At 70.5% G+C, this 55,609-nt stretch carries 51 protein-coding genes and 3 tRNA genes (2 of these 54 only partly in view); 26 read left to right on the top strand and 28 right to left on the bottom strand.

Annotation, left to right across the window (positions count from 1 at the left end):
- On the top strand, window positions 1-569 hold the end of the coding sequence (locus tag BKE41_RS08845; protein ID WP_012318485.1) for an acyl-CoA synthetase. It extends 1,069 nt beyond the left edge of the window; only the last 569 of its 1,638 coding nucleotides appear in the window; its start codon lies off the left edge, out of view; its stop codon occupies window positions 567-569.
- 54 nt (window positions 570-623) lie between these two features.
- On the opposite strand, the gene BKE41_RS08840 is transcribed toward BKE41_RS08845, so the two are convergent.
- Window positions 624-809 (bottom strand): hypothetical protein, encoded by a 186-nt coding sequence (locus BKE41_RS08840; protein ID WP_070999170.1) that lies wholly within the window; start codon window positions 807-809, stop codon window positions 624-626.
- 555 nt (window positions 810-1,364) lie between these two features.
- Here BKE41_RS08840 and BKE41_RS08835 point away from each other — a divergent pair.
- Both BKE41_RS08835 and BKE41_RS08830 read left to right on the top strand, forming a co-directional pair.
- Complete coding sequence (locus tag BKE41_RS08835) at window positions 1,365-2,447, top strand: alpha/beta hydrolase (RefSeq protein WP_199825836.1); 1,083 nt, start codon at window positions 1,365-1,367, stop codon at window positions 2,445-2,447.
- Between the two features lie 229 nt (window positions 2,448-2,676).
- Window positions 2,677-4,920 (top strand): TonB-dependent siderophore receptor, encoded by a 2,244-nt coding sequence (locus BKE41_RS08830; protein WP_058607386.1) that lies wholly within the window; start codon window positions 2,677-2,679, stop codon window positions 4,918-4,920.
- A gap of 58 nt (window positions 4,921-4,978) precedes the next feature.
- On the opposite strand, the gene BKE41_RS08825 is transcribed toward BKE41_RS08830, so the two are convergent.
- The 8 genes from BKE41_RS08825 to BKE41_RS08790 form a co-directional block, all read right to left on the bottom strand.
- A complete protein-coding gene (locus tag BKE41_RS08825) occupies window positions 4,979-6,598 on the bottom strand; it encodes an ABC transporter permease (protein WP_245295931.1) in 1,620 nt (539 codons plus the stop codon).
- A complete protein-coding gene (locus BKE41_RS08820) occupies window positions 6,598-7,266 on the bottom strand; it encodes an ATP-binding cassette domain-containing protein (RefSeq protein WP_070999168.1) in 669 nt (222 codons plus the stop codon). The genes BKE41_RS08825 and BKE41_RS08820 overlap by 1 nt, the downstream gene beginning before the upstream one ends.
- 5 nt (window positions 7,267-7,271) lie before the next feature.
- Window positions 7,272-8,150, bottom strand: a complete 879-nt coding sequence (locus BKE41_RS08815) for a putative selenate ABC transporter substrate-binding protein (protein ID WP_244633361.1) — start codon at window positions 8,148-8,150, stop codon at window positions 7,272-7,274.
- A gap of 207 nt (window positions 8,151-8,357) precedes the next feature.
- Complete coding sequence (locus BKE41_RS08810) at window positions 8,358-9,683, bottom strand: adenylate/guanylate cyclase domain-containing protein (protein WP_012318478.1); 1,326 nt, start codon at window positions 9,681-9,683, stop codon at window positions 8,358-8,360.
- Window positions 9,683-11,095, bottom strand: a complete 1,413-nt coding sequence (gene hflX / locus BKE41_RS08805; protein ID WP_012318477.1) for a GTPase HflX — start codon at window positions 11,093-11,095, stop codon at window positions 9,683-9,685. Before hflX ends, BKE41_RS08810 begins: the two co-directional genes overlap by 1 nt.
- 340 nt (window positions 11,096-11,435) lie before the next feature.
- Window positions 11,436-11,687, bottom strand: a complete 252-nt coding sequence (hfq, locus tag BKE41_RS08800) for an RNA chaperone Hfq (protein ID WP_007563033.1) — start codon at window positions 11,685-11,687, stop codon at window positions 11,436-11,438.
- A gap of 195 nt (window positions 11,688-11,882) precedes the next feature.
- A complete protein-coding gene (locus BKE41_RS08795; protein WP_012318476.1) occupies window positions 11,883-13,247 on the bottom strand; it encodes a sigma-54 dependent transcriptional regulator in 1,365 nt (454 codons plus the stop codon).
- Window positions 13,244-15,688: a PAS domain-containing sensor histidine kinase gene (locus BKE41_RS08790; RefSeq protein WP_043073495.1), complete on the bottom strand. Its 2,445-nt coding sequence runs from the start codon at window positions 15,686-15,688 to the stop codon at window positions 13,244-13,246. The genes BKE41_RS08795 and BKE41_RS08790 overlap by 4 nt, the downstream gene beginning before the upstream one ends.
- A gap of 131 nt (window positions 15,689-15,819) precedes the next feature.
- On the opposite strand from BKE41_RS08790, the gene BKE41_RS08785 reads away from it, so the two are divergent.
- A tRNA-Sec gene (locus BKE41_RS08785) sits at window positions 15,820-15,912 on the top strand.
- 210 nt (window positions 15,913-16,122) lie between these two features.
- Entirely contained in the window at window positions 16,123-16,371 is a 249-nt protein-coding gene (locus BKE41_RS08780; RefSeq protein WP_012318474.1) for a hypothetical protein, read from the top strand.
- A 44-nt stretch (window positions 16,372-16,415) separates the two neighbouring features.
- On the opposite strand, the gene BKE41_RS08775 is transcribed toward BKE41_RS08780, so the two are convergent.
- On the bottom strand, window positions 16,416-16,808 hold the full coding sequence (locus BKE41_RS08775) for a hypothetical protein (RefSeq protein ID WP_024830507.1): 393 nt from the start codon (window positions 16,806-16,808) through the stop codon (window positions 16,416-16,418).
- A gap of 161 nt (window positions 16,809-16,969) precedes the next feature.
- On the opposite strand from BKE41_RS08775, the gene BKE41_RS08770 reads away from it, so the two are divergent.
- Window positions 16,970-17,206, top strand: coding sequence for a DUF4170 domain-containing protein (locus BKE41_RS08770; protein WP_012318472.1), 237 nt, complete (start codon window positions 16,970-16,972; stop codon window positions 17,204-17,206).
- Between the two features lie 198 nt (window positions 17,207-17,404).
- Window positions 17,405-18,349, top strand: a complete 945-nt coding sequence (locus tag BKE41_RS08765; protein ID WP_012318471.1) for a ribose-phosphate pyrophosphokinase — start codon at window positions 17,405-17,407, stop codon at window positions 18,347-18,349.
- 36 nt (window positions 18,350-18,385) lie between these two features.
- Here the strand turns inward: BKE41_RS08765 and glgX are convergent, their stop codons facing one another.
- Together glgX and BKE41_RS08755 are read right to left on the bottom strand one after the other, a co-directional pair.
- On the bottom strand, window positions 18,386-20,506 hold the full coding sequence (glgX, locus tag BKE41_RS08760) for a glycogen debranching protein GlgX (protein ID WP_070999164.1): 2,121 nt from the start codon (window positions 20,504-20,506) through the stop codon (window positions 18,386-18,388).
- Between the two features lie 54 nt (window positions 20,507-20,560).
- A complete protein-coding gene (locus tag BKE41_RS08755) occupies window positions 20,561-21,982 on the bottom strand; it encodes a trehalose-6-phosphate synthase (protein ID WP_024830509.1) in 1,422 nt (473 codons plus the stop codon).
- Window positions 21,983-22,410: 428 nt separating this feature from the next.
- On the opposite strand from BKE41_RS08755, the gene BKE41_RS08750 reads away from it, so the two are divergent.
- The 4 genes from BKE41_RS08750 to BKE41_RS08735 all read left to right on the top strand — a co-directional run bounded on the left by BKE41_RS08750 (window position 22,411) and on the right by BKE41_RS08735 (window position 24,688).
- Complete coding sequence (locus tag BKE41_RS08750) at window positions 22,411-22,968, top strand: hypothetical protein (RefSeq protein WP_070999162.1); 558 nt, start codon at window positions 22,411-22,413, stop codon at window positions 22,966-22,968.
- 4 nt (window positions 22,969-22,972) lie between these two features.
- Window positions 22,973-23,410 (top strand): phage holin family protein, encoded by a 438-nt coding sequence (locus tag BKE41_RS08745; protein WP_012318467.1) that lies wholly within the window; start codon window positions 22,973-22,975, stop codon window positions 23,408-23,410.
- Window positions 23,411-23,415: 5 nt separating this feature from the next.
- Window positions 23,416-23,787, top strand: a complete 372-nt coding sequence (locus BKE41_RS08740) for a DUF3618 domain-containing protein (RefSeq protein WP_106427818.1) — start codon at window positions 23,416-23,418, stop codon at window positions 23,785-23,787.
- A 109-nt stretch (window positions 23,788-23,896) separates the two neighbouring features.
- On the top strand, window positions 23,897-24,688 hold the full coding sequence (locus BKE41_RS08735; RefSeq protein WP_070999160.1) for a hypothetical protein: 792 nt from the start codon (window positions 23,897-23,899) through the stop codon (window positions 24,686-24,688).
- A 179-nt stretch (window positions 24,689-24,867) separates the two neighbouring features.
- Here the strand turns inward: BKE41_RS08735 and BKE41_RS08730 are convergent, their stop codons facing one another.
- The 3 genes from BKE41_RS08730 to BKE41_RS08720 all read right to left on the bottom strand — a co-directional run bounded on the left by BKE41_RS08730 (window position 24,868) and on the right by BKE41_RS08720 (window position 28,421).
- Window positions 24,868-26,397 carry a malonyl-CoA synthase gene (locus BKE41_RS08730; protein WP_024830511.1) on the bottom strand — a complete coding sequence of 510 codons (1,530 nt, stop codon included), beginning with the start codon at window positions 26,395-26,397 and terminating at the stop codon, window positions 24,868-24,870.
- A gap of 117 nt (window positions 26,398-26,514) precedes the next feature.
- Entirely contained in the window at window positions 26,515-27,924 is a 1,410-nt protein-coding gene (locus tag BKE41_RS08725) for a malonyl-CoA decarboxylase (RefSeq protein ID WP_012318463.1), read from the bottom strand.
- A gap of 305 nt (window positions 27,925-28,229) precedes the next feature.
- On the bottom strand, window positions 28,230-28,421 hold the full coding sequence (locus BKE41_RS08720; RefSeq protein ID WP_012318462.1) for a hypothetical protein: 192 nt from the start codon (window positions 28,419-28,421) through the stop codon (window positions 28,230-28,232).
- Window positions 28,422-28,755: 334 nt separating this feature from the next.
- On the opposite strand from BKE41_RS08720, the gene BKE41_RS08715 reads away from it, so the two are divergent.
- Window positions 28,756-29,931, top strand: coding sequence for an MFS transporter (locus tag BKE41_RS08715; RefSeq protein ID WP_012318461.1), 1,176 nt, complete (start codon window positions 28,756-28,758; stop codon window positions 29,929-29,931).
- Here the strand turns inward: BKE41_RS08715 and cobD are convergent.
- Window positions 29,924-30,958 carry a threonine-phosphate decarboxylase CobD gene (gene cobD, locus BKE41_RS08710; protein WP_053621572.1) on the bottom strand — a complete coding sequence of 345 codons (1,035 nt, stop codon included), beginning with the start codon at window positions 30,956-30,958 and terminating at the stop codon, window positions 29,924-29,926. The genes BKE41_RS08715 and cobD overlap by 8 nt on opposite strands.
- Between cobD and cbiB the strand changes: the two genes are divergently transcribed.
- Both cbiB and BKE41_RS08700 read left to right on the top strand, forming a co-directional pair.
- Window positions 30,950-31,945 (top strand): adenosylcobinamide-phosphate synthase CbiB, encoded by a 996-nt coding sequence (gene cbiB / locus BKE41_RS08705; protein WP_070999159.1) that lies wholly within the window; start codon window positions 30,950-30,952, stop codon window positions 31,943-31,945. The genes cobD and cbiB overlap by 9 nt on opposite strands.
- A gap of 119 nt (window positions 31,946-32,064) precedes the next feature.
- A complete protein-coding gene (locus tag BKE41_RS08700) occupies window positions 32,065-32,979 on the top strand; it encodes an NAD(P)-dependent oxidoreductase (protein WP_071000658.1) in 915 nt (304 codons plus the stop codon).
- Window positions 32,980-32,998: 19 nt separating this feature from the next.
- Here BKE41_RS08700 and BKE41_RS31590 read toward each other — a convergent pair whose 3' ends face one another.
- From BKE41_RS31590 to cobU, 5 genes are all read right to left on the bottom strand, one after another.
- Complete coding sequence (locus tag BKE41_RS31590; RefSeq protein ID WP_012318457.1) at window positions 32,999-33,175, bottom strand: hypothetical protein; 177 nt, start codon at window positions 33,173-33,175, stop codon at window positions 32,999-33,001.
- Window positions 33,176-33,276: 101 nt separating this feature from the next.
- Window positions 33,277-34,623, bottom strand: a complete 1,347-nt coding sequence (locus tag BKE41_RS08695) for an MFS transporter (RefSeq protein WP_070999157.1) — start codon at window positions 34,621-34,623, stop codon at window positions 33,277-33,279.
- A gap of 78 nt (window positions 34,624-34,701) precedes the next feature.
- Complete coding sequence (locus BKE41_RS08690) at window positions 34,702-36,144, bottom strand: cobyric acid synthase (protein ID WP_070999155.1); 1,443 nt, start codon at window positions 36,142-36,144, stop codon at window positions 34,702-34,704.
- Window positions 36,145-36,167: 23 nt separating this feature from the next.
- On the bottom strand, window positions 36,168-36,770 hold the full coding sequence (cobO, locus tag BKE41_RS08685; protein WP_029359427.1) for a cob(I)yrinic acid a,c-diamide adenosyltransferase: 603 nt from the start codon (window positions 36,768-36,770) through the stop codon (window positions 36,168-36,170).
- Window positions 36,767-37,324 carry a bifunctional adenosylcobinamide kinase/adenosylcobinamide-phosphate guanylyltransferase gene (gene cobU, locus BKE41_RS08680; RefSeq protein ID WP_029359428.1) on the bottom strand — a complete coding sequence of 186 codons (558 nt, stop codon included), beginning with the start codon at window positions 37,322-37,324 and terminating at the stop codon, window positions 36,767-36,769. Before cobU ends, cobO begins: the two co-directional genes overlap by 4 nt.
- Before the next feature lie 117 nt (window positions 37,325-37,441).
- On the opposite strand from cobU, the gene BKE41_RS08675 reads away from it, so the two are divergent.
- Window positions 37,442-37,517, top strand: a tRNA-Glu gene (locus BKE41_RS08675).
- A 114-nt stretch (window positions 37,518-37,631) separates the two neighbouring features.
- Here the strand turns inward: BKE41_RS08675 and BKE41_RS08670 are convergent.
- Window positions 37,632-38,723 (bottom strand): IS630 family transposase, encoded by a 1,092-nt coding sequence (locus tag BKE41_RS08670; protein WP_070999153.1) that lies wholly within the window; start codon window positions 38,721-38,723, stop codon window positions 37,632-37,634.
- Between the two features lie 339 nt (window positions 38,724-39,062).
- Between BKE41_RS08670 and BKE41_RS08665 the strand changes: the two genes are divergently transcribed.
- From BKE41_RS08665 to BKE41_RS08640, 7 genes are all read left to right on the top strand, one after another.
- Window positions 39,063-39,581 (top strand): hypothetical protein, encoded by a 519-nt coding sequence (locus BKE41_RS08665; RefSeq protein WP_070999151.1) that lies wholly within the window; start codon window positions 39,063-39,065, stop codon window positions 39,579-39,581.
- A gap of 68 nt (window positions 39,582-39,649) precedes the next feature.
- Window positions 39,650-39,725 (top strand) — tRNA-Ile (locus BKE41_RS08660).
- Between the two features lie 419 nt (window positions 39,726-40,144).
- The gene (locus BKE41_RS31145) at window positions 40,145-41,062 is read left to right on the top strand and encodes a hypothetical protein (RefSeq protein WP_159392741.1); all 918 of its coding nucleotides are present in this window, start codon (window positions 40,145-40,147) and stop codon (window positions 41,060-41,062) included.
- 231 nt (window positions 41,063-41,293) lie between these two features.
- Complete coding sequence (locus tag BKE41_RS08650; RefSeq protein ID WP_070999147.1) at window positions 41,294-41,542, top strand: DUF4926 domain-containing protein; 249 nt, start codon at window positions 41,294-41,296, stop codon at window positions 41,540-41,542.
- 1 nt (window position 41,543) lies between these two features.
- Window positions 41,544-41,876, top strand: coding sequence for a hypothetical protein (locus BKE41_RS31140; protein ID WP_127991225.1), 333 nt, complete (start codon window positions 41,544-41,546; stop codon window positions 41,874-41,876).
- An 8-nt stretch (window positions 41,877-41,884) separates the two neighbouring features.
- The gene (locus BKE41_RS08645; RefSeq protein ID WP_070999145.1) at window positions 41,885-42,292 is read left to right on the top strand and encodes a hypothetical protein; all 408 of its coding nucleotides are present in this window, start codon (window positions 41,885-41,887) and stop codon (window positions 42,290-42,292) included.
- 43 nt (window positions 42,293-42,335) lie between these two features.
- Window positions 42,336-43,034, top strand: a complete 699-nt coding sequence (locus tag BKE41_RS08640; protein WP_070999144.1) for a thermonuclease family protein — start codon at window positions 42,336-42,338, stop codon at window positions 43,032-43,034.
- A 64-nt stretch (window positions 43,035-43,098) separates the two neighbouring features.
- Here BKE41_RS08640 and BKE41_RS08635 read toward each other — a convergent pair whose 3' ends face one another.
- Window positions 43,099-43,296 carry a hypothetical protein gene (locus BKE41_RS08635; protein ID WP_070999142.1) on the bottom strand — a complete coding sequence of 66 codons (198 nt, stop codon included), beginning with the start codon at window positions 43,294-43,296 and terminating at the stop codon, window positions 43,099-43,101.
- A 286-nt stretch (window positions 43,297-43,582) separates the two neighbouring features.
- On the opposite strand from BKE41_RS08635, the gene BKE41_RS08630 reads away from it, so the two are divergent.
- A complete protein-coding gene (locus BKE41_RS08630) occupies window positions 43,583-44,200 on the top strand; it encodes a PAS domain-containing protein (protein WP_312892390.1) in 618 nt (205 codons plus the stop codon).
- Between the two features lie 199 nt (window positions 44,201-44,399).
- Window positions 44,400-44,666: a hypothetical protein gene (locus BKE41_RS08625; protein ID WP_070999140.1), complete on the top strand. Its 267-nt coding sequence runs from the start codon at window positions 44,400-44,402 to the stop codon at window positions 44,664-44,666.
- 264 nt (window positions 44,667-44,930) lie between these two features.
- Here the strand turns inward: BKE41_RS08625 and BKE41_RS08620 are convergent, their stop codons facing one another.
- Window positions 44,931-45,503: a MucR family transcriptional regulator gene (locus tag BKE41_RS08620; RefSeq protein WP_070999138.1), complete on the bottom strand. Its 573-nt coding sequence runs from the start codon at window positions 45,501-45,503 to the stop codon at window positions 44,931-44,933.
- Between the two features lie 331 nt (window positions 45,504-45,834).
- Complete coding sequence (locus BKE41_RS08615) at window positions 45,835-46,080, bottom strand: hypothetical protein (RefSeq protein WP_070999135.1); 246 nt, start codon at window positions 46,078-46,080, stop codon at window positions 45,835-45,837.
- Between the two features lie 249 nt (window positions 46,081-46,329).
- On the opposite strand from BKE41_RS08615, the gene BKE41_RS08610 reads away from it, so the two are divergent.
- Window positions 46,330-48,243: a potassium transporter Kup gene (locus tag BKE41_RS08610; protein WP_070999133.1), complete on the top strand. Its 1,914-nt coding sequence runs from the start codon at window positions 46,330-46,332 to the stop codon at window positions 48,241-48,243.
- A 93-nt stretch (window positions 48,244-48,336) separates the two neighbouring features.
- Here BKE41_RS08610 and BKE41_RS08605 read toward each other — a convergent pair whose 3' ends face one another.
- Window positions 48,337-49,344, bottom strand: a complete 1,008-nt coding sequence (locus BKE41_RS08605; RefSeq protein ID WP_107645339.1) for a magnesium and cobalt transport protein CorA — start codon at window positions 49,342-49,344, stop codon at window positions 48,337-48,339.
- A gap of 243 nt (window positions 49,345-49,587) precedes the next feature.
- Here BKE41_RS08605 and BKE41_RS08600 point away from each other — a divergent pair, with 243 nt between their 5' ends.
- Window positions 49,588-51,720, top strand: coding sequence for a carbohydrate porin (locus BKE41_RS08600; RefSeq protein ID WP_070999130.1), 2,133 nt, complete (start codon window positions 49,588-49,590; stop codon window positions 51,718-51,720).
- 108 nt (window positions 51,721-51,828) lie between these two features.
- Here the strand turns inward: BKE41_RS08600 and BKE41_RS08595 are convergent, their stop codons facing one another.
- Together BKE41_RS08595 and BKE41_RS08590 are read right to left on the bottom strand one after the other, a co-directional pair.
- The gene (locus tag BKE41_RS08595; protein ID WP_070999128.1) at window positions 51,829-55,005 is read right to left on the bottom strand and encodes a CusA/CzcA family heavy metal efflux RND transporter; all 3,177 of its coding nucleotides are present in this window, start codon (window positions 55,003-55,005) and stop codon (window positions 51,829-51,831) included.
- Between the two features lie 39 nt (window positions 55,006-55,044).
- A protein-coding gene (locus BKE41_RS08590) for an efflux RND transporter periplasmic adaptor subunit (RefSeq protein ID WP_245295930.1) crosses the window boundary here: on the bottom strand, window positions 55,045-55,609 show its 3' end. Its footprint extends 683 nt past the window's final position; the window shows 565 of its 1,248 coding nt (coding positions 684-1,248); the start codon falls outside the window, past its right edge — the gene reads right to left on this strand; it ends in the stop codon at window positions 55,045-55,047.

Genomic DNA, 55,609 nt, shown 5'->3' with positions numbered 1-55,609 from the left:
CGGCCAAGAAGGCCCGCCAGGGGGTGCGCTACCCGGTGCTCGAGGCCCTCGACGTCCGCGACCCGGAGACGCTGGAGCCGGTGCCCGCCGACGGGGCGACGATCGGCGAGGTGATGATGCGCGGCAACGTGGTGATGCGCGGCTACCTGAAGAACCCGGCCGCCACGCGGGCCGCCTTCGCGGGCGGCTGGTTCCGCACCGGCGACCTCGGGGTGAAGCACCCGGACGGCTACGTGCAGCTCAAGGACCGCTCGAAGGACATCATCATCTCGGGCGGCGAGAACATCTCGTCGATCGAGGTCGAGGACGCCCTGTTCAAGCACCCGGCGGTGGCCGCGGCCGCGGTGGTGGCGCGGCCCGACGCGAAATGGGGCGAGACTCCGTGCGCCTTCGTCGAGCTCAAGGCCGGCGCGGCCCCCACGGCCGACGAGCTGATCCAGTGGTGCCGGGGGCGGCTGGCCTCCTACAAGCTCCCCCGCCACGTCATCTTCGGCGAATTGCCCAAGACCTCCACCGGCAAGGTGCAGAAGTTCATCCTGCGGGAGCGGGCCCGGCAGGACGGGGCCTGATCGGCGCCGGGCCGGGATCGGGCCCCGACGCCCGGCCCCGGTGTCGCGGGCCGGTCAGGCCTGCGGCGGATCCCGTCGGTCGGCGCGGACCGGCACCGGCACGGCCTTCGGGGCGGAGCCGGCGTCGCGGAGGTCGGCCAGGATCTGGGCGACGAACGCCTGGAGCGAGACGAGGCTGAACAGGATGATGGAGGCGACCAGGGCGGCGGAGACCAGGGTCTTGGCGGTTTCGGGATCCACGGCGGGAGTCCTTGGCTTCGCCCCGCCGCGGGCGATCCGGGCGGGGGGCGCCGCTGGCGGCGCCGGTGCCCCCTCAAGGTGGGCGCGCCGCCCGCGCCGCGCCAGCACCGCCGCGGTCGCGCCTGGCATGCGCGGAGGGCCGGGCTCGGCCGCGATTGAGGTTACCGCGACGCTTCGTCCGACCGGGGCGTGATCGCGCGGGACCGCGCAGCTTTCCCGGCTGGCCGAACGTTGCGTTTCCCGCAATAAGCGCCGGCGCGGAGCGGCGCGCATCCGGGAGAGACGGCATGGCCGGCAGCGGCATCGCGGGCGGCATCGCGAACGGCACCCGCGCGGCGCGCCGCGCCGGTCAGGGGCTGGTCCTGGCCGCAGGGCTGGCCGCAGGGATGGCCGCCGGGCTGGGGGCCGGGCCGGCCCGGGCCCGGGGCGGGCCAGGGGCCGTCCCGTCCCAGCCGCGCCCCGCCCGGATGCCGCGCCCCAGGCGGCGGCAAGGCGGCGCCCGCCCCGCCGGGCCCGCCCCGCCCGCGGGCGGCGGAGCCGGGCCCGGCCGAGCCGGTGACCCGCGCCGGCTACTTCTACATCGGCGGCCGCTACCAGAAGCTCGGCGACAAGACCGTGATGGTCGGCCAGATGTTCGTGCAGTCGCGCACCCCGGCCCGGATCACGCAGCCCTACCCGGTGGTGATGGTGCACGGCCTCGCCCAGACCGGCGTGAACTACCTCGCCACCGCGGACGGCCGCCCCGGCTGGGTGCAGCGCTTCGTCGAGAAGGGCTACCAGGTCTACGTGGTCGATCAGGTCGGGCGCGGGCGCTCGGGCACCAACCCGGAGGTCTACGGCCCCTACGACCGGCTCGGGACCCGCAGCCTGGAGCGCACCCACACGGCCCCGGAGGTCTACGACCTCTACCCGCAGGCCAAGCTCCACACCCGCTGGCCGGAGGGGCCCGGCGTGCAGGGCAACGCCGCCTTCGACCAGTTCTTCGCGAGCCAGGTCCCGTTCCTCGCCAACAGCCAGCAGACCGAGGAATGGGTCGACCCCGCGCTGGTGGCGCTCCTCGACAGGATCGGGCCGGCGATCCTGGTCACCCACGGCCAGGCGGCCCTGTTCGGCTGGGCGGCCTCGGACGCGCGGCCGGACCTCGTGAAGGCGCACGTCGCCGTCGAGCCGAACGGCCCGCCCTTCTTCGACGTGCAGTTCCGCGGCGGCAAGGAGTTCTGGGAGAAGACCGGCGACGGGCGCGCCCGCGCCTACGGGCTGACCCGCATGCCGCTGACCTTCGACCCGCCGGTCAAGGCGCCCGAGGACCTGACGGTGGCGCAGCAGGCCAAGGGATCCGAGTCCAGGCCCGACAGGGCGGCGGACGGGCGGATCCGCTGCTGGCTGCAGGGCGAGCCGGTCCGGACCCTGCCGAACCTCGCCAAGGTGCCGGCCGTGGTGGTGACCGCGGAGGCCTCCTTCCACGCCACCTACGACGACTGCACCGTCGCGTTCCTGACCCAGGCCGGCGCCAGGCCGGACGTGGTCCGGCTGGCCGACCAGGGCCTCCACGGCAACGGCCACATGATGATGCTGGAGACGAACAGCGACGCCGTCGCGGACGTCCTGGCCGGCTGGCTCGCGGGCCGCGTGAAGTAGCCCCGCGGGGCCGCCTCCGCCGCGCCACCGATACGTGTCGCTACGGCAACAGCCGTCGCCTTCCGCGTGAAGGCCGCTTGCGGCCGCGCGCGGCTGTCCGTAGTCCGGTGTATAGAAAGATCAAGTATTACAGTAGTTTATCACAATTCTAAACAGCGCGGCTGAGACGTCGGGGGCGAATCCGGCGCGCGCGGCCGGCTGCCCGCAGCGTCGCATCCGGCAAGGGACCATGAGAGCCGTCCACCCCCGCCCCACCCTGCGCGCCCTGCTCGCCGGCGCCTCGCTCGCCGTGCTGGCGCAGGCCGCGCCGAGCCTCGCCCAGGACGCGGCGCCGCGCCGCGGCGGCGCCAACCCGCCGGCCGGCGGCAGCGTGCAGCTCGGGGAGCTGAGCGTCACCGGCCAGGGCGGCGGCCCGGCCTCCGGGGCCCCCGCCGGCGCGCCCGTGCGGGCCGCGGAGAGCCCGACCGGCCCGATCGACGGCTACGTGGCCCGGCGCTCGGCGACCGCGACCAAGACCAACACGCCGCTGATCGAGACCCCGCAATCGATCACCGTCGTGGGCCGGCAGCAGCTCGACACCCAGAACGCCCAGACCCTCACCCAGGCGACCCAGTACGTCGCCGGCACCTACGCGGGCACCTTCGGCGCCGACACGCGCCTCGACTTCTTCCAGCTGCGCGGCTTCGTGGTCAGCGATTACGGCCTCTACCTCAACGGCCTGCAGCTCCTGAACTACGGCTTCGCCTACAGCCGGGTGAACACGTTCGGGCTGGAGCGGATCGAGGTGCTGCGCGGCCCCTCCGCGGTGCTGTTCGGCGCCGGCAATCCCGGCGGCCTGATCAACCAGATCAGCAAGCGCCCGACCGAGACCCCGTTCGGGCTCGTCGAGGTCGGCGGCGGCTCCTTCGACCAGCGCTACGCCGCCTTCGACGTCGGCGGCCCGGCCGACGCCGAGGGGCACTGGTTCACCCGGCTCACCGGCTACGCCCGCAACGGCGGCACGCAGGTCCAGGGGGCGCCGGACGACAGCTACTACATCGCCCCGGCCTTCACCTATAAGCCGGACGGGTCGACCAAGTTCACGGTCCTGTCGAGCTTCCAGCACGACAACACGGCGGTGACGGCGAACTTCCTGCCCTACTACGGCACGGCCCGGCCGACCGTGCTCGGCCTGCGCATCCCGCGCTCGCTCAACGTGGGCGATGCCGGCTTCAACACCTTCCGGCGCGACCAGGCCTTCATCGGCTACGAGTTCGAGCACGTCTTCGACGACACCTGGGCGGTGCGCCAGAACGCCCGCTACGGCTACACGCAGAGCTTCCAGAATTCCTACATCGGCCAGCTCGGCTACACCGACCCGCTCCAGACCCAGCTCGGCCGCTACCTGTTCCGGGATTCCGCCAAGATCGCGCAGCTCGACGTCGACACCCAGGCCGAGGCCAAGTTCTCCGACGGCTTCTTCCGCCACGACTTCCTGATGGGCGTCGAGTACCGGAACTTCCAGATCCACGACAACCAGGCCTCGGGCTTCCCCGGGCCCGACCTGAACATCCTCGCGCCGATCTACGGTCCGCAGACGGTCTCGGCCTCGCCCTACCTGATCAACGCCAACTCGTTCCAGCAGGTCGGCCTGTACTTCCAGGACCAGATCAAGCTCACCCCGGAGCTGACCCTGATCCTCGGCGGCCGCCAGGACTTCGTCCAGAACACCGTCTATGACCGCCTGACTCCCGCCAACACCAACGGCCGCAACGACAGCGCCTTCACCTACCGGGCGGCGGCGATCTACAACTTCGACTTCGGCCTCGCGCCCTACATCATGTACGCGACCTCGTTCCAGCCCCAGATCGGCGTGGACATCAACAACCGCACCTTCAGGCCCGATACCGGCGATCAGGTCGAGGGCGGCGTCAAGTTCGAGCCGCCGGGCCAGGGCTACTTCCTGACGCTGGCGGGCTTCGACATCCACCGCAACAACGTGCTCACCCCCAACCCGGTGAACACGATCTTCCAGACCCAGGTCGGCGCGGTGCGCTCCACCGGCTTCGAGGCGCAGCTCGTCGCCAACGTCGCCGACGGCCTCAACCTCGTGGCGTCCTTCACCAAGTTCGACTTCACCACCATCCGGGACGCCGATCCGGTGCGGGTCGGCAAGACGCCGGTCAACATCCCGCAGACCCTGGCCTCGCTGTTCGCCGACTACACCATCCCGCTCGGGCCGTGGCGCGGCTTCGGCTTCGGCGGCGGCGTGCGCTACGTCGGCAGCTCGTTCGCGGATGTCGGCAACACCCTGCGGGTGCCCGACTACGTGCTGTTCGACGCGCAGGTGCACTACGATTACGAGAACTGGCGCTTCCAGGTGAACGCCTCGAACCTCGCCGACCGGCGCTACGTCGCCTCCTGCCAGTCGAACGTGTCGTGCTTCTACGGCGACGCCCGGCGGGTGCTGGCGAAGGTCAGCTACAAGTGGTGAGGCGGCTCGGGCGGTCCCCGTCGTGACCGCCCGGTCGTCGTGATCCGCTGCGCCCGGATCAGCCGTTCGCCGCCTCCGCCCCGGTGATCGGCTGCGGCCCGGAGAGCCGGGTCGGCAGGGCGTCGATCCGCAGGGACCGGCGCAGCGCCCGCGAGAACGCGTCGACCGCCACCGTCATCAGGGCGGTGGCGGCGATCAGCACCGCGGCCACGTCGAGGCGCAGCTCCGAGATCGCGGCGTCCACGTAGAAGCCGAGCGTCGTGACTCCCAGGATCCCGAAGATCGCGCTCTCCCGCAGGATCAGCTCCCAGCGGTAGAGCAGGTAGGCCAGGAACTGCCCGTAGAGCCGCGGCACGGTCTCGTAGGCGTAGAGGTCGAGGCCCCGCGGCGCGTCCGCCCGGTAGGGGATCGCGTCGGCGTGCCGGCCCATCAGGTAGGCGACGATGCCGGCATTGTGCAGCGCCAGCGCCAGGATCGCCGGCAGCATCGAGGGGCCGAGCAGCTGCAGGCCCACATAGGCCAGCATGTAGTCCGGCGTGGAGCGCACCACCACGAGGAGCGCCCGCCCCAGCGGCTGCCCGACCGGGCCTGCGAAGCGCCGCGCGGTCAGCGGGAACAGGACGAGGGCTCCGAGGGCGGCGGCGGCCAGGGCGACCTGCGCCAGGACCAGGGTCTGGGCGGTGCCGGGCAGGACCTGCTCGGTCAGGATCGGGCGCAGCCACGACCAGAGCCGCGCCCAGGTCTCGGGCTCGGCGAGCGACGCGCCCCGGAGCGGGGCCGGCACGACGTCGTGGCCGAGGAAGCGGGCGAGGCTCGGGCCGACCGCCGCGCTGCCGACCGTCGCCGGCAGCGCCAGCGCGGACCCGACGAGCAGGACGGGCAGGGTCCGGGCGCGCACCCAGAGCCGCCGCGTGCCGATCAGCGCGTAGAAGATCAGGAGCAGCGCCCCCGCCTCGGCGTAGCGGCCCTGGCGGAAGGCGGATTCGAAGGCGAAGCCCATGGTCGGCAGCCCGATGAAGCCGAGCACGAGGCTGGAGCGCAGGCCGCATTCCAGGCGATAGAGGGTGTAGTCGCGCATCCGCCCGGCCACCTCGGGCAGGCGCGCGTACAGGAAGGCCGAGACCGCGCCGGTGCCCGCGGGCAGGACCCGGAGCGCCGCGAGGTCGGCCTCCTCGATCAGCTCGGCGTAGACCTTGGCGCAGATGCCCGCGTAGGGCAGCGCGATGGCGAGCACGCCGGTGGTCGCCGACAGGCCGAAGACCTGCATCAGCAGCAGCGCCCAGAACAGCTCGTGGACGGCGCGCAGGCCCGCGCAGGCGAGCCGGACGGCGCGCGAGCGGCCGAAGGGGACGGCGAGCAGCAGCCCCGCCCCGGCCCCGAGCCCGACGCCCAGCATCGCGAAAGCCACGGTGTAGACGACGCTCCAGCCCTCCACGGCGGGGAAGTCGGGCCGGATCAGGCCGCCGAGGAGCCGGGCGAGGTCGGCGAAGGGGTGGAGCGTCGTGACCTGCAGGTCGGCCACCAGCAGGCCGCCGAGCGCCGCGGCCAGGAACCAGCGGCTCACCGCCCCGTAGCCCGGCCGCGGCAGGCGCGCGGCCTTGGACACGGCCTTGGACGCGGCCTTGAACGCGGGCTTGCGCGCGGCCTCACGCGCGGCCTTGCGCGCGGCCTTGCGCATCAGGCGGTCCCGTAGAACGGGCTGAGCCGCGCCGGATCGAGGCCGGCCGAGGGCGCGTCGAGGACGATCCGGCCGGCCTCCAGCACCACGATCCGGTCGGTGTGGGCGAGCGCCAGGGCCACGTCGTGGAGCGCCAGGATCAGGGTCTCGTGGCCGCGGGCCAGCTCGGCGAGGATCCGGCCGCCCTGCCGGCGGTCCAGAGCCGAGACCGGCTCGTCCCCGACCAGGATCGGCCGGCCGTTGTAGAGGGCGCGGGCCACCGAGACGCGCTGCTGCTGGCCGCCGGAGAGTGCCCCGGCCCGGGCCCAGAGCCGGTCCGCGAGCCCGACCCGGTCGAGGACCGCCTCCACGGCGGCGACGTCGGCCCGCGCCGGCCGGACCAGAGTGCGCAGGTTGTGCAGGGTCGAGCGCCGGTCGAGGCGGCCCATGTAGACGTTGTGGAACACCGAGAGCGGCCGCACCAGGGCGGCGGCCTGGGGCACCAGCGCCACCCGATCGGGCGCCTGCCCGTGGATCAGGCCGATCAGGGTCGACTTGCCGGCGCCCGAGCGCCCCATGAGCGCGACCCGCTCGCCCGCCCGCACGGTCAGGTCGAGGCCCGACAGGACCGGGCGCCCGTCATAGGCCGCGGAGGCGTTCGCGAGGACGATGGCCGCGCCGCGCGACACCCGCGTCAGTCCAGGAGTCCGGTGGAGCGTCCGACCGCGACGAGGGGCTCGTAGGCCGCGTCGGTCACGGGGATGAATCGCGAGCGCCCGAACGGCTCCAGGATCGCCGGATCCGTGATGCCGGTCAGCGCGGCGCGCAGCCTGTCGGTGAAGCCGGCGCCGTAGGTCTGCTCCACGTCGCCCCGGACGGTCCACTGGTAGTCGGGGAAGGTCGGGCTCTCCCAGATCACCGAGACCGCCTGTCGGTCGACCTTGCCGGCCTTCGTGTCGAGGTCCCAGACCGAGTAGTCGACGGCGCCGACCGCGAAGGCGCCGGACTGGACCAGCTGGATCGTGCGGGTGTGGTCGCCCGAGAAGCCCACCCGGGCGAAGACCTGCTCGGGGGTCTTCCCCGGGAAGGCCTGCCGGATGAAGTACTCGGGCATCAGCCGCCCGGAGGTCGAGGCGCGGGCGCCGAACGTGAAGGTCTTGTCCCGGATGTCCTTCGGGAAATCCTTCTCCGGCTTCAGCCCGGCGGCGGCGTTGGCGATGATGTAGGTCTTGAACGCCGCGTCCTCGGCGCCCTGCGCGATCGCCTGCGAGCCCGGCACGGCCCTGCGCGCCTGGACGCCGGTGAAGCCGCCGAACCACGCGAGCTGCACCTGCCCGTTGGTGAAGGCGGTGACCGCCGCCGGGTAGCTCTTCACCGGGATGTAGCGCACCGGCACGCCGAGCCTGGCCTCGAGATAGGCGGCGACCTTGCCGAAGCGCTCGACCAGCCGGCTCTCGTCCTGGTCGGGAATGCCGGTGAAGACGAGGGGCGGGAGCGCCTTCGCGGCCGGCTTCTCCTGCGCCTGCGCCGGCGCGGCCAGGACCGCCAATGCCCCCAGGACGAGCCGTCCCAACCGTCCTGATCTCACCCTCGATCCCGGCCTCGATCCCGGCCTCGATCCCAGCATCGCTTCCTCGTTACACCGCGCCCACGCACGGTGGGCTCACATCCCGGCGGGCGTAGCAGAAGTTGCCGCGGCCGCCAGCCTCACGGCGCTGCGATCCCGCCCGCGGCAGCGGACACCGCAGCGAGGCCTGCGCTCCGCGCGGGCCGGCTCGCCTCAGGGACCCGGCGCCACCGCGATCGCCGACAGCGTGAGGTGCTCCGGCAGGGCGGCGTCCGGCACCGGGACGGCCCGGATCCCGGCCGGGAGGACGCCGCCGAGCAGATCCAGGAAATCCCCCGAGGCGGCGAGCTCGATCTCGGCCGCCTTGGCCCGGGTCTCGATCCGCGCCAGGGCGTTCATCGCCGGGCCCAGCACCGTGTACTCGGCCCGCACCCCGTCGTCGAAGACCCCGACCAGGAGGTCGCCCGCGTGCAGGGCGACGACCACCCGCAGGGGGAACAGCCCCTCCCGGGTGCGGGCCGCGTTGAGCGCGGCGATCCGGTCGTGGATCGACAGGGCGCAGGCGAGCGCCGCGCGCGCCTGGGCGTCGGGGTGTCCGACGACGAACTGCACCAGCACCGCGTCGCCGATGTACTTGTCGACGAGGCCGCCCTGCTCCGCTACCGCCGCCTGGGCGGCCGCCCGGACCGCCAGCAGGGCCGTCACCATGGCCTCGGGCGGGTGCTCCCGGGAGAGCCGCGAGAAGCCGCGGATGTCGAGGATCATCAGGCAGGCGTGGCGCCGGTGGATGCCGAGGCCGGAATCGCCGTCCTCGGCGGCGAGGTCGAGGGCGACCGTGTCGGGCACGAAGCGGGCGAGCTGGGAGCGCTCGTGCTCCATGCGCAGGGCCCGCGCCACCGCGGCGCGCAGGCGGATCATGCCGTCGACCACCAGGAGGCCCGCCACCATGAAGGTGGCGAGCCCGGTGACCTGCGCGGTCGGGAAGGTGTCGGCGTTCGGGAACAGGTCGGGATGGACCAGGCCGACCAGGAAGGCCGCGCTCCAGCAGACGGTGACGAGCCCGCAGAACAGCAGGGTCTGCGCCACCCGCATGCTCAGGCCCGTCTGGAGCAGGAGCAGGAAGGCAGGCAGGCGGCTCACCGCGTCGGCGCCGAGCCCCGCCCCGCCGCCGGCCAGCATGTGCTCGATGATCACGTAGACGGCGAGCCCGGCATTGAGCCCGGTGCCGGCCCAGCTGTAGGCGTTGGCCGCGGGGCCGCCGCCCCGCTCCCGCAGCCCGAACCAGACCGTGCCGAGCCCGTACAGGCCGAGGATGAGCCAGTGGCTCAGGGCGTGCAGCGAGCCGTCATAGGCCTGGGCCGCCATCAGCAGCACCAGCACGATCACCACCCGCAGGCCGAGCAGGCGCAGGCCGCCGCCGGCCTGCATGGCCCGCAGCACCGCCTCGTCGTCCGATCCGGGATCCGCCCGGCGCTCGGCCGGAGCCCGCGCGGGCCCCAGCGCGGAGAGCGTCGGGTTGCCGGCGCTGCCCGAGGCCATCAGCCGCCCCGGCCGAGGCGCCGGGCCGCCGCGAAGCGGTTGAGGAAGCGCGGCTCCTTCTCGGGGGCGATCCGGATCGCGAGGTGCAGGGTGCCGTCGGCCTCCGAGCGGCGGTCGAGGATCTCGGCGTTCTCGTAGAGCCAGTTCAGCGCCGCCCCGTCCTCCGGCGGCAGCGCCACCGCGAAGCTCGCGCGGTTGCGCCCGACCCGCGCCTCGATCCGGCTGGTGAGGGCGGCGAGCCCCTCCCCGGTCAGGGCCGAGACCAGGACCGGCGCGGCGCTGTCCCGGTCGTTGCGGGCCCTGGCCTGGCCGCTGAGGTTCAGGAGGCGGGTGCGCTCGTCGTCGTCGAGGAGGTCGGCCTTGTTCCAGACCTCGATGATCCGGTCGGCGCTGGTCTCGATGCCGAGTTCGCGCAGCACCGCCCCGACATCCTCGGCCTGGGCCTCGGAATCGACGTGGGAGACGTCGCGCACGTGCAGCAGCACGTCGGCCTCGATGGCGTCCTCGAGCGTCGCCCGGAAGGCCGCAATCAGCGGCGTCGGCAGGTCGGAGATGAAGCCCACCGTGTCGGACAGGATCACGGTCTCGCCGTGGGGCAGCTTGGTCGCCCGGGCGGTCGGGTCGAGGGTGGCGAACAGCATGTCCTTGGCGGTGACCTCGGCCCGGGTCAGGGCGTTGAACAGGCTCGACTTGCCGGCGTTCGTGTAGCCCACCAGCGCCACGATCGGGTACGGCACCCGCGCCCGGCTCTGCCGGTGCAGGCCGCGGGTGCGCACCACCGCGTCGAGGTCGCGCTCGATCCGGGTCATGCGCTCCTGGATCATGCGCCGGTCGGCCTCGATCTGGGTCTCGCCGGGGCCGCCCAGGAAGCCGAAGCCGCCGCGCTGGCGCTCCAGGTGGGTCCAGGAGCGCACGAGCCGGGACTTCTGGTAGGCGAGGTGGGCGTGCTCGACCTGCAGCGTGCCCTCCCGGGTCGAGGCGCGGCGCCCGAAGATCTCCAGGATCAGGCCGGTGCGGTCGATGACCTTGGCGCCCCAGGCCTTCTCGAGGTTGCGCTGCTGCACCGGCGACAGGGCGCAGTCCATCACGACGAGGCCGATCTCGCGGGCGCGGATCAGGCCGGCGATCTCCTCGACCCGGCCCTTGCCGAGATAGGTGGAGGGCCGGATCCGCGGCAGGCTGATCGCGAGGCTCTCGACCACGTCGAGCTCGATCGCGGCGGCCAGCCCAGTCGCCTCGTCGAGGCGGGCCTCCACGGAGCGCGACGGCGCGGCCGGTCCGGGGCCGGCCCCCGCCGCGCCGCGCGCGAGGTAGGGGCCGATCACCAGGGTGTGGGTCGCCGCGGCGATCTCGCCCTCGGGGGCGGCCTGCGCCTGGAGGCGGGCTTCGCCGGACGTCAGCGTTTCGGTCATACGGCCTTTGGCACCGCCGGGACGCCGGCGGCTTCGTTCGAGAACTCGGACTCGACAGAATGGGGATGCGGGCGCGCCGGGCCAAGGCTCGGAGCCGGAAACGCGGCGGATATCCGCAGCCGCGCCGCAGCCGCGCCGTCTTCCCGAGGGCCGCGCGGCGGGGCCCGGGATCCGGACCCGCCGCCGTGCCGGCTCCGGGAACCCGTCGCGTTCGCGGATCCCGGTCTCGCCTGCGGCGCCCCGGAATGACGGCGCGAGAGGCCCGGGCCGGACGCGCGAGTCTACGCCCGGGCGACGGTCATCCGACGCAGCGGCCCCGGCCTCGTCCTGCCGCCGGCCCTCACGCCTTCTCGGCGGTCTCGTCCGGCTCGAACAGCTGCACCGGGTGGCCCGGCATGATCGTGGAGATCGCGTGCTTGTAGACCAGCTGGGAATGGCCATCCCGGCGCAGCAGCACGCAGAAATTGTCGAACCACGTCACCACGCCCTGGAGCTTGACGCCGTTGACGAGGAAGATCGTCAGCGGGATCTTGTTCTTGCGGACATGGTTGAGAAAGGTGTCCTGAAGGTTCTGTGCGCGTTCGCCCGCCATCTTCTTGGCCTTCTTGTTGTCCCGGCTCACTCGGCCCGGATGGGTATGCCGCGGGCCGGATCGTCCGATCATCCGGTCCGGCGTCGTGTATACAAGCACCATGACGACGTGAAAGCGTGGGCGCAAGCAACCCCCGTTCCAGCCGATCCGTGACGGATCGGCCCCGCCCTCAACGCGCGCCCCGGCGCCGCGGCCTCACGGGCCGATGCCGAGGGACTTCAACTTGCGGTGCAGGGCCGAGCGCTCCATCCCGATGAACTCGGCGGTGCGCGAGATGTTGCCCGAGAACCGGGCGATCTGCGCCACGAGGTACTCGCGCTCGAAGATCTCGCGGGCCTCGCGCAGCGCGAGGCTCATCAGCTTCTCGCCGCCCGCGCCCCCCGGCGTCGTCGGCACCAGGGCGCCGATCTCCGAGGGCAGCATCTCGGAGGTGACCTCCTGCTCCGGGTCGGCCTGCGTGAGGATCATCAGCCGCTCGACGTTGTTCTTGAGCTGGCGGACGTTCCCCGGCCAGTTGTGCGACTGCAGCACCGCCATCGCGTCCTCGGCGATCCGGCGCTTGGGCAGGCCGGTCTGGGACGAGATGTTGTCCATGAAGAACTGGATCAGCTCGGGCACGTCCTCCCGGCGCTCCGACAGGGCCGGCACCCGGATCGGCACCACCGAGAGGCGGTGGAACAGGTCCTCGCGGAAGCGGCCGGCGGCGATCTCCTCCTGAAGGTCCCGGGAGGACGAGGAGATGATGCGCACGTCCACGTGCACCCGCGTCGTGCCGCCGACCCGCTGGAAGTTCTGGTCGACGAGGACGCGCAGGATCCGGTTCTGGGTCTCGCGCGGCATGTCGGCGACCTCGTCGAGGTAGAGGGTGCCGCCGTGGGCCTCCTCCAGGGCGCCGACGCGCCGGCCGCTCTCGCCCTCGACCCCGAACAGCTCGGCCTCCATGGTCTCGGGCAGGATGGCGGCGGCGTTCAGGAGCACGAACGGGCCGTTCGCGCGGGCCGAGGCCTTGTGCAGGCTGCGCGCCGCGAGCTCCTTGCCGGAGCCCAGCGCCCCGGTGATCATCACCCGGGCGTTGGTCGGCGCCACCCGGTCGAGGGTCTGGCGCAGCTGGTTGATGGCGAGCGAGGTGCCGACGATGCGGTTGGTCGCGCCCGAGCGCGCCGTCAGGTCGCGGACCTCGCGCCGGAGCCGGGAGGCCTCCAGCGCCCGCTCGGCCACCAGGATCAGCCGGTCGGCCTTGAACGGCTTCTCGATGAAGTCGTAGGCGCCCGCCTTGATCGCCGAGACCGCGGTCTCGATGTTGCCGTGGCCCGAGATCATCACCACCGGCAGGTCCGGGTTGGCGGCCTTGATCAGGTCGAGCACCTGCAGGCCGTCGAGCCGGGAGCCCTGCAGCCAGATGTCGAGGAAGACGAGGTGCGGCCGGCGCGCCTCGATGGCGGCGAGCGCCTCGTCCGAGCCGCCGGCCGTGCGGCAGCGGTGGCCCTCGTCGTCCAGGATCCCGGCGACGAGGTCGCGGATGTCGGCCTCGTCGTCGACGATCAGGATATCGGCGCTCATGCGTGCATCTCCGCGATCCGGGGGGCCGTCGGCGCGGCGCCCTTCTCCTCTGTCGTGACGGGACTGGTCTGAGGACCGATCTCAGGGGCCGCCGCCGGTTCGGGCCCGTGCTCGCGCGGGACCCGCATCCGGACCTGGCCGCCGCGGCCGGCGGGATTGTCGTTCAGCTCGATCCCGCCGCCGTGCTCCTCCAGCACCTTGCTGACGATAGCAAGCCCCAGTCCGGTGCCACCCTCGCGGGTGGTCATGTAGGGCTCGAGCAGGCGCTGGCGCCCCTCGGCCGGAAATCCCTTGCCGTTGTCGGTGACGGCGATCACCGCGAACCCGTCCTCGACGGCGAGGCTCAAGGAGATCTTGCCCTTGCCGAGCTCGGCCTCCGGCACCTCGGCCACCGCCTCGACGGCGTTCTTGAGGATGTTGGTGATCACCTGGCTGAGCAGCCTGATGTCGAAGGCCGCCACGATCTTTTCGGACTCGCCGGCGCCGCCCTCCGCCGCGCCCGTCTGGGCCGAGAACGCGAAGTCGATGTCCGGGTGCGCCACGCGCATCATGAACAGGTTCTGCTTGGCGATCTCGGTGAGGTCGTTCGGCGCGATGGCCGGCTTCGGCATCCGCGCGAAGGCCGAGAACTCGTCGACCATGCGCTTGATCTCGTCCACCTGCCGGACGATCGTGGCGGTGCACTGGTCGAACACCTCCTTGTCGGCGGTGATGACCTTCCCGTACTTGCGCCGGATCCGCTCGGCGGAGAGCTGGATCGGGGTCAGCGGGTTCTTGATCTCGTGGGCGATGCGGCGCGCCACGTCGCCCCAGGCGGAGCTGCGCTGCGCCTGGACGAGGTCGGTGATGTCGTCGAGCGTCACCACCGAGCCGCGGGAGGCCCCCTGCGCCTGCTCGCTCGTGACCCGCACCGTGATGGTGCGCTCGCCCCGGGACCGGGTGAGCTGGACCTGCTGCTGCTGCAGGCTGCGCGGGCGCGCCTCGCTCTCGGCCAGCACCGGCGCGAGCTCCGGCACCGCGCGGGCCAGCGGCTGGCCGACGAGCGCGTCGCTCGCGAGGTCGACCATCCGCTCGGCGGCCGGGTTGGCGATGGTGACGAAGCCCGCCGCGTCCAGGCCGATCACCCCGGGCGAGACCCCCGACAGCACGGCCTCGGTGAAGCGGCGGCGGGTGTCGATCAGGTCGCTCGCGGCGATCAGGCCGGCGTGCTGGCGGCGCAGCTCCTGGGTCATCTTGTTGAAGCTCTCGCCGAGATGGGCGAGGTCGCCGCTGGTCTTCTTGGTCGGCACCTGGGCGTAGAAGTTGCCCGACGCCACCTGGTCGGCGGCGTTGATCAGCCGCCGGATCGGCGCCACGAACCGGTTGGCGAAGTTCATCCCGAACCAGACGGCCGAGAGCAGCGCGATCAGGGCGATCAGCAGGAACACCGACGCGAAGGTGATCTGGATCGAGCGGCGCAGCGAGTCGTAGGTGAGGTACTCGGCCGCCGCCGCCCGGGAGACGCCGGGGAACTCGATGGCGAGCTGGCTCACCTCCCGCTGCACCATCAGCACGGCGTCGTCGTAGGCCGGCATGCGCAGCAGCGCGGCGAAGACCCGGCCCTCGGTGGGCAGGAGGCAGATCGGGTCGGCGGAGTTGGCCGCGTCCTCGAAGGCCGCCGCCGAGGGCAGCCGGTTCGTCTTCAGGACGTCGATCTTGGCCCGGGCCACCACCTCGGTCGGCCCGCGCATGATCTGCGCCACCGGCAGGCCGAGATTGGTCGCCCGGGTGGTCAGGAAGGTCTGGAACCAGTCCCGGTTCACGTCGAAGTTCGGCCGGGCCCGGGTCAGGTCGTCGGCGAGGATGCGGATCTCGCGGGCGAGGCTCTGGCACTGGTTCTCCTGGTAGGCGTCGGCCACCTCCACGGATTTCAGCACCACGTCGCGGACCCGGTCGGTGAAGCCGAGCGACAGGCCCCGGTCGATCGTCACCGAGGCGACCACGGCGAGCAGGATCGTCGGCAGGATCGCGATCAGCGAGAACAGGCCGACGATGCGGGTGTGCAGCCGCGCCACCGCGGCGTTGGCCTTGCGGGCGTGCAGGAAGACCCGCGCCTCCCAGGCGATGATGACCGCGAGGCCGAGCACCAGGGCTGCGTTGATGGCGAGCAGCGTCACGCCGTAGGCCGGCGTCGGCGTCACCCGGATCACCCCGGCCAGGATCAGGAAGGTCGCGAGCGCCGAGACCAGGGCGGTGACCACCATGGCGGCGCCGATCCAGCCGGGACCGCGCGGGCCCGGCCGCAGCGATTCCGCCAGGGGCGTGCCGGACGGCTGGGCCGCGTCGGCACCCGCGGGCGTGCCCGCGTCCTGCTGGTCCGCGGTCTCGCCCGTCCCGTCGGCACCCCTCTCGGGGACCCGCGCGGGGCCTTCCTCTGTCCGTGAGCGTCTCAGGAACGGCATGACTGGTGCAAGGCCACAACAGTGTGGCGGAATTAATACGAATCCGGGCGCCCGGGCGGCGGATCGGCGGCGCGATCCGCCGCAGGCGGCCGGCCTTGACCCCGCCCCGCCCCGCCCGTACCCCCGGCCGTGGAGGCGAACGGGGTCTGGTGGCCCTCCTGGTCTTCAAAACCAGCGGTACGCCAACAGCGTACGGTGGGTTCGATTCCCATCCGCTTCCGCCACTCTTCGCGCAGTCGCGATCGGCAGATCAGTGTTCGCCGATATCCAGGCGACACGTGCGATAAAATTCGCAATACTGCTGCATCGGAACTGTGGGGGTGCCGGCTCGTTTCCCGCGATCGATCCCGCACGGGTGCCCTCGTGAAGAACCGGTCCGCCACCATCGTCCCGTCCCCGCCGGCCTCGGCCGGCCGTGCGCGCTGAGGCCGGCCATGCTGGACAGACTCGTCACGTTCCTCCCGCCCGGCGCCCGCGAGGCGCTGCGGACCCTCGCGGCGCGCCGGCCTGTGCGACGGCCCGCGCTTCGGCCGGGCACCGAGGCCGCGATCCTGCCGGGCCTCGACACCCGGCCCGCCCCGATGGCGCCCTTGCACCCGCCCGCCGCCATCAACGACAATCCCCTCCAGGCCCTCCACGACGCCGTCGAGCGGGATCTGCGCGCCAGCGGCCACCTGCGCTGAGCCCGGGCCGAGGGCCCGTCCGTCACCGCTCCGTCACCGCTCCTTCACCGCTTGGCCGGCGCGGGGGCCTCGGGAATCGTCCCGGGCGCGATCCAGTGGCAGGCCGTCGTGCCGCGCACGCCGGCACAGTCGTAGCTCTGGCCGCCCAGCGTCACCTTGTCGACGATGCCGGTGAGCTCCGTGCGCGCCAGCGCCGCGCAGCCGAGATGGTCCGCCTTGGGATCGGCCAGGTGCGCCGCGGCGGCCGCCGCGCCGTCGCGCATCAGCATGCGGTAATTGGCCAGCGACGGGCAGCCGATCACCGGCGGCCCGGCCCGCCGGTCCGGGGCGCTCCTGTCGGCGCGCGCGCGGGGCGCCTGCTGCGCCTGAACCGGCGCGGCGCCGAGGCCGAGGGCCAGCGCGACGAGGACGGCGTCGGAGAGAGGGCGGCGTGTCATGGGCCGCTCGTAGCACGGCGCGTCCGGGGTTGCGCATCCGCCGCGGCGCCGCGCCCGGCCGCCGCGCAGGCCTGCGGCGGGCTCAGGGCTCGCCTGCGGATGTTCAGGCTTGACCGCGGGCCCGCCATTTGCGAGCGCCGCCGTGGAACGGAGGACGGGCCATGACGACGGCAATCGACAGCGACCAGAAGCTGCACTTGGTCTTCGGCGGTGAATTGCAGGATCTCGACGGGGTCCGGTTCCGGGACATCCGGAACCTCGACATCGTCGGCATCTTCCCGGACTACGCCTCCGCCCAGGCCGCGTGGCGGGCCAAGGCCCAGGCCACCGTCGACAGCGCGCAGACGCGCTACTTCGTGGTGCACCTGCACCGGCTGCTGGAGCCGCCGGCCCCCTGAGGGGACCGCGCGCGCGGCCCCGGCCCGGCTCCGGGTCCGCCGCGGGCACCCGCGGTGCGTGCGGGGCGGCCGTGAAGGCATTGTGACACTTCCTGCCCGCTGCTAAGAGCCTCGCCCGTCATCGGATCGTTCCGGCTCCTCGGGAGACCGGTCTGAACAAGAGCGGCGGGAGGTCCGGCCGCCAGCGAGCGGTCGCCCATGAAATCCTCGATCAAGATCATCGCCGGGAATGCCAGCCGGCCCCTGGCCGAGGCGATCGCGGCCTATCTCGAATTGCCGCTCGCCAAGTGCATGGTCCGGCGCTTCGCCGACATGGAGATCTTCGTCGAGCTCCAGGAGAACGTGCGCGGCGAGGACGTGTTCATCGTCCAGTCGACCTCGTTCCCGGCGAACGACCACCTGATGGAGCTGCTGATCATGATCGACGCCGCGCGCCGGTCCTCGGCCCGGCGCATCACGGCGGTGATCCCGTATTTCGGCTACGCGCGGCAGGACCGGCGCACCTCCGGCCGCACCCCGATCTCGGCCAAGCTGGTGGCGAACCTCATCACCGAGGCCGGCGCCGACCGCGTCCTGACCCTCGACCTCCACGCCGGCCAGATCCAGGGCTTCTTCGACATCCCCACCGACAACCTGTTCGCCGCCCCCGTGATGGTGCGCGACATCAAGGAGCGGCTGCCGAGCGCCGACCGGATGGTGGTGTCGCCGGACGTGGGCGGCGTGGTCCGGGCCCGCGCCATCGCCAAGCGGATCGACTGCCCGCTGGCCATCGTCGACAAGCGCCGCGAGCGCCCGGGCGAGTCCGAGGTGATGAACATCATCGGCGAGGTCGAGGGCCGCTCCTGCATCCTCGTCGACGACATCGTCGATTCGGGCGGCACCCTGGTCAACGCCGCCGAGGCCCTGCTCAACGCCGGCGCCAAGGACGTCTCGGCCTACATCACGCACGGCGTCCTGTCGGGGGGCGCGGTCTCCCGCATCGCCGCCTCGCGGATGAAGGAACTGGTGATCACCGACTCGATCCAGCCGACGCAGGCCGTCAAGCTCGCCCGCAACATCCGGGTGGCGACGATCGCGCCGCTGCTCGGCGAGGCGATCGGCCGGACCGCGACCGAGTCCAGCGTGTCCAGCCTGTTCGACTGACGGCGCCTCCCGGCCGATCCCGGGGGCGCCCCGCCCCTACCGGCCCTGCACCCAGCCGCCCCGGTCGCCGGTCTCCGTTCCCGGCGCGGTGAGCACCAGGACCGTCCGGCCCGGCAGCGGCACGGCGCCCCCGGCCGCGATCGCCGGCGCGCCGGGGGCGCGGGCGCCCGCGGGCTCGCCCGTGTCGAAGACCGGCGTCCACGGGCCGCCGATCACCGGGGCGAGGCGGAAGCCGACGGCCTCCGCCCCGGCATTGAACAGCATCAGCAGGCGGTCGCCCGGATCGCCGTCGTTGCCGATCTGCATGCCGAACACCTGGAGCCCGTCGTCGGACCAGTGCCGGACCTCCATCTCGATGCCCTCGGGGGAGAGCCAGTGCACGTCGCGCAGCGGCTCGTCGGGGTCGATCAGCGCGCCCGTGAAGAAGCGTCGCCGCCGCAGGGCCGGTTGAGCCCGGCGCAGGGCCAGCAGGTTGGCGACGAAGTCCGTGAGGGCGGGGTCCGGATCGACGCTCCAGTCCATCCAGCTCGTCGGGTTGTCCTGGGCGTAGGCGTTGTTGTTGCCGCCCTGGCTGCGGGAGCGCTCGTCGCCCATGAGCAGCATCGGGACGCCCTGGGCCAGCATCACGGTCGCCAGCATGTTGCGCTTCTGCCGGGCGCGCAGGGCGAGGATCGCCGCGTCGTCGGTGTCGCCCTCGACGCCGTAGTTGCGGCTGACGTTGTGGTTATGGCCGTCGCGGTTGTCCTCGCCGTTGGCCTCGTTGTGCTTCGCCTCGTACGCCACCGTGTCGGCGAGCGTGTAGCCGTCGTGGCTGGCGATGAAGTTGACGCTGGCCAGCGGCGAGCGCCGGGACGGGGCGAACACCTCGCGCGAGCCGGTCAGCCCCTGCGTGACCTTGGCGAGGGTGGCGGAATCGCCCTTCCAGAAGCCCCGTGTGGCGTCGCGGAACTTGTCGTTCCACTCGCTCCAGCCGCGCGGGTAGCCGCCGAGCTGGTAGCCGCCCTCCCCGATGTCCCAGGGCTCGGCCACCATCTTGACCCGGGCCAGGACCGGATCCTGCGCCACCGCCTGGAAGAAGGCCGCCTGCGGGGTGAAGGCGAACGGGGCGCGCCCGAGGCTCGAGGCGAGGTCGAAGCGGAAGCCCGCGATGCCGTAGGCGGTGACCCAGTGGCGCAGGGAATCAAGCACGAGCTGCATCACCCGCGGGTGGCTCGCGTCGAAGGTGTTGCCGCAGCCGGTGCAATCGAGATTGCGGCGCGGATCGGCGGGGTCCAGCTTGTAGTAGCTGGCATTGTCGATGCCGCGGAACGACAGGGTCGGGCCGGTGTGGTCGCCCTCGGCGGTGTGGTTGTAGACCACGTCGAGCCAGGTCTCGATCCCGGCGGCGTTCAGCTCCCGGATCGCCGCCTTCAGGCCGCCGAGGCCGCCCTCCCCCAGGTAGCGCGGGTCCGGGGCGAAGTAGCCCAGGGGCTGATACCCCCAGAAATTGACCAGCCCCTTCTCGACCAGGAAGCGGTCATCCGCGAAGGCCTGGATCGGCAGCAGTTCCAGGGCGGTGACGCCGAGCTTCACGAGATGCGCGATGATCGCCGGGTGGGCGAGCGCCGCGTAGGTGCCGCGCTCCGCCTCGGGGATGTCGGGATGGGTGCGGGTCAGCGCCTTGACGTGCGCCTCGTACACCACCGTCTCGGCGAGCGGCCGGCGCACCGGATTGAGCGCGAGGTCGGGCACCTCCGGGGCGGTGACCACGCATTTGGGCATGTAGACCGCGCTGTCGCGCCGGTCGATCCGGTCCTCGCGCCCGCCCCGGCGATGGCCGTAGAGCGCGTCGTGCCAGCGGATCCGGCCGCGGATCTCCCGCGCGTAGGGGTCGAGGACGAGCTTCGAGGCGTTGAACCGGTGGCCCGCCGCCGGGTCCCAGGGGCCGTGCACCCGGTAGCCGTAGAGCTGGCCCGGCAGCACGCCGCGCAGGTAGCCGTGCCAGACGTCGTCGGTCCGGCAGGGCAGCCGCACCGTGCGGGTCTCGTGCCGCTCCCCCGGCTCGAACAGGCAGATGTCGACCGCGGTGGCGTGCTCGGAGAACAGGGCGAAGTTGACGCCGCGCCCGTCGAAATGGGCGCCGAGCGGCGCCGGCACCCCGTCGTCGACGGCGATCATGCGGGGCGTCCGGTCACACGGAGGGCGGCGGGCGGAAGCAGCGGGCGGCGCCGGCTATTCGGCGGCCGCCGCGGCGGTGGGCGGCTCGCGCTCGATCGTGCGGAAATTCTCGAGCTCCGCCAGGAAGTTGCGCGCCCACCAGTCGACGTCCTCGCGGGTCATGCGCTCGACCATCGGCTTCCAGCGCGCCAGCCGCTCGGCCTTGGGCATGTAGAGCGCGGCCCGGATCGCCTCGGCGACCTCGAACCGGTCGTAGGGGTTGATCAGCAGCGCCTCCGGCAGCTGCCGGGCCGCCCCGGCGAATTTCGACAGGACCAGCACGCCCGGATCGTCCTCGGACTGGGCGACGACGTACTCCTTGGCGACGAGGTTCATGCCGTCGCGCATCGGCGTGACGAGGCCGACCCGCGCGGCCCGGTAGAGGCCGGCCAGCACCGGGCGGGGATAGGCCTTGGTGATGTACTGGATCGGTGTCCAGGCCGGGTCGCCCAGCGAGCCGTTGATCTCGCCGACCTTCTCGTTCACCTCGCGGGCGAGCTGCTCGTATTCCGGCACCTCGCTGCGGGATTTCGGCGTGATCTGGATGTAGGTGACGTTGCCGCGCTGGTCGGGGTTCGAGGCGAAGAAGCTCTCCACCGCCTCCATCCGCTCGGGCACGCCCTTGGAATAGTCGAGCCGGTCGACGCCGATCAGCAGCTTGCGGGTCCGCAGGCCCGCGATGGTCTCGCGCACGACCTTGTTGGCGTTGGCCTTCTCGGCGGCCTCCTTGAAGCCCGCCACGTCGATGCCGATCGGGAAGGCGCGGATCCGGGTCCGGCGGCCGTCGACCATCAGCGAGCCGCCGCCGAGCGGGATCGCCCGCTGGGTGTCGACGAGGTTGCGCTGCAGGTTCTGGACGTCCGCCTCGGTCTGCAGGCCGATCAGGTCATAGTCGACGATGGCGCGCAGGAGCTCGCCGCTCGCCGGCAGCGAGTTGAACACGTCGGCGGCGGGCCAGGGGATGTGGTGGAAGTAGCCGATCGGGTTGTCGAGCCCGAGGCCGCGCAGCTCGGCGGCGAGCGGCAGCAGGTGGTAGTCGTGGACCCAGATGATGTCGTCGGGCTCGACCAGCTTGGCCAGCGCCCGGGCGAAGGTCCGGTTCACGCGGCTGTAGCCGGCGTAGTCCGAGCGCGAGAAGGCGCCGAGCCCGAGCCGGTAGTGCATGATCGGCCACAGGGCCCGATTCGCGAAGCCGGCGTAGTATTCCAGGTGGTCCTGCGGCGAGAGGTCGACGACGGCGTACTGGACCCGGCCCCGGTCGATCAGCGTCGGCTCCTCGGACGGCTCGTCCGTGATGGTGCCGCTCCAGCCGAACCACAGACCCTCGTAGGCCGTGAAGGCCTCCTTGACCGCGACGGCGAGGCCGCCCGCCGCCACCGCCTTGCCGCCCTCTTCCGGGACGGCGACGCGGTTCGATACGATCACAAGGCGTGCCACGCGGGTCGACTCCGGATCAGGGGCGCGGGTCGGGTCGAGGATCTCGCCGCGCCTGCATCGGGACATCACTACTATGTCAGAACGCGCGGAGTCCCTGCGCGATCCTTTGTTGGTCGTCCGGCAACCCAAGCGTGAAGCCGGGCGCGGGTCAAGTCGAGGCCCTGCCGTTCCGGGACAGGGCGACCGCTCCGTCCCGACCGGGCGCCCCGGGCGAGCGTCGTGCAAGCGTTGTGCGAGCGTGGCGGTTCTGGCAGACCTTGCCTGAACGGGGACTGAGCGGTGCCGCGCGCCGCCCCGGACCCGGCGCGCGCACCGGAAGGACGCACGGAGGCCGGAACCCGCGACAGCCGAGTCGGTTACTCAGCCATCGCGGGGCCCGCGGTCGCCGCGAGCGGCCCCGTCCCCGCGCCGCGAGGAGTGTTTTCGAGATGGCCGGCAACGAGTTACCGCAAGGCACCCCCGTGGACCCGATCGCGGATCCGCACCGCGAGGGGCCGCACGACGCGCCGCACGACGCGCCGCACCACGCGCCGCACACCGCCGCGGAGGAGCGCGCGCAGTGGCGGGCCCTGCAGGGCGACGTCGAGGGGCTCGCCGACGTGGCGGCCGAGCGCGGGCGCGGCCTGCTCGACGCGGCCCGGCTGCAGGCGCAGAGCTACGTCGAGCAGCGCAAGAGCGATGCCGCGCAGTCGGTCCACGACCTCGCCCAGACGATCCGCAATTCCGGCCGCGACCTCGGCGACAAGCCGAACGTCCGCGCCTTCTTCGACAGCGCCGCCGACGGGCTGGAGCAGCTCGGCTCCTCGATCGAGCGCCGCAGCCTCGGCGAGTTCTACAGCGAGGCCGAGTCCTTCGCCCGGCGCGCGCCGGTCGCCGTGGCGGTGGGGACCTTCGTGGCCGGGCTGATCGCCGCCCGCTTCATCAAGTCGTCCAGCCTGCCGCCGGAGGCGCCGGACGGCGACGCCCGCGACAGCTTCCGGGCCTGACGCCATGACCCACGGCTCCGACCCGCGCCAGGCGGGCCCGTCCACGGGCCCCTCCGCCGGCCCCTCCAGCATCCAGAGCCTGATCGGCGACGCCCTGCGCGAGACCAACGAGCTCGCCCGCAAGGAGATCGCGCTGTTCCGGGCCGAGATGGCCGGCAACGTCCGCCAGCTCATCGTCGGCCTCGCCTGCATGGTCGGCTCGGCGGTGTTCGCCGTGGTCGCCCTGCTGGTCCTGATCGGCGCCTTCGTGAAGTGGCTCGCCACCATCGTGGGCTCCGAGTGGCTCTCGGCCCTGATCGTCGGCGGCGTGCTGCTGCTCCTCGCCCTCGGGATGGCCCTGTGGGCGCGCAGCGTCCTCTCCCTCTCGACCCTGGCCCCGACGCGCACGACGCGCCAGGTCCGCCAGGATGCCCAGGCCCTGTCGGAGCGCGTGTCCGGATGAGTACGATGAACGACCTCGAGAAGGAGATCGAGGAGAGCCGTGCCCGGCTCGACGACACGATCGACCGCATCCAGGGCCGGCTCTCGGTGCCGAATCTGGTGGACGAGATGCTGGGCAATGCCCGGCGGGTGCCGGCCCTGAACACCACCTACGATTCGGCCCTGGAGGCGGTGCGCCGCAACCCGGTGCCGGTGCTGCTGATCGCGGCGGGCGTCGGCCTGCTGTTCAACCGGATGGCCCGCGACGCCCAGCGCCGCCGCACCGAGGTCTCGGCCGAGCGCGTGCCCACCCTGAACACCGGCGCGGCCCGCGGCTACGACCCCGACCTCCCGACGGTCCGCCCGGCCCGCGATCCGCTGGACACGACCGAGATCTGAGGACCGACCCGTCCGGATCCGGGACGAGACACCTCGCGCGCCCGGGCGGACGACCGGGCGGACCGGCGCCGAAGGCGGGCCGCCGAGACCGACATTTGAGGACAGCGCCATGACCGACAAGCCGGGTACCCCTTCCAGCACCCCCGAGCAGCTCGCCGCCGAGGCGGGCATGCCGCACGGCGGCGGTGACAAGAGCCTGCGGCCGGACCCGGCCGGCCTCGGCGACCCGGGCGCGCCCGGCACGGCCGCGGGCGACTTCACCCTCCGGCCGGACCCGCGCGGCCTGCACGACCCGCTCCAGTCCGGCGCGGCGACGGGCTCGCACGACGCGGCCGGGCACGACGCCGCCGCGGCCGCGAAAGACGGCATCCGGGCGGCGGGCGACCGGGCCACCGAGTTCGCCGGACAGGCGCGCCGCACCGTGTCGGGCCTCGCCGACGACATCAACGACCGCCTCGGCGGGGCGGCCGACCAGGCCCGCGACCGCGCCTCCGCGGCCTACGACGATGCCCGGGAGCGGGCCGGCGCCCTCCATCGCCGCAACATGCGGGCGCTGGACGACCTGACCAACCAGGGGATCGCGGGGATCAATCGCGGGCGCACCGCCGTCGAGCGCTTCGTGGACGACAACCCGCTCCTCGTCGGCGTGGTCGGCGTGGCCGCCGGCCTGCTCCTCGGCGCGCTGCTGCCGCGCACCCGCCAGGAGGACCGGAGCATCGGCCCCTGGGCCGACGAGGTCCGCGACCAGGGCCTGCGCTACGCCCGCGAGGTGACCAATATCGGCCGGGAGTTCGTCCAGACCGCCCTCGATCCGGACAACCTCAACGCCGCCGCGCGCAAGGTGGCCGACCCGGAGGGGCACAAGCCGCCGGAGGGCGAGCGGACGCAGCACAATCTCTGATCCGGGTCCCGGGCCAGGCGCCGGCGGGTCGCTCCCGCACCGTCCGCACGGGCGGAGCGGGGTGACCCGGGGCGCCGCGCGCCGGGGATCGCGGCGGCGGCCGGCTTCCCGCCCCGGCGCGCGGGGACGGCGGGCCCAGGGACCGAGCTTCGTCGGCCCTGGCGCCGACGGCCGGATCGTCAGTCCCGGTACAGACCCGCGTGCGCCTCGCGGAGCAGGTTCTTCTGGACCTTGCCCATGGTGTTGCGCGGCAGCTCGTCCACGAACAGGACGCGCTTGGGGCACTTGAACCGGGCGAGGCGGCCCTCCAGGGCGGCCTGCACGCCGGCCTCGTCGGGGCAGCCGGCGCCGCCCACCACCACGGCGGTGACGGCCTCGCCGAAATCCGGGTGCGCCAGGCCGATCACGGCGGACTCGACCACGCCCGGCAGCGCGTCGATCTCGGTCTCGACCTCCTTCGGGTAGACGTTGAAGCCCCCCGAGATGATCAGGTCCTTGCCGCGCCCGACGATGTGGACGTAGCCCCGGCCGTCGACCTTGCCGAGGTCGCCGGTGATGAAGAACCCGTCGGCCCGGAACTCGGCCGCGGTCTTCTCGGGCATGCGCCAGTAGCCCTGGAACACGTTCGGGCCCTTCACCTCGATCATGCCGACCGCGTCGGTCCCGAGGGCCGCGCCGGTCTCGGGATCGACCACCCGCAGGGACACGCCCGGCAGGGGGAAGCCGACCGTGCCGGCGACCCGGTCCCCCGCGTAGGGGTTCGAGGTGCTCATGTTGGTCTCGGTCATGCCGTAGCGCTCGAGGATGGCGTGGCCGGTGCGGGCCTGCCATTCGCGATGGGTCTCGGCGAGCAGCGGCGCCGAGCCCGACACGAACAGGCGCATGCCCCTGGCCGCCTCCGGCGTCAGGCCCGGCTCCTTGAGGAGCCGGGTGTAGAAGGTCGGCACGCCCATGAGCACGCTGGCCCGCGGCATCAGGCTCAGGATCAGCTTCGGGTCGAGCCGGGGCAGGAACAGCATGGATCCGCCGCTCGCCAGCACCGTGTTGGTCGCCACGAACAGGCCGTGGGTGTGGAACACCGGCAGGGCGTGGATCAGCACGTCGTCGGCGGTGAAGCGCCAGGAGTCGACCAGCGTCCGGGCGTTCGACGCGAGGTTGTCGTGGGTCAGCATGGCGCCCTTCGAGCGCCCGGTCGTGCCCGAGGTGTAGAGGATCGCCGCGAGGTCCTCCGGGCCCCGGGGCACGTCCGCGAAGGCGGCGCCCGCATCGGCGGCCCGGTTGGCGGCCCGGTTGGCGGCCTCGGCGGCGCTGCCGCCGCCCGCCCCGTCGAGGGTCCAGATCTGCCGGACGCCGGCGGCGGCCTCGGTCAGGGCGTCGCGCCGGCCCGGGTCGCAGACGAACACGGTGGGCTCGGCATCGCCCAGGAAGTAGCCGATCTCCGCCGGGGTGTAGGCGGTGTTGAGCGGCAGGAACACGGCGCCGGCCCGGACCGCGCCGAGATACAGGAAGATCACCTCGGGGCTCTTCTCGACCTGCACGGCCACCCGGTCGCCGGGCGCGACGCCCGCGGCCCGCAGGGCCGCCGCGTAGGCGCCGGAGCGGGCGATCAGGTCCGCGTAAGCGTAGCGGCGCCCGTCCGGCGTCTCGAGCGCGGTCTTGGCGGGATCGGAGGCGCCGTCCCGCACCAGGGAGAAGAGGTGGTTCGTCATCGTGAGGCTGGGCTATCACGGGCTGTGGGTCGCGCGCACCCATAGCCGCCCGGAGGCCCACTCGGCGAGCCCTTTCCGCGGCGGCCCGCCGTCCGTGCGGCCCGGAGAGCCGGGTCCCTACGCCTCGGCGAGCACCACGGCCCGGGGCGGCGGCAGCTTGGCGCGCAGCTCCCGGGTCACCGCCGGGGCCGCCACCACGGTGCCGAGATTGGCGTAGGTCTCGTGGTTCCGCTCGATGGCGGCGAGGTCGTACAGGTAGTTGACCATCAGGCCGTGGGACTGGGCCAGCCCCTTCTTGGACGTGTCGCCCAGGAAGTTGATCCGGTCGAGGCGCGCGCCGTTGCCGAGATGGAACCGGGCCACCGGGTCGAGGGGGCGCCCGCGCTCGTTCTTGGCGCGCAGGAAATAGGCGGCCGCCGCCGGGATCAGCGCCCGGCGCACCGTCTCGGCCCGGGCCTTGTCGGCCGGCCAGGCCGGGTCGTCCAGCGCCCGCAGGGTCTCGACATCCTCGGGCAGCAGGCCCTGCGGGCTGTCGGCCCGGCGCTCCCGCGCCAGCCACGCGGCGAAGCCCGGCACCGGCGAGAGCGTCACGAAGGTCTTGAGCGTCGGGACCTCGCGGGTCAGGTCCTCGACCACCTGCTTGATCAGGAAGTTGCCGAAGGTGACGCCGGCGAGGCCCTTCTGGCAGTTCGAGATCGAGTAGAACACCGCCGTGGTGGCGGCGTGCGGCTGCAGCGGCTTGCGCTCCTGCGACAGGATCGGGGCGATCGCCGGGGCGATCTGGTCGGTGAGCGCCACCTCCACGAAGATCAGCGGCTCGTCGGCGAGCGCCGGGTGGAAGAACGCGAAGCAGCGCCGGTCCGGCGGCTCGATGCGGGCGCGCAGGTCGTCCCAGCCGGAGATGGCGTGCACCGCCTCGTAGCGGATGATCTTCTCCAGGATGTGCGCCGGCGTCGTCCAGTCGATGTGGCGCAGCACCAGGAAGCCGCGGTTGAACCACGAGGCGAACAGGTGCTCGAAGTCGCAGTCGAGGCTGTCGACGGCGTCCATCAGGGCCGGGTCGGCCTCGTCGCCGGCGCGCAGCGCCCGGCGCAGGTCGAACAGGTCCTCGCGCATCCGCACGAGGCTGAGCGTGCCGCCGCGGGCGAGGTTGAGGCGGCGGATCAGCTCCTGGCTGCGCGGCTCGGCGGCCTCGTGCAGGCTGCCGAGGCGGGCGCGGGAGGGGGCGGCGCGGTAGGCGGCGATCGCCTCGTCGACGGCGGCGTGGTCTGCGTCGAAGTCGAGGGCGATGGCCCGCAGGAAGGCGTGGCGCTCGGCCTGGCCGAAGCTCGCGTAGCGGTCGAGGATCAGGCGGGCCAGCGCCACCCCGGAGGCCTCGCCGCGCCGGGAGATCAGGTCCTCGCACAGCTTCACGAGGTCGCCGGCGCTGGCCCGGGATCCCATGTCGCCGCGGCCGATCCCGATCAGGTCGCGGCCGCGCTCGCTGATGGTCTGAAGCAGGTCGCCGAAGAAGGAGATCGCCGCCATGACCTTCGCACTGACCCCTGTCGACCCGGATTCGAGACGTGGCCGGCCCCGCGACGCCGGCTCGTCGATCGGGCGCGGGCGGAAGCGGATCCGGACGCCGCCGGGCGTCCCGATCCGCCCGCCATTCTACGGCGCCGCGGCCGCCGCGACCAGAGCTTGACCGGTCGCCGACGCGGGGCTCCCAGGGTGCGGGAGCGGCACGAAGATCGTGTGACGGGGGGGGCGCGCGACGGATCCGGGCGGTCGGTCGTCAGGTCGCGCCGTCAGGGCCGCGCCGTCAGGGCCGCGCCGTCAGGGCCGCGCCGTCAGAGCCGCTCGGCCACCGTGGCGAGGTCCGCCCGCTCGCGCCAGTCGCCGACGCCGTGCTGGCGGGCGAATCGCAGCTCCGCGGCGCGGCGGGCGCGCTCGGGATCGCGGGCGCGCGCGATCGCGACCGAGCCGATCGTGAACGGCACCCCGAGGATCTCCTTGGCGAAGTCGACGCGGTAGTTCGGCATCCCGTACTCCCTGCTGCGGCGGCCCCGGCGCCGTTCTCGCGGAACGAAACCGCCCTCTCGTTCGTAGTCCGGTCCGTAAACCTCGCGAGGCTCGTCGCCCGGCGCACCGGTCCGCGGCGCCCGCCGGCATGCGGGCAGCGCCGGCTGCGTCTGATGCATATGGTGCGCCGTCGGCCCCGGTGAAGGGCCCCGGGGTGTGCCGGCAGGGATGCATCGCCGCAGCTTGCCCGGCGGCGCGCTCCGCCCGTATCGCTCGCGGCTCCGATCACCCTCCCCACACGGACCCGACCATGGCCCTTCCGCGGCGGCGTGCCTGCCTGCCCCCGACCCAGCCGTGACCACGCCCCTCGACGCGAAGGCCCGGCTCGGCCTGACGCTGATCGCCGGCGGGGCCGTGGCCAACATCTACTACAACCAGCCGCTGCTCGGCCTGATCGTGGCCGAGTTCGGCGACCGCGCCGCCCTGTGGGTGCCGACCACGGCCCTGGTCGGCTACGGGCTCGGCATCGTCGGGCTCGTGCCGCTCGGCGACGCCCTGCCGCGCCGCGCCCTGATCGTGGGACAGTGCCTCGGCCTCGCCCTGGCGCTGCTCGCCGTGGGCCTCGCCCCGAACCTCGCCTGCCTCGCGCTCGCCCATCTGGTGGTCGGGGTCCTGTCCTGCGCGGCCCAGCAGGCGGTCCCGTTCGCGGCCGAACTCGCCCCGGACGCGAGCCGCGGGCGGATCGTCGGCCAGGTCATGACCGGGCTCCTCACCGGCATCCTGCTCGCCCGCACGGCGAGCGGCTTCCTGGGGGCGCATCTCGGCTGGCGGCCGGTCTTCCTGGTTGCGTCCGTGCTGGCGCTCGCCATGGCGGGCATCGCGCGGGCCACCCTGCCCCACACGGTGCAGACGCACCCGCTGCGCTACCGCGCCCTGATGCTGTCGATCCTCCACCTCGCCCGCAGCCAGCCGGTCCTGCGCACGGCGAGCCTGTCGCAGGCGCTGCTGTTCGCGGGCTTCAACGCCTTCTGGGCGACCCTGGCCCTGCTGGTCGAGGGGCCGCCCTTCGGCCTCACCGCCGCCGGGGCCGGGCTGTTCGGGGTGATCGGCGTCTGCGGGGCCTTCGTGGCGCCGATCTCGGGCCGCTTCACCGACCGGCGGGGGGCGAAGCCCGTCGTCCTCGGCGGCAGCCTGCTGGTCGCCCTCTCCTTCGCGGTGCTCTGGGCGGGGGGCACCTGGTCGCTCGCCGCGGTGGCGCTCGGCGTGCTGCTCATCGACATCGGCATGAACGGCGCGCTCATCGCCAACCAGACGCGGGCCTACGCGCTGGTCCCGGGGGCGCGGGGCCGCATCAACACCGTGCTGTTCACGACCCTGTTCGTGTTCGGGGCGCTCGGCGCCTACGCCGGCTCGCAGGCCTTCCTGCTCGTCGGCTGGCCGGGCGTCTGCGCGGTCGGCCTCGCCTTCTCGGCGCTGGCCGTGATCGTGGCGGCCCGCGACCCGCACCCGCCGGGGGCGCGGCCTACCTGAGCACCCGCGACAGCCGGCACCAGCCCGCCCTGTCGGGCGGCAGGCCGAAGCGCAGGCGCTCCGGGCGCCCGGCGAAGCGCCGCACCGCGATCCCGGACGCCGCCAGCCGCCGGTAGAGGTCCGGCCCGTCGGGGAAATCGGCGGTCCGGAACAGGCACGTGCCGCCGACGACGCGGCCGCCGGCCCGGGCGATCATCCGGTCGAGGCGGCCCGCGTCCGCGGCCCGGGCCCGGGCGGCCTCGGCGCGCCAGCCCGCGTCCGACAGGGCCGCGCGCCCGATCGCCAGGGCGGGGCCCGACACCGCCCAGGGTCCGAGGGCCTCGGCGATCCGGGCCGCCGTGCCGGGCTCGGCGACCGCGAAGCCGAGGCGCAGGCCGGCGAGCCCGTAGGTCTTGCCGAAGGAGCGCAGCACCACGAGGCCCGGCGCCGAGTCCGGTGCGGCGACGTGAGGGCACAGGCTCTCCACCGTCTCCAGGTCGGCGAAGGCCTCGTCGGCGACGAGCAGGCCGCCGCGCCGGTTGAGCGCCGCGGCGAGCGCCCGGCGCTCGGCCAGCGGGTGGGTCCGCCCGTCCGGGTTGTTGGGATCGACGAGCACCACCACCCGGGCCTGCCCGAGGGCGTCGACGCCCGCGACCTCCGCCACCGCGTGCCCGGCCCGCGCCCAGGCGGCGGCGTGCTCGGCGTAGGTCGGCCCGACCACCGCGACCTCGGTCGGGGCCAGGAGCCGGGGCAGGGTCTCGATCAGGATCTGGGTGCCGGGCGCGGGCACGACGTGGTCGGCATCCGGCGCGCCGTAGGCCGCGGCGGCGGCCTCCCGGAGGGCGCGGACCTCGGCGGCCTCGGGCAGGCGCGTCCAGGCGCTGGCCTCCAGTGCGGGCACGCGATAGGGGACCGGGTTGATCCCCGTCGAGAGGTCGAGCCAGGGCTCCGGCGCGTCGGGAAAGGCTTGTCGGAGTCCGCCGAGATCGCCGCCATGCGCGATCGGGGCGACCTCACGCGCGGGAACGCTCCACACCGAATGGTCCATCTGCCCGGTACGTTTGCCGACACGCTCGCCGTCCTCGCCGTCGCCCTCGGGATCGAGGCGGCGGCCGGCTATCCCGACGCGCTCTACAGGGCGGCCGGTCACCCTGTCACCTGGATCGGCCGGCTGATCGCCGCCCTGGAGCGCGGTCTCAACCGCGGCTCGGCGCGCCGGCGGCGGGGCGCCGGCTGCCTCGCGCTGGCGCTGCTCCTCGCCGCGGTCGGCTCGGCCGCCCTCGCCGTCGCGGCGCTGGCGGGGCTCGCCGGCTCCCTCCCCGCCCTGCTCCTCCTCGGCCTGATCTGCGCCAGCCTGCCGGCGCAGCGCAGCCTGCACCAGCACGTCGCCGCCGTGGAGACGGCCCTGCGCGCGGGCGGCCTGGAGGCGGGGCGCCGGGCCGTGGCGATGATCGTCGGGCGCGACCCGGACCGCCTCGACGAGGCGGCCGTCTGCCGGGCCGCGATCGAGAGCCTGGCGGAGAACTTCTCCGACGGGATCGTGGCGCCGGCCTTCTGGATCGGCTGCCTCGGCCTGCCGGGCGGCGCCCTCTACAAGGCGATCAACACCGCCGACAGCATGATCGGCCACCGCAGCCCGCGCTACGAGGCCTTCGGCTGGGCGGCCGCGCGGCTCGACGACGGCGTGAACCTGCCGGCCTCCCGGCTCGCGGGCCTGCTGATCGCCGGGGCGGCGGCCCTGCGGGGCGCCGACGCCCGCGGGGCGCTCCGGGCGATGGCCCGGGACGCGCGCCGGCACCGCTCGCCGAATGCCGGCTGGCCCGAATCCGCCATGGCCGGCGCGCTGGGCCTGCGGCTCGCGGGGCCGCGGGTCTACGACGGCACCCTCGTCCCGGACGCCCATATGGGCGACGGCCGGGACGCGGCCGCGGCCGACGACATCGCCCGGGCCCTGACCCTCTACCGGACGGCCTGCTGGCTCCAGGGCGGGCTCGTGCTGGCGCTCCTCGGGCTCTGCCTGACCCTGGCGGGCTGAGCCGTCTTCGCTCCGCGCGCCGGGACGGCGGCATGCCCCGATCGGGCCTTGGCACGGCCCGCGCACCGGACGCATCGTGGCCGGACGGGGCCGGACGGGGCCGGATGAGGGAGATGCCGATGCGCGCTGTGTTCGTGGACGCCAGCGAGACCCTGGCGGCGGTGGCCCGGCGGCTGCTGCGCCCCGACGACCCGCCCTTCGCGATCCACGCGGATCCCGGCATCGCGCCGCAGGATCTGCCCGCGATCCTCGACGGCGCCGAGACCGCGGTGATCGACCACACCGCCCTCCCCCTCGACGTGGCCCGGGCCTGCGCGGGCCTGAAGCACGTCGTGTTCCTCGGCACCGGCGCCCGCAGCTACATGGACCCGGAGGCGCTCCGGGACGCCCTCGGCGTCACCGTCCACACCATCAAGGGCTACGGCGACACGGCGGTCGCCGAGTGCGCCTTCGCGCTGATGTGGGCCGCCGCCCGCGGCCTGCCCGAGATGGACCGGGCGATGCGCGTCGGATCCTGGCTGCGCACGGAGGGGATCCAGCTCACCGGCAAGACCGTCGGCCTCGTCGGGTTCGGCGGGATCGCCGCCGAGATGGCGCGCCTCTGCCGGGGCGTGGGCATGCGGGTGCTCGCCTGGAACCGGACCCCGAAGGCCCATCCCGGCGTCGACTTCGTCCCCCTCGACCGCCTGCTCGCCGAGAGCGACGTGGTCTCGCTCCACCTGCTCCTCACCGACGCGACGCGCGGCTTCCTGTCGGCCGCGCGGATCGCCGCGATGAAGCCCGGCGCGATGCTGATCAACACCGCCCGCGGGGCGGTGCTCGACGAGGCCGCCCTGGTCGAGGCCCTGCGCACCGGCCACGTGGCGCGGGCCGGGCTCGACGTGTTCACGGTCGAGCCTCTGCCGGCGGATCACCCGCTGGCGAGCCTGCCGAACGTCACCCTATCGGCGCACTCGGCGTTCCGCACGCCCGAGGCCAGCGACAACCTGATCGGCGCCGCCCTCGCGCATTGCCGGCGGATCGCCGCCGGCTGAGGGATCGGCCGCGCGATCCTCAGTGCTCGGTGCCCGGCATGTTCGGCCGCGGCGCGCCGCCGTGGTGGTGGATCAGGTTCGAGCGCTCCGGGCTGCCCTTGGCGTCGGCGACCTGCTTCCGGGCCGCGGCGGCCAGGAACCAGATGCCGCCGAGCGTGCCGAAGGCGAGGATCAGTAGCGGGAATCCCTGGCTCATCGCGGTGCCCTCCTCGACGATGGCCCGCGGACGCGCGGGTCGGCATCATCCTGCCGGACAATCCGGCCTGAGGAAGGATAACGCACGAACCCGGCCCGTGTTCAGGCCGGTCGCGCGCCGGCCGGGACCGACCGCCGCGCCGCGTCCCGCCGCAGGGCCGAGAGGACCACGAACATGAGGCCGGCGCCCAGGGCCAGGCAGGCGGCCAGGAACAGCATCGGCACGAGGTCGCTCTTGGTCTGGTCGCGGATGAAGGGCACGGCGTTCTGGGCCACGAAGCCGCCGAGATTGCCCACCGAGTTGATCGCCGCGATCCCGGCGGCCGCCGAGGCGCCGCGCAGGAACGTCCCGGGCATCGACCAGAAGACCGGCTGGGCCGCGAAGGTCCCGGCCGCGGCCACGCACAGGCAGGCGAACTTCACGGCGTTGCCCGGCAGGACGACGCTGAGCGCGAGGCCCGCCGCCCCGACCAGGGCCGGTCCGACCACGTGCCAGGTCAGCGCGTTGCCCTGCGCGCCCGTGCGGGCGGCGTGGCGCGGCACCCACCACAGGGCGAAGGCCGTCGCCATCCACGGGATGATGTTGAGGAAGCCGTTGGTCAGGTTCGAGACGCCGAAGCCCTTGACCACGGTCGGCAGCCAGTAGCCCAGGCCGTAGGCGGCGAGCGGCAGCGAGACGTAGACCCCGGCGAGCATCAGCACCCGCCGGTCGAGGAGCGCCGCGAACGGGTTGCCGTGGTCGACGTGGCCGCCGTCCTCGCGCTCGGCCCGGAGCGTGCGGGCGAGCCAGTCGCGCTGGGCCTGCGACAGCCAGGGCGCGGTCTCGGGGCCGTCCGGCAGGACGAACAGCACCACCGCGGCCATGAGGATCGCCGGCGCGCCGGTGGCCAGGAACACCCATTGCCAGCCCTGGAGGCCGAGCAGCCCGTCGAGGCCGAGCAGCGCCCCGCCGACCGCCGCGCCGACCGCGTTGGCGACGGCGCTCGCGATCATGAACCAGCCGATCATCCGCGCCCGGTGGGTCTGGGGGAACCAGAGCGTGAGGGCGAACAGCACGCCGGGGAAGAAGCCGGCCTCCGCGGCGCCGAGCAGGAAGCGCAGCACGTAGAACATCGCCGTGCCCTGGGTGAAGCCCAGCAGGACGGTGACGATCCCCCAGGTGATCATGATCCGGGCGAACCAGATCCGCGCGCCGACCCGCTCCAGGAAGACGTTGGCCGGCACCTCGAACAGGAAGTAGCCGAGGAAGAACAGCGAGGCCCCGAGGCCGTAGGCGGTCTCGGAGAGGCCGAGGCTGCCGACCATCTCCAGCTTGGCGTAGGAGACGTTCTGCCGGTCGATATAGGCGATCAGGTAGAGCAGGCCGAGGAGCGGCATCAGCCGCAGGGTCATGGTCCGGACGGTGCTCGCGGCGAGATCCTCCCCGGCGGGGGACGGCGTGGGCGGCATGGGGCGTTCCTCCGAGCGCGTGCGGCCCTTCGTGGCGGGGCCGGCATTACACGGAGTAATCCCTGGCTCAGGCCCCGGCTACCGGGCAAGCGCCAGGAGGCGGTCGCAGTCGACATGGGCCGCGATGTGTCGCGCGAGGCCGTCGAGGGCCGCCTCGACCCCGGCCTCGTAGCCGGCGCCCTCCGAGAGGGTGCCGAGGCGCGCGAGCCAGGCCGCCCGCTGGGCGTCGTCGGCGAACAGGCCGTGGACGTAGGTCCCGGCCACGCGCCCGTCCGCCGAGACCGCCCCGTCCCAGCGGCCGTCGGCGAGGCGCAGCAGCGGCCGGGCCGTGTCGGGGCCCGCGGTCGCGCCGATATGCATCTCGTAGCCGGAGAACGGCACGCCGTCGGGCAGGCTCGCGCCGGTGACGGCGGCGAGGCGCTTCTCCGGCGTCATCACGGTGTCGACGTCGAGGAGCCCGAGGCCCGGCACCGTGCGCGGCGCCCCCTCGATCCCGTGCGGGTCGGCGAGGCTCTTGCCCAGCATCTGGTAGCCGCCGCACAGGCCGAGCACCCGGCCGCCCCGGCGGACATGGGCGCGCAGGTCGACGTCCCAGCCCTCCTGGCGGAAGGCCTCCAGGTCGTCGATCGTGGTCTTCGAGCCCGGCAGCAGCACGAGGGCGGCCTCGGCGGGGATCGGCGTGCCGGGCCGGACCAGGACCACGGACACGCCCGGCTCCGCCCGCAGCGGGTCGAGATCGTCGAAATTGGCGATGCGCGGCAGCACCGGCACCGCCACCGTGACGGAGCCCGGTCCGCGCGCTTCCGAGCCGGCGAGGCCCAGCACGTCCTCGGCCGGCAGGCGCGCGGCGTCGGGGAAGTGCGGCACGAGGCCGAGCGCCGCCCAGCCGGTCTTCTCGGCGATCAGCCGCATGCCGTCGGCGAACAGGCTCGGATCGCCCCGGAACCGGTTGACGAGGAAGCCGGCGATCAGCGCGGCGTCCTCCGGGTCGATCACCGCCTTCGTGCCGACGAGGCTCGCGATCACCCCGCCCCGGTCGATGTCGCCGACCAGCACCACCGGCGTGTCGGTGGCCCGGGCGAAGCCCATATTGGCGATGTCGCCCGCGCGCAGGTTGACCTCGGAGGCGGAGCCCGCGCCCTCGACGAGGACGAGGTCGGCGTCTTCCGCGAGGCGCGCGAAGCTGTCCAGGACGGCGGACAGGAGCCGGGGTTTCCAGGCCTGGTAGTCGCGCGCCTTCACGGTGGCGACCATCCGGCCCTGCACCACCACCTGGGAGCCGACCTCGCTCTGCGGCTTCAGCAGGACCGGGTTCATGTGCACGGAGGGCGCCACCCGGGCGGCGCGGGCCTGGAGCGCCTGCGCCCGGCCGATCTCGCCGCCGTCGGCGGTGACGGCGGCGTTGTTCGACATGTTCTGCGGCTTGAACGGCCGGACCCTCAGGCCCCGCTCGGTGAAGGCGCGCGCCAGCCCCGCCACGATCAGCGACTTGCCGACATCGGAGCCGGTGCCCTGGATCATCAGGGCCTTCGCGCGCGGCGGGCTCAGAACTCGATCCCTTCCTGCGCCTTCACGCCGGCGGCGAAGTGGTGCTTGACGCTGCCCATCTCGGTGACGAGGTCGGCGGCCTCAATCAGGGCCGGCTTGGCGTTGCGGCCGGTGACCACGACGTGCAGGTCCGGCCGGCGCGCGCGCAGGGCGGCCAGCACCGCGTCGAGGTCGAGATAGTCGTAGCGCAGCGCGATGTTCAGCTCGTCGAGGACGAGCAGGCGGATCGTGGGATCGGCCATCAGCCCCGCGGCGACGTCCCAGGCGTGGCGGCAGGCGGCGATGTCCCGGGCCTTGTCCTGGGTCTCCCAGGTGAACCCCTCCCCGAGGGTGTGCCACGCGACCCGGTCGCCGAAGGCCGCCACGGCGTGGCGCTCGCCCGTGTCCCAGCCGCCCTTGATGAACTGCACCATGCCGACCCGCCAGCCGCGGCCGAGCGCCCGCAGCATCAGCCCCAGAGCCGCCGTGCTCTTGCCCTTGCCGGGGCCGGTATGGACCAGGAGGAGGCCCTTCTCGAGGGTCTTGGCGGCCACCTCGGCGTCCTGGACGGCCTTGCGCTTCTCCATCTTCTCCCGGTGGCGCGCGGCGTCGTCGCTCATGCGGAGGCTCCTGTCGGGTGGACTTGTGTCTGAGGGGGCTGCGGCTTCACGAGCAGCGGCAGGCCGGCCACGGTGAGCACGACCCGGTCGGCCCGCGCGGCGAGCTGCTGGTGGAGGCGGCCGGCGGCGTCGCGGAAGCGCCGGGCGAGGGCGTTGTCGGGGACGATCCCGAGCCCGACTTCGTTGCCGACCAGCACGAGCGGGCCCGGGGCGTCGGCGCAGGCGGCGAGGAGCCGCGCCGTCGCCTGCGCCACGTCGGCCTCCGCCAGGATCAGGTTGGTGAGCCAGAGCGTGAGGCAGTCCACCAGGACCGGTCCCTCGGCCTCGGCGACCGCCTCCGGCAGGGCGAGCGGCACGTCGCGGGTGCGCCAGGCGCCGCCGCGCCGCGCGCGGTGCTGGGCGATGCGGTCGACCATCTCGTCGTCGAAGGCCTGGGCGGTGGCGAGGTAGAGCCACGGGCCGGGACAGGCTTCGATCAGCCCTTCCGCGTAGGCGCTCTTGCCGGACCGCGCCCCGCCGAGGACGAGGGTCATGCGAGGGGTGGGCTGGGGCATGGCTCTCCATCGCCCCAACCCGGCGCGCGGTCAAACTCGGGACCTGTGGCACCTGTGCCGCGCCTGGACGGTTGCCGGGCGTCTCCGGTCCGACTATAGAACCCCGGCCCAGCCAGAGCGCCCTTCGTCTAGCGGTCCAGGACGTCGCCCTTTCACGGCGAAAACACGGGTTCGATTCCCGTAGGGCGCGCCAGCAAAATCAAGCACTTAGCTGAAATTGCTGACGCGGCTCACACTGGCGTCTCACACAGCCGATCTCAACAGCGTGTGTGGGTGCTGCCTGAGCGCGTCTACGTGTGAGACGCTGCTAGTGGTTTGAGTTAGAAGTCTTTGTGCAGAAGCGAGCGACACTGGCCAAGATCGCGTCGGCTGACTTGGTCCAGACGAATGGCTTGGGATGAGCGTTGGTCTCAGTGATGTAGTCTCGGATCGCGGCCTCCAGGTCCTCTGTGCTGGTGAACGCACCGCGCTCCAGCCGACGCCGGCTCAGAACGGAGAACCAGCACTCCACGAGGTTGAGCCACGACGCGCTCGTCGGGGTGAAGTGGAGGTGAAAACGGGGATGCTGCAGCAGCCAGTCATGCACCAGGGTCGTCTTGTGCGTCTTCAGGTTGTCGAGCACGAGATGCACCTCCAGATCGCGTGCGACGCTGCTCTCGACCTGCTGCAGAAACGCGCGGAACTCGACGCTGCGATGACGCGGCTTGCAGCTCCCGATCACCGTTCCGGCTTTCACGTCGAGGGCGGCAAACAGGTCGAGCGTGCCATGCCGGCGATAGTCGTGCGTCACGCGCTCGGCCCGGCCCGGCCGGAGGGGAAAGGCTGCAGCCGTGCCCTGCACCGCCTGGATCTGCGGCTTCTCGTCGACGCACAGCACCAGCGCGCGATCGGGTGGAGCGAGGTAGAGGCCGACGACGTCGCGCACCTTCTCGACGAACGCGGGATCCGCGGAGAGCTTGAAGGTGTCGGCCTGGTGCGGCCGCAGACCGAAGGCACGCCAGATGCGTGACACCGCACTCTGGCTCATGCCCGTACGGTGCGCCATCGTGCGGGTGCTCCAGTGCGTGGCGTTGGCCGGTGCCTCTTCCAGAGTAAGGGCGACCAAGCGCTCGACGGCCTCGTCATCGATGCTGCGGGGCGCGCCGGAGCGTGGCGCATCGACCAGCCCCTCCAGCCGATGCGCGGCGAAGCGGCCCCGCCACAGCGCCACGGTCTGACGGCTGACCCCCAGCGCCGTAGCCACGCCCAAGTTGGTCGCGCCCGGTTCGGCACAGGCGAGGATGATGCGCAGACGCTGAACCAGCGCCTGCCCGGTCCCGTGTCGGCGCAGCAGGCGCTTTATCTCACCCTGCTCCTGCTCGCTGAGATCGAGAGAGACTGCCTTTGGACCACGCGACATGGCGCACCTCCATCAGGAAGCACCTAACGATCCGCCCACCCGACTAAACTGTCAAACCTCTTCTAATTCAGGCCACTAGCGTGGCCGCCTATGCAGTGGCGCGACCTTGCGGTTTCACACGACCACGATGCCGTTGTCGTTTGCGGTTCGTCCCGGAGCCGCGGCGGAATCAATTGGCCGGGAGATCGCATCCACGAAGCGTGGCGGCATGCCGTGCGACGTTGAGAAACTTCGGGCAGGCGTCACGTTCAGCATCGCGAGAACCAGGGGCGCGCAATGATACGGTTTGCAACCGCGCCTCTGATCCCGAGCGCCAAGAAGGAAGAAGTCGAGTCACCGATGGCAAATGACGACACGCTCGCGAAGGCCTTGGCCAACGTGAGGCACCAGCGCGAGAGCCTTGAGGCTGAGTACGAGCGCTTGAGCGGCGAGCTGACGAAGCTCCGCCTGGCTGAGCGGTCACTTGCATCTATCGTGGAAGGCGCACCGCTGGACGAGCCTGCCGACGATCTGTCAACTCGCCGTCGCGCGCCGGCGAGTGAGGACCGGCCTTGTGGTAGCCGTGGTCCCCGGGGACCGCGCGCCAACTCTGCCAAGGGGCGGTTGAAAGCGCTTCTTGAGGAAGCTGGCTCTGAGGGTCTGACGCACGCCGAGATCAGCGAGCGCCTGACAGATGTGGCGGCCAACACCTTGAACACGTACCTCAGCGTGATGGCTAACAGCGGCGAATTGGAGCGGCAGGGCGATAAGTACCGGACCGGCGCTCCGGCGGCGAACGCAGCGGACGAAGGCGCCGTTGAGGACGATCGGACTGAGGACGATCAGGAAGACAGCGAGAGGGCTGAGGCCGCGGAATAGGCCCGACAGTCCTACGCGGCCCTGTCGACAGGTTGAATTTGCAGGGCCGCGAGGGCTATGCGGACGCGGGGCCTGTAGCTCAACGGTTAGAGCCGACCGCTCATAACGGTCTGGTTGCAGGTTCAAGTCCTGCCGGGCCCACCAATCTTCTTTGCCTCGTTGAAGAAACGCTGAAGGCGGGGCGTCAGGTAGGCTGCCGCCCAGCTGCCGCGGCCTCGACGATCATTTGATGCATGGCAGTGTCTTGCTTCGCCCTCATCGGGATGATGCGAGCCGCGGTTCGTGCCCTTTCGGCGCGGATCCGCCCCCTAGGCTTCCCGTCCCGCAACGCCCGGGTCGCCATGTTGCGGAACCAGTGTGCGTCGGCGATCGCGATCGCACACCGCTCGGCGAGCGTGCTGTACTCGGCCGGATCTTGGCTCCTGGTCGGCATGACAAAGCCTTCCTGTGGGGTGGGGGCGGTCGGACAGGACGTGCAACGGCTATACCAGCAACCGCCAGCGTCATATTCATCGACGAGAACGGTGAGGGGCCTGGGGTGCGGCTGAGGGAGGTAGCATCTGATGCGAGCTGATGAAGCGAGTGGACAACAGTTCTATCTTACAGGAAGTGTCCTGGGCTCATCTAAGTCGATTGCCATAAGTAGAGAAACTTTTACCGAAGTGGCAGAAGCGCATGCTTTCTATGTGAATGTGATTTTACTTGAAGAGAAATATGACACTCTTGTAGAGAACTATTACGAGTTCGAGCGTGAGTTAATCGAAATCGCCGCTCGGCATATGCTTTTCGAAATCACGGATGAGGTTTTTTTCGGGCAGACAAGTTTAATTAATAGGCGACTCCTGAACCTCCTGTCTGCAGCAAAGATGTATATTGATCATACTCGCAAGCAATTGATTGCTATGTTCGGAAGAAAATCGAACCTTGTAGCTTCAATTTCCGAAAAAAGCGAGACCGTTAAGGCGATAAATACAGGTTATTTTTTGCTTGAGCAAATTCGAAACTACTCACAGCATGCAGGCTACGCTGTCGAAGATTTCAGCGTTGGCGCGTCATCAACGAGAACAAACGACAAAGTGTTGAGTTATTACGATCTTCGAGCAAGGATTAATATCGATAGTATAATTGGCGATCCAAGAATCGATCGATCATTGCGCGACAAAACATCGGAAATTCAAGGAAGAGACGCTAAGGATTTAATCAGGGATGGGATCGACGGTGTAAGTGAGGTTCATCAACATCTCAGGGATGGCATTGACTTGCACCTGACAGCAAGGCGCGATGTTCTGCATGCAGCTCTTGCACTATACCAAAATCAAGAGCCAAGGTACGCAAATGAGTCGCCAATTCTTGTTAGAAAAGAAAATAGTACAACCACATTCCATCGATATATATCGAAGGATATTATACATAGACTTGAAAATTACAGAAGGAAGAACAAGCAGCTGAGAGGACTTACTAATCGCAGGGTTATAAGTTGACCTATCAGACGAGCCGTGCGCCTGATCTGACCTGTGTTCCATTCGCACCCGTAGCCGGGATGCCGAGCGCGGCCACTCCATAAGCTCATACTTCTGCACACAGCCCGCGCCGCGCCAGGCTTATACGTCTGCGCGTCGCCGAGCGAGGCCACGAACAGGGCGTTGCACTGCCGCACTTGCGGAAGGCTCGTGACTGCTACAGGTTGTAGCCCTGCAACACGCGGGACGACCATGTCCTACCAAGAGCCGGTCCAGTTCCAGAGCTACGAGCGTCCTCGGCGATTCGATATCGATGACCTTGATGTCGTCGCCCTCATCGATGATCGCGTGCTAGAAGGTCGCAAGTTCAAGGCCGGAACACGGGGCACGGTGGTGGCAGTGTACGCTGACGGCTATGCCTACGATGTCGAGTTTAACGACTACGACGGCATAGTCACGGTCAGGCATCAAGACATCGGACTGGTGCGGCGAGCGGACTGAAGTGACCTATGTTCCGTGGCCACTCGGATTCTACATCAATCCGAGAAAAATCACTGGATTTCTGCTCAATAAGGCCGGACAGAAACCAGATCGCGCGAAATTCTTTCTAGATCTTGGTTTTGATCCGCAGCACCCAGGCGTCTTGGAGCACGCTCTGTTTATGCACACCAGCCTCGGCAACTATCAAGGGTACATCGAGGTGGTTGACAGCAGTAGAATATATTTCCGCGGCTCGCTTTTGACACCGAAGGGGCCGGCGCAGAACGTGCAATCTATCTGGCAGCTTCAATACACAGACCCAACCCGCGTAGCGACCTTCATCACGGCCATTTGAAGCTTCGTATGCGCACAGCCTTCGCCGCCCTCGCTCTCGTCGTCGCGGCTGGCGAGGCTCAGGCGGTAGGCAAGGTCACTCTGACCGTCAGCCAGATGCTCGCTGAGCCAAAAGGGCACCGCGGCGAAACGGTCATCGTCCGTGGGATCCGGTGCGTCGACCCCGGACCGGGCGGGTTCATCTGCGAGGCCACGGTGGGCGGCCAGCAGCTGCGGCTGGATGCCTCCGGTCTCGGCGGCGGGACGACGGAAGCGATTGCCGAGAGACTGATCGGCCCGTGCAACGGGCTCGCGGCGCTCGCCAAGGCGAGCTGCACCTTCGACGTGACGTTCGTTCCGACCGGCGCCGGCTTCGAGGACGGCGTGACGATCGTCCACACGCCCGAGATCGATATGAGCTCACCTCGGCATCGGTGAAGCCTTTGGTTGCCGGCGCCAGCAGCGCCTCTATCCTGGCGGGATGCGCACAGCCCTCGTCGCCCTCCTGCTGCTCACCGGTCCGTCCCTGGCTGCAGAACCGATCGTCGGCCGCGCCTCGGTCACGGACGGCGACACGGTGGTGATCCGCGGGACCCGCATCCGCCTGCACGGCATCGACGCGCCGGAGAGCGCGCAGCTCTGCCAGGACGCAGCCGGCAAGTCCTATCGCTGCGGGCAGGTGGCGGCGCTCGCGCTGGCGGACCGGATCGGCGAGGCGAACATCTCGTGCGAGCCCCGCGACACCGACCGATACGGCCGCACCGTTGCCGTGTGCCGGAAGGGCGAGGAGGACCTGAACGCCTGGATGGTGAGTCACGGCTACGCCACGGCTTACCAGCGCTACTCCCGCGACTACGTCGGGGCCGAGACCACCGCGAGGGCGCTGAAGCGCGGGCTCTGGGCCGGCACCTTCGACCCTCCGTCGGACTGGAGGCGCGCCAAGCGCGCGAGTGGGATCGAGACCCGGCCGGAGATGGAGAAGCCCCCGGCGGCCGCTCCGGCGCCCACGCAGGCCGTGTGCGCGATCAAGGGCAACATCTCGCGCAATGGCGACAAGATCTACCACCTGCCCGGGACGCGGGACTACGACCGAACCGTCATCACCACCAAGTCCGGTGAGCGCATGTTCTGCAGCGAGGACGAGGCGAAGGCGGCGGGCTGGCGAGCGGCGCGAGGCTGATCCGTTCTGCTCCGCTCGGCTCTGCCCCGATCTGCTCACGGGGCGGGGGGGCGCCGAGTTGACCTCAGCCTCGCTCAGCCATCTTCTGCACAAGCTCCAAGAGCCTGCGCCGATCCTCAGGATCGCTAACGAGAATGAAGGCGGCCAGCAACTCCGCGCATTCAGCCTCGCTCGCGATTGCAGCGGTGGAGCCAGTAGAGGTCGGCGTTCCCGCATCGACGGCGTTCGATGGCTTGTAGAACGCAGACGTGGGCACCTGCATCGCCTCGGCGATCCGCTTCAGCAGCCGCTCTGTCCTCTCCTGCCGAAGCGCTGCGGCTCCGCGAGCTCCATCCCGATGGGACGCGTCCGAAGACGGATCGCTGAGCGGGCGTGCCTTAGATCCCATAGTTCTCCGAGCGGGCGCAAAAGGCGCCTCTTGTCTAGGTTCCGGTCAGTTGTATCCTATTTGATTGCGCGCAATGCGCAACGGGTGCGCTAGCGCAAAGCTTGCTCATAGAAGTTGTGGCGTGCGACACGGCACACCCTACCCAGCGCAGATTGCCAGCGTGTTGCTCGTGCCGAAACTCAACTCCTTGGATGGTAGGTCCCCCTACCAAGCGCTTCAATCCGCGCTCGATGAGCAGGACTTAATCGGCCGGTGGCAGTGCGACGTCATAGGTGGCCGCGTAGTTGTCGACGGCTTCATCGCGCAGCTGTTCAATGTTGATCCCGGTGACACGGAGAGCGGCGTTTCTGCCGAGGCCTATGTCGCAGCCATCCATCCCGACGATTGCGAGAGGGTCCGCTCTGTGGCTCGGCGCAGCGCCTCGGAGGGCGCTCCGTTCCTCACGGAATACCGCGTGATTTCGGGCGATGGCGCAGTCCGGTGGGTGTTGGCGCGTGGCCGGTTCTTCAACGATGACGCCGGCCGGCTCATGCGCGGAAGCGGCATCCTTGTGGACATCACTCGTGTGCGAAAGGACGAGGACGCGCTCGACGAGACGGAGGCTTTCCCAGACGAAGCGCCGCTGGACAGGGCAGCGGAGCACGCCATCAACGCACAGGAGGCGATCGTTGAGTTGCAGGATCCTGAGCTGAAGGCCTGCGCGGATGCATTGCTTATGGCGCTCGGTCGCAAGCTCGCTCAACGACAAGTGCAGGACCGGCGCCGGCGCATGAACTGACGAGGGAGTGTCTGGTTAGTTCACTGAGCACTGGGGAAGCGCCTGATCTCACCAGCGAGTGAGCCGAGCCGATATGCAACTTGGCTCGCGGGTAGGATGGCGGGTGGCGGTTACCGGACCATGCTCGCATTGGCCCCAGAATTGTCTGAGGTGGAGACGCACGCGCCTGGGTGCGCGTCGGACGAGATCCGAGGCGGGAATGGACGATGAGGACCGGGAGTTCGAGCACTCGCCCTTGTCCGGCACATTCCGCTTCGATGGCGGAGCCGTCGACGTCGAGATCTACCGCTATGCCGGCACGCAGGATCCCTGGCAGCTGGTCGTGATTGACCTGTCGTCAGGCGGCTGCATCGCTTGGGCTAATACCTTCGCCACGGATCAGGAGGCTTATGAGGCCTTCACCGCGATGGTCGAGACGGACGGCATGGCAGCCTTCGCTGGCAATCGGCCCCAAGCACGGCATTGACCACCGCGGTATCGCCCAGGAAAAAGCCCGCGCCGGCGAACCAGGCGGGCCTTCCCAGATCCGAGGCAAGTGGGGGCAAGCGCCTGGATCCGGTGCAACCATAAGGCGACATAGGTAAAGAAAAGCCCCGCGCGGCGGTGCCGGCGGGGCTGAAGTCGGGAGGAAACGTCGGGTCATCGCAAGCGGCAGGCCACCGGCACAAAAAACCGCCGCGGCCGGAGCCGGGCGGTTTGGAGGGGTCGACGCTTAGGGTGCTGGGCAGCCTTACTCCGCTGCGACAGCAGCCTTCTTCGACTTACGAGCGCGGGCAGGTTTCTCAGCGGGCGCAGGCGCGGGCTCGGCCATCTTCTTCCGACCACGAGTCTTGGGAGCCTCCGCAGCCGTCTCATCGGCGGCAGCAGCCTTCGGGGCCGCGTTCCGGCGCTGTGTCCCCAGCCCCGCGTTGCGAGCGAACTCGGCTCGCATGGCTGAGTAGTTGGCCGCCGTGGACGGGTAGTCCCGCGGTAGGCCGAAGCGCTCCCGGTACTCCTCAAACGTCAGGCCGGCGCCGGTCAGATGGCGTTTGAGTGTCTTGTACGGCTTGCCGTCGATGAAGCTGATCAGCGCGTCCGGGGTGATCGATTTACGAATCTGCGAGGGCGTCGCTTTCTCCATCTTGGGCTCGGCAGAAGCAGAGGGGCCATTGAGCCCAGAGAGCGCGCCGTGAACCTCGGCTAGGAGAGCCGGAAGGTCAGCCGGCCGAACAGAATTCTTTGACACGTAAGCTGCAACGATGTCGGAGGTGAGTTCGATGAAATTGGTCTGTTCCGACGCAGAAATTGAGGCGGTCTCGTCCATTTGCAACTCCTCAGTGGGCGCACCACGAACGAGACCGGTGCGGGCCGTAGTCAAGGGATATTTGTGGAATTTTACGATATTGCGACCAGCATCAACATTTTTCTTGGAGGATATCTGACGTGTATCAGCAGCAACGCTCGCTCAACTTCGCTTGCTGAGGTCTCCCTCGACGCTCGGCTCAGCGATACCGAGATCTGTCGTTACGCCGCCTCCTCGCTTGATCTCTGGAGACATGGCTCGCTGCGGCTCAGGCCTGAATGCGGCATCGTTAACGATGCTGCAGCACACCGGCCGGGTCATGGCGCTTTGCTCGCTAGTCTCGAGCTCCTGCTTACGCCGTCAGGCGCCGCGTATTGTCCGCGACCAACTGCCGGTAGCGAGCAACGACCTGGTCATAAGTGCCGCCAGCAAGCAGCGTGTTGGAGGCCTCCACCGCAGCCACGACCTTTTCGCCGACCATCGACATCATTTCGGCCTGCGCCTCTGCCCCGCCCCAAGCGATCCGCACCAGCCTCAACTCAATCACCTTCTGCGCCTCGATGGCGAGCAGGAACACGGCACAGAAGGGGTTCAGCATGGAGGCTCCAGAAAGGGGTGGCGTGCCATAACGCTGAGGCGCGCCTCGTGGTGCCCGAGGGTGGTTACGCGGGCACACCGAGCTAGGCCATGCCTGCCAGCGCGGTGTCTCTACGCCGTAAGCGGCGCCCCGTGCTGCGATGCGCATAGGCGTACATCGCACGCTTCGGCTCGGGCGAACGTTCAGGAGCTATCGACCGTTTACGCCCGGACCCGAATGGCCTCGGATCGCGGACAGAGGAACCCATAGATGCCTGCACCTGGTACAACCGGGTTCGCAACGGCGCGGACGCAGCTCCCGGCCGGTGCAGGCCATGGCTCCAAGACCTCGTTTTGGGCCCTGACGCTCGGATCCGTCGGCGTCGTCTACGGCGATATTGGGACGAGCCCACTCTACGCTCTCAAGGAGTCCCTGCACGCCGCGGCCGGCGGCGCGCACGCCCCAACACGCGACATGGTCTTCGGGGTCGTCTCACTGATCCTGTGGGCGCTCATCCTTATCGTCACGCTCAAATACGTGCTGCTCGTCATGCGAGCAGACAACGAGGGCGAAGGCGGCACCCCTTCCCTCGTTGCCCTTGCGCAGCGGGCGCTCGGCCATACCGGGGGGCCGGTCATCGTACTTGGCATGGTGGGCGTCGCGCTGTTCTACGGCGACGCCATCATCACCCCGGCGATCTCGGTCCTCTCCGCCGTGGAGGGGTTGAAGCTCGTCACCCCCGCCTTCGAGCCGTACGTGCTGCCGCTCAGCCTCGCCATCCTGATTGGACTGTTCGCGGTCCAGAGTCACGGCACGGCCCGCGTTGCGACCTTCTTCGGGCCAATCACGGCATTCTGGTTCATCGTCATGGCGCTCGGCGGTCTCGGCCATCTCGTCGACGACCTGAGCATCCTGGCGGCCTTCAATCCGGCCTACGGTATCAGCTTCCTGCTCAACCACGGCACGGCCGGCCTGCTAGCGCTGGGCGCCGTCTTCCTGGCCGTGACCGGGGCCGAAGCCCTCTACGCCGACATGGGTCATTTTGGCCGTTCGCCGATCCGCGCGGCTTGGTTCGGTCTCATCCTGCCGGCACTCGCGCTCAACTACCTAGGCCAGGGCGCGATGCTCCTGGCCCATCCCGAGTACATCGAGAACCCCTTCTTCCTGCTCTATCCTTCCTGGGCTCTGCTGCCGATGGTGCTACTTGCTACCGTGGCGACCATCATCGCCAGTCAAGCTGTCATAACCGGCACTTTCTCAATCACGCAGCAAGCCATGCAACTGGGCCTGTTGCCGCGCATGCGGGTTCAGCGAACATCCGAGACGGAAAAGGGCCAGATCTATATCCCGCGGGTGAATTGGTGGCTGCTCGTGGCCGTCGTGTTCTTGGCGGTGCTGTTCAAGTCGTCGAGCGCGCTGGCGGCGGCCTACGGCATTGCGGTGACTGGAGACATGGTAATCACAGCCATCCTCGTCTTCGTCGTTGCCTGGAGGTTCTGGCGCTGGCCCGCCGCAGTCGCCGCGCTCGTCATCGCGCCGTTCCTGCTCATCGAGCTCGTGTTCCTGTCGGCCAACGCGCTCAAGCTGCTTCACGGCGGCTGGGTACCTCTGACCATTGGAGCGGCGCTGGTCACGGCGATGTGGACGTGGCGGCGCGGCTCGGCCCTAATCGCCGCGGAGATCCACCGGCGCCGCGTGCCCTTGTCGAATTTCACTCGGATGGCCGAGGCCGGCTCGGTCCTGCGCGCACCGGGCACGGCCGCATTCCTGACCGGCTCGCCGGGCGACACGCCTGGGGCCTTGATGCACAACGTGAAGCACAACCACGTGCTGCATGCTCGCAACTTCATCCTGCACGTCGTTACCGACGACCTGCCACGGGTTCCGGAGACGGAGCGCGTCACGGTCAAGCCGCTCTCGGGCGTCTTCACCTGCGTGAGCGTGCGGTTCGGGTTCATGGAATTGCCGGACCTGCCTCGCGCCCTGGCCGTGGCCGGGTTCGACGCTGACGCTCTGTCCTACTTCCTAACGCGCCGTGTCTTGGTGCCCTCGTCAGAGACCGGCATGCCGGTTTGGCAGGACCGGCTCTACATAGCGATGGCTCGGGCTGCGACGGACGCCTCGCGCTACTTCCGCATCCCGGCGGACCGGGCCGTTGAAATCGGTGCCCGGATCGACATCTGACGGCGTGCGTGTCATGGGCGCGCTGTTCCTGGCTTACATGCGCGGCCCATACGCGAGCGCCGGGCCTCAATCCTGCTGTCGAAGACTGTCGCGTCAGAGCCAGCCACTCTTGCGGAAGCGCCAGTACAGGAGGGTGCAGGCGCCAAGGATGCCAGTCAGCACGACATAGTAGCCATAGCGCCACTTTAGCTCGGGCATATTATCGAAGTTCATGCCGTAGATACCCGCTATCGCGGTCGGCACCGCGAGGATCGCCGCCCAAGCAGCGAGCCGACGCGTGATGACGGTTTGCTGCGCCTGTCCCAGCATCAGACTCGCCTCGAAGGCGAAGGCCAGCACCTCGCGCATCGCGTCGATCTCGTCCTGCACTCCCCGCAGGTGGTCGGACACGTCCCGGAATAAGGGCTGCATCTCCTCGTCGATGGCCACGAGGTCGCCGTGTTCCAGCTTCCGGCAGACCTCGACCAGGGGCACCACAGCGGAGCGCAGCCGCAGGAGATCGCGCCGCAACTGGTAAAGTCGCTCGACCTCTGCGGCCAGCAACTCGCGCCTAAGGATGCGGTCTTCGATGGCCTCCACCTCGGCCAGCACCGACTCCATCACGGGCGCGTAGTTGTCGACAATGAAGTCGAGCACCGTGTGGAGGATGTAGTCCTCGCCGTGCGCCAGGAGCTTGGGACAGGCTTCCGCCTTCTCGCGGGCCGAGGCGTAGGAGACCGAGGCTCCGTGGCGCACCGTCACCACGAAGCCTCGCCCGACGAACAGGTGCGTCTCGCCGAGCGCGATGCGGCCATCAACGAGTTGGGCCGTGCGGGCGACGACGAACAGGCAGTCGCCGTAGCGTTCGAGCTTGGGCCGCTGGTGCGCGCTCTGGGCGTCCTCGATGGCGAGGGGGTGCAGGCCAAACTGACCCTGGATGTCCGCCAGCAACTCGGTCGAGGGCTCGTAGAGGCCGATCCAGACGAGATGCCCGTCCTTGCGCGCCCATTCGCCGGCTTGCCCGATGTCCACGTCCGCCACGCGCCGTCCGTCGGCGTAGGCTGCGGCCATCACCACCCCCGGCGTCTTCGGCGGGGCAACGGCATTGGTTTTCGCGAGCATCATCCGCCCCCCTTCGAATCGCCGACTTTGGCGCCCGGCGACTGCAACGGTTCAGATGCGCCTAGGGTCGCATGCACAAAAGCCCGATCAGGGGCGGGACTTGACGGACGTCGAGTGTGTTGCCCCGGCTCAACAGAGGCCTCTCGTTTGCGTGATCTTCCTACTGTCGAAGCCGGACCGCTTTGACTCCGCCGGTTCATCGTGACTGTTCGCGGGGAACGGACACCTTGGAACAGACGGCGAATGAGGGATCGGGCGCTTCCCCCGTGCATCGACTGGCTCGCCGGCGTCTGCGGCCTCGCCATCCTTCTGTCGCCCGGTCTCTCCCGGGCGGCAGATCTCCCGAGAAGGGAGGGGGCGACGCTCCCGGCCTTCGTGGACTGGTCGGGCGGATACCTCGGCGTGCAGGCGAGCGCGGGGGCGTCCTACGGTGCCTTCAACTTCGACCGGACGGTTGTCGGAGGGCGGCCGGTCGAGGCGTTCCGGACGGGCGACGCGACTGGTAGCCGCGATCGAGGCCAGAACGCCACCACCGCGGTCGGCGGCCTCTTCGGGGGCTGGACGTGGCAGACCGGACGCTGGGCCTACGGCGTCGAGGCCGACCTCTCCGCGGCCAACCTCAAGCGACCGCTGGCGCTGGCTACACCCGGTTTCGGCTACGAGGAGATCGACGTCGACGGCAGCCTCCTGCGCGCCAAGACGGACCTCTACGGCTCCCTGCGTGCGCGCATCGGCTACAGCTTCGAGCGCTACCTCGTCTACGCCAGCTTCGGCCTAGCAGGCGCGAACTCGCGCTTCCTTGCTACCTACCCGGACTTGGCCAACGGCGGCACGGTGGCGGCACGCGCGGAGCAGGGCTACCTCGGCTTCACGCTCGGCGCGGGCATCCAGTTCGCCTTCCACCCGAACTTCGCGCTCGGCATCGACTACCGCTACGTCGACTTCGGCGAGAGCCGCAGGTTCGGCCTCGGCGCGGTGCCGGGACCGGCGGGCGGACCCGTGTCGACTCAGGCGTCGGCCACTGGCAACCAGATGTTCGTCCGCCTGATCTGGTTCCCGGAGGGCCTGCGCCTGCCGCCGGAGGAGGACGAAGCCGCCCCACACGACCCGGGCGACGGTGGAGGCGACCGCTTCTCCCTACACGGGCAGACGACCCTGATCGCGCAGGGCGTTCCGGGTTTCCGCTCGCCCTATCTCGGCCCGCAGAGCCTTGTGCCGCGCCAAACGCAACAGACTACGACGGCGACGATCTTCCTCGGCCTCAAACTGTGGGAGGGCACCGAACTCTACTACAATCCGGAGTTCAGCCAGGGCTTCGGGCTGTCGGGCACGACGGGCGTGGCCGGCTTCGTCAACGGTGAGGCCCAGAAGGCGGGCGCGGCCTTCCCACGCCTCCGCTCGAACCGCTACTTCGTGCGCCAGACCTTCGGGCTGGGTGGCGAAACCGAGGACGTGCCGGACGGCCCGAACCAAGTGGCGACCCGGCGCGACATCGAGCGGATCACCGTGGTCGCCGGCAAGTTCGCTCTCGGCGACTTCTTCGACGGCAACCGCTACGCCCACGACCCGCGCGTTGACTTCTTCAACTGGTCGCTCTGGGCATCGTCCGCCTGGGACTTCCCGGCGAACCTGCCTGGGTTCACGCAGGGCGTGATGGCCGAGTACAACCGTAAAGAGTTCGCGATCCGGGCCGCCTACACGCAGGTGCCCAAGCAGCCCTCCAGCGACGTTCTCGACCCGCGGATTTTCGAGCGGGCTGGGCTGAACGTCGAGTTCGAGGGGCGCTACCGGATGCTGGCGCTCGACCGGCCGGGTGTGCTGCGGCTCGGCTTCTTCTCGAACGTCGGCAACGTCGCCGACTTCCGTCAGGTGGCAGCACTGACTCAAGCGGGTGTGTTCGACGACGCCGTGGCAGCAACCACTCTGACGCGCCGCCCGCGCCGCAAGACCGGCTTCTACGCCAACCTGGAGCAGGAACTGACGGACGACCTCGGCCTGTTCGCACGGGCGAGCTTCAACGACGGGCGCAACGAGAGCCTGTCGTTCACCGACATCGACCGCTCGCTCTCCGGCGGGTTCTCTCTGAAGGGCGCGGCCTGGGGACGGCCCAACGACACCGTAGGGATCGGTGCCGCAGTCAACGGCATCACCCCGGCCCATCGGGCTTTCTTCGCGGTCGGCGGCCTGGGCCTGCTCATCGGTGACGGGCGGTTGACTCGTTACGCACCCGAGAGTGCGTTCGAGGCATTCTACGCGGTGAGCCTGACGAAGGCGATGACGGTGACGTTCGACTACCAGCATGTCGAGAACCCAGCCTACAACGGCGACCGGGGTCCAGCAGACTTCCTCGCCGCCCGCCTGCATGTGGATTTCTGAACGGGCGCCGGAGCTTGCCACCGATCATGGCCAGCCTGACAGTTTCCCAGTTGTTGTCGGGGCAGGCAGATCAGGACAATCCCGATCAAGTGAGGAGCGTGTGGCGCATTAGCCTCCGACCTGTGCGAGGTTACGGCTCTCATGCGGATCCGACACCGATGCCTCCTGTGGGGCTGCCCCAGGGGCGCGCCGTGAGAAGGCTAGGACGAGGGCCGGCAGGATCAGGAGAATCAGCACCGGTGCGAGGCTCATGCCGCCGACGACCACGAGGGCAAGGGGCTTCTGAACCTGAGAGCCAACTCCCGAGGAGAAAGCAGCCGGCAGAAGGCCAACGCCGGCCACTACACAGGTCATAACCACCGGTCGCATCTGGGTCGCGCACGTCTTGAGCATGGCCTGGACCCGCTCCTCCCCGCGGGCGATCAGGTCGTTGAAGTGCGCGATGACGATGATCCCGTCCATGACGGCGATGCCGAGGAGCGCGATGAAGCCGATCGCCGCCGAGACGCTGAAGGGCGTCCCGGTCAGAACGAGGGCGAGGACGCCTCCGGCAGCAGCCATAGGGATGACGCTCAGCGCCAGGAGCGTGTCGACGACAGAGCCAAAGTTGACGAACAGCAGGATTGCGATGAGGCCGACCGCCAGGGGCACAGTCACCGAAAGGCGGTCCAACGCGCCCTGCATGTTGTTGAACTCGCCGACGAGTTCCAGGCGGTAGCCGGCCGGCAGCTTGACCTCGGCGGCCACGCGCTCTCGCGCTTCCAGGATGGTGCTGCCGAGGTCCCGGTCGCGGACGCTGAACTTTACAGGCAGATAACGCCCCTGCCCCTCGCGGTAGATGTAGGCCGGACCCGAGACCAGTTCGACGCTCGCCACCTCGTTCAGTGGCACCTGGATCACCGCGCCGTTCGGGCCCTGGCCCGCGATCCGCAGGTTACGGATGGCCTGGACGCTCTGCCGGAACTGCTGGGCGAGGCGCACGACAATGGGGTAATGTCGGTCACTCCCCGAATCGTAGAGGTCTCCCGCGCTGTCGCCGCCAATTGCCGTGCGCACCGTGGCGTTGATGTCACCTGGCGTCAGGCCGTAGCGGGAGGCCCGGACCCGGTCGACGTGAATCTGGACGGTTGGCTGGCCGAGAGAGGTGAAGACGCCGAGGTCGGTCACGCCCGGAATGTCCCTGAGCACGGACTCGACGCGGCGCGCCACGTCGGTAAGGACCTGCAGGTCGGGGCCAAACACCTTAAACGAGTTCTCGCCCTTGATGCCTGAGACCGCCTCGGCAACGTTGTCCTGCAGGTACTGGGACAGGTTGAACTCGATGCCGGGGAACTCGCGGCGCAGCCGGTCGAGCAAGTCCGTAGTCATCGTCTCCTTGCTCACGCCGGCCCGCCACTGGTCCGTGGGCTTCAGCGGCGCGAAGAACTCGCCGTTGAAGAAGCCGGCTGCATCGGTACCATCGTCCGGACGGCCGTGCTGGGAGACGACCCGCTCGACCTCGGGCACCGCGGCGATGATCCGCCGGATGCGGTTGACGTAGCGATTACCCTCGGCGAGCGAGATCGTCGCCGGCATGGTGGCGCGCACCCAGAGGTTGCCCTCTTCGAGCTTTGGAAGGAATTCGAGGCCGAGGCTACGCCCGGCGGCCCCGACACCGCAGGCCAGGATCGCGGCGAGGCCCAGCGTCACGATGCGGTTGGCCAGCGCCACCCGGATCGCTGGGCGGTAGAGGCGGTCGAGCACCCGCACCAGCACGGTCTCGACCTCGCGCACATGATCCGGCAGCAGGTAGGCGGAGAGCACGGGCGTGACCGTGGAGGTCGCGATCAGGCCGCCGAGGAGGGCGTAGGCGTAAGTCTGCGCCATCGGCCCGAAGATGTGGCCCTCGACGCCGGTGAGCGTGAAGAGCGGTAGGAAGCCGGTGACGATGATGATAGCGGCGAAGACGATCGAGCGGCTGACGTCGTTCGATGCCCGCAGGATGTTTCCGAGCTTGCCCGTGAACGCGAGTGGCGGCCCAGAGGTCGATGGCGGCCCGTGTCCCGAGAGACGCCGGAAGATCGCTTCGACCATGATGACGGTGCCGTCGACGATCAGGCCGAAATCGAGCGCCCCCACCGAAAGGAGGTTTGCGGACTCGCCCCGGGCGACCAGGATGATGACGGCGAAGAACAGGGCGAAGGGGATCGTGGCTACGACGATGAGCGCGCTGCGCAGGTTGCCGAGGAAGAGCCACTGCACGATCAGGATCAGGTCGATCCCGAACAGCATGTTGTGCAGCACGGTATGGGTCGTCACCGCGATGAGGTCGGCTCGGTCGTAGATCCGCTCGATCTTCACGCCCGGCGGCAGGATACCGGCCGCCTCGATCCGCTCGACCTCGGCCTTCACCGCCTCGATCGCCGGCGTGCTCTGCTCGCCCCGGCGCATGAGCACGATGCCCTGGACGATGTCGTCGTCCTCGTTCATTCCCGCGATGCCGAGGCGGGGCTGGTGCCCGATCGAGACCGAGGCCACGTCGCGTACGAGCACCGGGGCTCCGCTGGACTGGCTCAGCACTGTCTCCTCGATGTCGTCGGTGGAACGGATCAGGCCGACACCGCGCACCACTGCCGACTGACTACCGAGGCTGATCCGGTTGCCGCCGACGTTGAGGTTGCTGTCGTTGAGCGTCTTAACCACCCCCGCGAGGGTGAGGCCGTGGGCGGTGAGGCGGTCGAGGTCGACCGCGATCTCGAAGGTCTTGGTCTTGCCGCCCCAGCCGATCACATCGATCACGCCGGGCACCGCTTTGAACAGCCGGCGCAGAACCCAATCCTGCAGGGACTTAAGGTCGAGGATGCTGTAGCCCTCGGGAGCAGTGAGCTTGTATCGGAATATCTCGCCGATGGGGCTTACGGGCGAGATAGTGGGCTTGGCGCCGTTCGGAAGCGGATCAAGCTGGGCGATCCGGTTCAGAACTTGCTGCTCCGCTTCACGATAGTTGAACTCGAAGCCGAACTGCAGCTTCACGTCGGACAGGCCGTAGAGCGAGACGGTGCGTACCTGCTTGAGGTTCGGCAGCCCCGCGGTGATCGCCTCGATTGGTACTGTGACGTAGCGCTCGATCTCCTCGCCGGAGAGCCCGGGCGCCTGGGTGATCACGTTCACCATGGGCGGCGTCGGGTCCGGATAGGCTTCGATGTTGAGGGTTCGGAAGGCCACCAAGCCCGCGGCGAGCAGGAGTACGAACGCCAGCACCACAAGGGCGCGTTGGCGCAGTGCGTGCTCGACGATGAGTCTCATGCGCGTCCTTTCAGGCCTGAACCGAAACTGTCGGGCGCATCAGCCCCGGGTCACCATGCGGTCGATGAATAGGGAACCTCGCGAGATCACCCGCTCGCCGACCGTGAGGCCTTCGAGGACCTCGATGTTGCCGCCGTCGATGATGCCGGTGCGGACGCGGCGGCTCTCGACCACGTTGCCGGACTTCAGGACCCAGACGCTCGCCTTCGGTCCCTCCAGCACTACGGCAGCCCGCGGCACAGCGGTGGAGAGATGCTCGCGCTCGTTGATGATGCGCACGCTCGCATACATTTCTGGCTTGAGGATGCGATGCGGATTTTCGATGTCGGCGCGCACGGTGATCCGCCGGGTCGCGGGATCGACCGAGGAGCCGATGAAGTTGATGCGCCCCTCGAAGGCCCGGTCGGGATGGGAGAGCACCCGGAACTGAAGTCGCCCGCCCATCGAGACTCGGGCGAGGTCAGCCTCGCGCAGCTGCACGATGAGCCAGACCTTGGACAGATCACCGATGATGTAGGAGGGCTCTCCCCCGCTCGTCGTAACATACTGGCCGGGGCCGATCTTGCGCTGGATGATGGTTCCGTTCAGCGGGGCGTTGATCGCC

It is taken from the genome of Methylobacterium sp. C1 (assembly GCF_001854385.1).
Classification (GTDB): Bacteria; Pseudomonadota; Alphaproteobacteria; order Rhizobiales; family Beijerinckiaceae; genus Methylobacterium; species Methylobacterium radiotolerans.
Note: the sequence above shows the minus strand (reverse complement) of the source record. Positions and strands in the feature narration are given on the sequence as shown.

Coding starts and splice junctions, on each gene's coding strand:
- BKE41_RS08665 (WP_070999151.1), top strand. CDS start 39,063: ATGGCAAATGACGACACGCTCGCGAAGGCCTTGGCCAACGTGAGGCAC.
- BKE41_RS08795 (WP_012318476.1), bottom strand. CDS start 13,247: ATGAGCGCCGATATCCTGATCGTCGACGACGAGGCCGACATCCGCGAC.
- cobD (WP_053621572.1), bottom strand. CDS start 30,958: ATGGACCATTCGGTGTGGAGCGTTCCCGCGCGTGAGGTCGCCCCGATC.
- BKE41_RS08810 (WP_012318478.1), bottom strand. CDS start 9,683: ATGGCCTCGGGCAGCGCCGGCAACCCGACGCTCTCCGCGCTGGGGCCC.
- hfq (WP_007563033.1), bottom strand. CDS start 11,687: ATGGCGGGCGAACGCGCACAGAACCTTCAGGACACCTTTCTCAACCAT.
- BKE41_RS31590 (WP_012318457.1), bottom strand. CDS start 33,175: ATGAGCCAGGGATTCCCGCTACTGATCCTCGCCTTCGGCACGCTCGGC.
- BKE41_RS08720 (WP_012318462.1), bottom strand. CDS start 28,421: ATGCCGAACTACCGCGTCGACTTCGCCAAGGAGATCCTCGGGGTGCCG.
- cbiB (WP_070999159.1), top strand. CDS start 30,950: ATGGTCCATCTGCCCGGTACGTTTGCCGACACGCTCGCCGTCCTCGCC.
- BKE41_RS08640 (WP_070999144.1), top strand. CDS start 42,336: ATGCGCACAGCCCTCGTCGCCCTCCTGCTGCTCACCGGTCCGTCCCTG.
- BKE41_RS08790 (WP_043073495.1), bottom strand. CDS start 15,688: ATGCCGTTCCTGAGACGCTCACGGACAGAGGAAGGCCCCGCGCGGGTC.
- BKE41_RS08725 (WP_012318463.1), bottom strand. CDS start 27,924: ATGGCGGCGATCTCCTTCTTCGGCGACCTGCTTCAGACCATCAGCGAG.
- BKE41_RS08600 (WP_070999130.1), top strand. CDS start 49,588: ATGAGGGATCGGGCGCTTCCCCCGTGCATCGACTGGCTCGCCGGCGTC.
- cobU (WP_029359428.1), bottom strand. CDS start 37,324: ATGCCCCAGCCCACCCCTCGCATGACCCTCGTCCTCGGCGGGGCGCGG.
- BKE41_RS08745 (WP_012318467.1), top strand. CDS start 22,973: ATGACCCACGGCTCCGACCCGCGCCAGGCGGGCCCGTCCACGGGCCCC.
- BKE41_RS08605 (WP_107645339.1), bottom strand. CDS start 49,344: ATGCTCGCGAAAACCAATGCCGTTGCCCCGCCGAAGACGCCGGGGGTG.
- BKE41_RS08830 (WP_058607386.1), top strand. CDS start 2,677: ATGAGAGCCGTCCACCCCCGCCCCACCCTGCGCGCCCTGCTCGCCGGC.
- BKE41_RS08775 (WP_024830507.1), bottom strand. CDS start 16,808: ATGACACGCCGCCCTCTCTCCGACGCCGTCCTCGTCGCGCTGGCCCTC.
- BKE41_RS08610 (WP_070999133.1), top strand. CDS start 46,330: ATGCCTGCACCTGGTACAACCGGGTTCGCAACGGCGCGGACGCAGCTC.
- BKE41_RS08670 (WP_070999153.1), bottom strand. CDS start 38,723: ATGTCGCGTGGTCCAAAGGCAGTCTCTCTCGATCTCAGCGAGCAGGAG.
- BKE41_RS08730 (WP_024830511.1), bottom strand. CDS start 26,397: ATGACGAACCACCTCTTCTCCCTGGTGCGGGACGGCGCCTCCGATCCC.
- BKE41_RS08735 (WP_070999160.1), top strand. CDS start 23,897: ATGACCGACAAGCCGGGTACCCCTTCCAGCACCCCCGAGCAGCTCGCC.
- BKE41_RS31145 (WP_159392741.1), top strand. CDS start 40,145: ATGCGAGCTGATGAAGCGAGTGGACAACAGTTCTATCTTACAGGAAGT.
- glgX (WP_070999164.1), bottom strand. CDS start 20,506: ATGATCGCCGTCGACGACGGGGTGCCGGCGCCGCTCGGCGCCCATTTC.
- cobO (WP_029359427.1), bottom strand. CDS start 36,770: ATGAGCGACGACGCCGCGCGCCACCGGGAGAAGATGGAGAAGCGCAAG.
- BKE41_RS08695 (WP_070999157.1), bottom strand. CDS start 34,623: ATGCCGCCCACGCCGTCCCCCGCCGGGGAGGATCTCGCCGCGAGCACC.
- BKE41_RS08595 (WP_070999128.1), bottom strand. CDS start 55,005: ATGAGACTCATCGTCGAGCACGCACTGCGCCAACGCGCCCTTGTGGTG.
- BKE41_RS08690 (WP_070999155.1), bottom strand. CDS start 36,144: ATGATCCAGGGCACCGGCTCCGATGTCGGCAAGTCGCTGATCGTGGCG.
- BKE41_RS08765 (WP_012318471.1), top strand. CDS start 17,405: ATGAAATCCTCGATCAAGATCATCGCCGGGAATGCCAGCCGGCCCCTG.
- hflX (WP_012318477.1), bottom strand. CDS start 11,095: ATGACCGAAACGCTGACGTCCGGCGAAGCCCGCCTCCAGGCGCAGGCC.
- BKE41_RS08750 (WP_070999162.1), top strand. CDS start 22,411: ATGGCCGGCAACGAGTTACCGCAAGGCACCCCCGTGGACCCGATCGCG.
- BKE41_RS08650 (WP_070999147.1), top strand. CDS start 41,294: ATGTCCTACCAAGAGCCGGTCCAGTTCCAGAGCTACGAGCGTCCTCGG.
- BKE41_RS08825 (WP_245295931.1), bottom strand. CDS start 6,598: ATGCGCAAGGCCGCGCGCAAGGCCGCGCGTGAGGCCGCGCGCAAGCCC.
- BKE41_RS08620 (WP_070999138.1), bottom strand. CDS start 45,503: ATGGACGAGACCGCCTCAATTTCTGCGTCGGAACAGACCAATTTCATC.
- BKE41_RS08780 (WP_012318474.1), top strand. CDS start 16,123: ATGCTGGACAGACTCGTCACGTTCCTCCCGCCCGGCGCCCGCGAGGCG.
- BKE41_RS08645 (WP_070999145.1), top strand. CDS start 41,885: ATGCGCACAGCCTTCGCCGCCCTCGCTCTCGTCGTCGCGGCTGGCGAG.
- BKE41_RS08740 (WP_106427818.1), top strand. CDS start 23,416: ATGAACGACCTCGAGAAGGAGATCGAGGAGAGCCGTGCCCGGCTCGAC.
- BKE41_RS08700 (WP_071000658.1), top strand. CDS start 32,065: ATGCGCGCTGTGTTCGTGGACGCCAGCGAGACCCTGGCGGCGGTGGCC.
- BKE41_RS08635 (WP_070999142.1), bottom strand. CDS start 43,296: ATGCAGGTGCCCACGTCTGCGTTCTACAAGCCATCGAACGCCGTCGAT.
- BKE41_RS08770 (WP_012318472.1), top strand. CDS start 16,970: ATGACGACGGCAATCGACAGCGACCAGAAGCTGCACTTGGTCTTCGGC.
- BKE41_RS08615 (WP_070999135.1), bottom strand. CDS start 46,080: ATGCTGAACCCCTTCTGTGCCGTGTTCCTGCTCGCCATCGAGGCGCAG.
- BKE41_RS08625 (WP_070999140.1), top strand. CDS start 44,400: ATGGACGATGAGGACCGGGAGTTCGAGCACTCGCCCTTGTCCGGCACA.